Origin of the sequence: Corynebacterium sp. ACRPQ, from assembly GCF_022347225.1 — a bacterium.
In the GTDB taxonomy this organism is placed as follows: domain Bacteria; phylum Actinomycetota; class Actinomycetes; order Mycobacteriales; family Mycobacteriaceae; genus Corynebacterium; species Corynebacterium tuberculostearicum_D.
The window spans coordinates 1-55,827 of the sequence record NZ_JAKRNF010000013.1 but is presented as its reverse complement, the minus strand read 5'-3'; the positions used below and the strand labels follow the sequence as shown (position 1 = coordinate 55,827).

Here is a 55,827-nt window from a genome sequence, read left to right as displayed (position 1 = left end):
CTAAAGTGTATCGGGTGATCCGTACAGCTAGTCGTGAACGCAACGTCGGTTCCTGCCAATGGTGTGGGAAGGACATTGACCAAGGCGGTAGGGGACGGCCACGGAAGTTTTGCAGCGCCTCCTGCAAGCAGCGTGCTTATGAGCAGAGAAATAACGTCAGTGGCACGGGGATTCCCGCCAATGCCGTCATCCTTACTCCAGAAAAGGCAGAGAGTTTGCGCGACGGACTTTTTGAACTACGTTGTTCCGCAGAAGATATCAATACCGCCGCGGAGGAAGGCGCTAGTGCGCAGGAGCTTGCCGGTTTGTGCGAAGAGCTTGTTGCCCTGGCGCGACGCCTAGAAGGACTTCGATAGAAGATGAGAAAGCTTTTTTATAACCGCAAGCTCGTCATCACCATCTTTGTGGTGCTGATTGTGTTGCTCACCGCCGTGGCCATTGGCCCGATGGTGTATTCGCTCCTCAAGGGCGCCGGAGTAAAGACCGAACCAGTTTCCGCCGACGGCGCAAAGGCCGCATCAACGGAGCTCGATGGCACCTGGGAGGTAGCCAAGGGCCGTGCTAATAACCATACCTCGGTTGGTTTTACCTTTAATGAGGTTCTACCTGCGGAAAAGACCACCACATCGGGTTCAACCACGGAGGTAACCGGCCAGGCGGATATTTCTGATTCCACCCTGAAAACCGCCGCAGTCACCGTCGATATGGACGAGCTGACCACGGATAAGAAAGTCCGCGATCAGAACATGAAGTCCAAGCTCTTTGAGACCCAGCTTTTCCCTGAGGCATCCTTTGAGCTGACTAAGCCTGCTTCGCTTGCCGACGTCCCGGATGACGGCACCATTGGCACAGTCGAGCTCACCGGAGATCTGACTATCAAGGATAAAACGCACGAGATCTCCCAGGACTTCGACGTTCTTCGCGATGGCGATCAGATCGTCATTGGCGGCACCGTGCCAGTCGATCGCCTTGAATATGGCGTGGAGACCCCGGAAATGCTGGCCGCCAAGGTCGAGGAAAACGGCGAAGTAAACCTCCGCATTTCCTTCGAGAAGAACTAGCGAAGGCCAAGCCTGTGAATTCCCGTCAGATTATCCCGTTCATGTGGCTGCGACTCGTCGTCGTCATCGGCTTTACCATTTTCGTAGCCGTTCAACAGATGTGGGTCATTGTGGCCATCTCGGTTCTGTTGGCACTGTTGACTATCTGGCAGCTGTGGAGCGCTTACCGGAATCGCTAATTAGGCCTTCACGGCAGTGGGTACACTTCCTCGATTAACGTCAGTGTGACGTTATATAGTGGTGTAGTTAGTCCCGCCAGTAGGGCCTATTTTCGCCCGATATCAGGTTCTTCGGTCGCCGATCGAAACACCGTCGCCAACGGTTGACCCCGGAACCAAGAAGTCCCGAAAGACAGATGGGGTCGGCTGCCGCAAATCCGAACCCCAATGAGCTACAGCCGGAATCGATACCTGCGCCTGAGTCTGGCGGCCGGTGGATGGCGCGGCAGAGACCACGCAGAGGCCACGAGGCGTTGCCAAGCAAAGCGCTGTAACATTGCATGGAGATTTAAGGATGCTGAACCGGGGCCCACTAGATGGACCGGGAAGATGTGTTAGCGCCCGGGGCGCCTATGGGGGCGACACACGATAACCTCCGGATATCTGTAATTGTCCGATAATGTACATTATGTCATTTTAACTAGGGGTGGCATTCCCCCTTTTAGCTCCTGACTCCATACATCGATACCTGCACCTCGCTTCTGTTGTTCGCTCCTGACAACACGCGCCCGAATGAAGCTTCCCAGATGTGCCATTCCTTCACGACAATTGGGCTCTCGTCATTTCTCATACGGCGGATGACTTCTTTCTCGGCTAGGCCTCTCGTAGCACATGCGGCCTTAAGCTCTGGATCGAATTCAGCGCTCGACGGATCCGATCCCTGCGCGTGTCCACCGCTAAATACGATATAAACCACTTCCGGATGGTGTTCTACATCCAGTGGACCTTTCCACCCACGCAGGTGTGCCTCTTCAGTCCAACAGGCTACCCCTGAGCGGTCTACACATTGTCCCATCGCTTTTTCTTGAGCGCGCGTCAGCGCAACTCCTGCAAAAGACTCATCATATGAATCGTCTTTCCGCGCAAACAATACGAAGAGCCGCGCGGTTCCTTTTCTTCTACTTCTTCGTATCCATGTCCACATCTTCTCACCCGGCTATCGGTTAGTTTTCAACCAAAATGCACACTAGCGCATATAACGGCCAAGCAGGTCTCTATCAGGGGCGATTCCAAGCCGGCGAACGTACCTCATCTCCACAGGGTGCGTAGAATCGACAACATGACGATTCAGCACGTAGTAGATAAGCCTTCCCGCGCAGCTCTCTTCCTCGTCCTTGAAATCAAGGACGGCGGCGAGCAAGCCACTCGCGATATGCTCACGGGGTTTGCCGGACTGTTTAAATCCGTGAACTTCCGCTATAACGAAGGCGAACTTTATACCGTAGTCGGCATTGGTGCCTCCATGTGGCCACGTTTGACCAGCGCGCCTATGCCGGAACGCCTGAAGGAATTTGAGGCAATCGATGCCGCACATAAGGCCCCGGCCACGCCAGGCGATATTCTTCTCCACTTCCGTGCGAATACCTATGACCTGTGCCATGAGATGGCCCGCCAGGTACTGGATCAGCTGGGCGATGCCGCCAGGGTTATCGATGAGACCCACGGCTTTAAGTACCTGGACCAGCGCGATTTACTAGGCTTTGTGGATGGCACCGCCAATCCCCTCGCCGAGGAGGCTTTGGATACCGTGCTGCTTGGCGACGACGCCGATTACCCCCGTGGCTCCTACGTCACCGTTCAAAAATATATCCACGACCTGGCCAAGTGGAACGAGCTGAGCACCGAGGAGCAAGAAAAGGTCATCGGCCGCACCAAGGCCGACGATATCGAGTTGGATGACGATACCAAGCCCACTAACTCTCACGTAGCCCTCAATGACCTTGAGGAAGATATTTACCGCGAGAACATGGTCTTCGGCTCTTTCGCCGCGGGTGAGATGGGCACTTACTTCATCGGCTATGCCAAGGACCCAGAAAACGTCATGGAGCGCCTGCGCAATATGTTCATTGGCAAGCCGGAGGGAAACTACGACCGCATCTTGGACTTCTCCACTGCGCTTACGGGCACCAATTTCTTTGTGCCCAGCGCGGATCTGATGAAGAACTTCGACGAGCTGCCGCCGGCCTAAGTGCTACCTGCCTAACGGCCACCCGCCTAACGCCGGCCCCCGCGGTTGCGATGGGCCAACCCAAATTGCACCGAGTCAATCATCCCGAGCGTCATAAGGGCCTCACGGAGGGCAAATTGGAAGGTCCACAAGCGGCGGAAGACTGGGTCGAAGCCAGCGGCCGCTGCTTCCCGCAGGTGCCCATCGAAAAAGGAACGCTGCTGACGCAGGGACTCCAAGTAATGGGTGCCCACGTGTGTTTCGGACACGATGCGCAGGTTAGAGTTCTTATCTACTAGCTGGTGCATTTCCGTGGTGCGCGGATAGTCCAACCCCGGCCACACATAGGCTCGTAAGGCCTGAAGCGATGCCTTACCGGCCTCCGTCATTGACTCGGTCGCCACGATGGACTGGATTCCTGCCCGCCCATTAGGCGTCAAGAACCGGTCGACTGCGCGGATATATTCTTTGCGCTCGCTAGCGCTGAGTTGCTCTACCTTTTCTACGGTGACGATGGCGTCATAGTGCCCGTGCCACTGCTTGGGGTTCGGGACGACGCCGGGAATGCGCTCGACATGGATGGAATCGTCTGCCCCCTCTAGTACGAGGGCCTCGCGCATGTGGCTCATTTGGTCCACATCACTGGTCAAAACGTCAACCGTTGCGCGCCGCTTAGTCGCCCGCATCGCTGGCTGCATTCCGGCAGCCGGGTACACCAACAGGTGGGTTCCGGCGCCGGTACGGGTGACGTCAAGCAGCCAATCCGCCGCGCGGCGCTGCGCATCTCCCAGATCATCCCTGTCCACTCTCGTGGGCTCACTCAGCGTCGTGACATCGACGAAGTGGCTCTTCGGCTCCTTGCGGCCAGCCTTGGGGCTATAGCTTTCCACCGTTTCCCTTATGGTGGTCGGTACACCACTGGAGAAAATTCCACCGACATGGCTTAAACCATCGCCGGCATAGAGTCGAACCAATTCCAGCGGCAGCTCCCCTGGCTCCGACTTACCGGCACCCAGCATCTTGGCTTTGGGGAGGTAACCCACTCCCAATAAGCGGCCGAGGACCTTTACCAGCTGCGAGGAAGAAGTAACGGTCCACTCTCCTGCCATATAACTTTCCGCAAATCCCAGCCAACCGCTAGCGGCAATGCGCTCAAACAAGGCATCATGCCCCACCTTGAGATCTGGTCCGCCTTCGGCTTCTAGGTCTAGTTCTAGTCCGGCATCATCGCAGGCCTTGGCAAATTCTGCCTCTGCCCGGCGGGTTTTCATTCCAGGCCAACGAGGTGCGGGAACCGTAGCCACATTGGGCCAGGATTCTGCATCGATAGAGCTCAAATGCTCAGGGCGGCTAAAAGTCATAATGCCAGGTGCGCTCCTTGGTGGGCGGAGGAAGTCACTATCCGGAACAACCTTAGTCAGCTTTGTGCGCACCCCGGTTGAGGCGCTCCGGACAGCCGCGCCGGTTCTTCCCACGGAAACCGCAACGCAGCGGCGGAAGTTTATCAGTCATTAAGTATGCGCGTTCTGTTTGAAGTGTTTAGACTGTACGGGTACTAAACATTAGCTTTCTTAAGGAAGGTCGCATTAAATCCATGACTGATACCCCTTATCGCCCCAACGGTGGCCGCCACCACGTCGTCGTGGTTGGCGCCGGCTTCGGTGGTCTCAACACCGTTCAGAAGCTGAAGAACGCCGATGTGGAAATCACCCTCATCGATAAGAAGAACCACCACCTGTTCCAGCCGATGCTGTACCAGGTAGCTACCGGCATGATTTCCGCCGGTGAGGTTGCCCCTTCCACCCGCCAGCTGCTGCGCGATCAGGACAACGTCCACTTCGTCAACGCCGAGGTTACTGATATCAACCTGGCGGATCAGACGGTGACCGCCGAGCAAGACGAGTTCTCTCGCACCTATGCTTATGACTCCCTGGTTGTCGCCGCAGGTTCCGGTCAGTCCTACTTTGGCAACGACCACTTCGCTGAGTTTGCCCCGGGTATGAAGACCCTGGACGATGCCCTGGAGCTGCGCTCTCGCATCATCTCGGCGTTTGAGAAGGCAGAGCTTACCGACGACCCCGCAGAGCGCGAGCGCCTGCTTACCTTCATCATCGTTGGTGCTGGCCCAACCGGCGTTGAGCTCACCGGCCAGATTGCCGAATTGGCAAACCGTACCCTCAACGATGTCTATTCCAACTACGGCACCACCTCGGCCAAGATTTACCTGCTCGATGGCGCCCCACAGGTACTGCCGCCATTTGGCAAGCGCCTAGGCCGCAAGGCTCAGCGCACCTTGGAAAAGGAAGGCGTACAGGTTCACCTGAACGCGATGGTGACCGATGTAACCGCGGACACCGTCACCTACAAGGACATGAAGACCGAGGAGGAGACCACCCTGACGGGTGCTACCAAGATCTGGTCCGCTGGTGTGGCCGCTTCCCCACTGGGCAAGATGGTTGCAGAGCAGGCTGGCGTCGAGGCAGACCGCGCAGGTCGCGTCTCCGTCAACGAGGACCTGACCGTGGGCGAGCACAATAACGTCTACATGGTCGGTGACATGATCTCCCTCAACCGCCTGCCAGGTCTGGCACAGGTTGCAATCCAGGGTGGCGCGCACGTCGCTAAGCTCATTCAGGCCAAGGTGGACGAGGAATCTACCGCTAATGAGAAGGAAGCCTTCGACTACTTTGACAAGGGCTCCATGGCCATTGTCAAGCGCTTCAACGCCGTCGTTAAGCTGGGCAAGACTGAGTTCGGTGGCTTTGCCGGTTGGGTAGCATGGCTCGGCCTGCACCTGACCTACGTTATTGGTCTGCGCAGCCGCTTGGCCGTTCTGGTTAACTGGGCAACCAATATCCTCTCCCGCGATCGCGGCAATCTGGAGATCACCACCCAGCAGCGCATCGCACGCAATATCATTAACAAGAACGAGAAGTAATACCTCCTCGCTCGCACATCGCCGCCCCACCTGCTGCAAAAGCAGGTCCTGGGCGGCGATTTTTATTTTCCCGGACCACTGCTGCTAGCGCCGGCGATTCCCCTACTGGGGAGCCCGGACGTCGATTTTCGCACATAATTTCCGTGACCTTTGTTAGGCTGAGACACGCAACATGGGGTGCCGCACGCGGTGCGGCTGAGAAATACCCATCGAACCTGCACTCAGTTAGAACTAGCGAAGGGATAGTTGTGGATCATGCTTTTCTGCGCGCACACGACGCTGTGCGCGAGTCCACGCCGCTTATTCAATGTTTGACCAATAAGGTCGTCAGCAACGTCACCGCCAATACCCTGCTGGCAATCGGAGCTAGCCCGGCGATGGTCGATACGCCGGAGGAATCGCGCGAATTCGCGCAGGTAGCCAGCGGCGTACTCATCAATTGCGGTACGCCCAGCTCCGAGCAATACGGCGGCATGCGCGAGGCCATCGCCGGGGCGAACTCCGCCCACACCCCCTGGGTACTCGATCCGGTAGGCGCCGGCGGCCTGAGCCACCGCACCGAATTCATGCGCGAGGTGCTGCCACTTGGACCGGCCGCGATTCGCGGTAATGCATCAGAAATAATTGCCCTCGCAGGTACCGGGCAGGGCGGCCGAGGCGTCGAATCCACCGATGGCGTGGAAGCCGCCCTAGATTCGGCAGTAGCACTTTCCCGGGATACCGGAGCCGTCGTGGCCATTTCCGGCCCACGGGACCTTATCGTCCACGTCGGCGATACAACGCGCGCCGTCTACCTCGAATCTGGGCATCCGATGATCCAGAACGTCATCGGTACCGGCTGTTCGCTTGGTGCTATCTGCGCCGCATATCTGGCAGCGTGGGAGGATCCTTTCGAAGCGATCATCGCCGCCCACGCGCACGTTGGCGCGGCAGGTAGCGTGGCCGCCGAAAAACACCATGCCCCCGGCTCCTTTGCCGTTGCTTGGCTGGATGCGCTCTACGATGTCCCAACGGCGGATATTGAGGGCCTGGTCAAGCTCACTGACGTGGAGGAGGTTTAAGTGTCTATTGACTGGACGCTCTACCTGGTCACCGATCCAGACCTGGCTGGCGGGCGAGACAACGTGGTTTCCATCGTGCAGGAGGCTGTACGCGGCGGTGTAACCGTTGTCCAGCTCCGGGACAAGGAAGCTAGCGATGAACAGATCGAGCGCACCGCACGCGAATTGCTCGGCGTACTGGGCGATGTCCCGCTATTCATCAATGACCGCGTGGAGGTGGCCGCAAAACTCGGCTGCCACCTGCACATTGGGCAGGATGATATGGCTTTTCGCGAGGCCCGGGAGAAGCTAGGTGACGGACAGCTTATTGGCTTGTCCATCGGCAGTAGCGACGAGCTTGCTGCTATTGCGGACGATGCGCTCCCAGATGTCATTGGCATCGGGCCCGTACATTCGACTGCAACGAAGAAAAACGCCCCAGCCGGCATGGGTACGGCTGCGGCCGCAGCACTCGCTCACGCCGCACGCGAGCGAGGCATCGAATCCGTCGCCATCGGCGGAATCAAGACCCATAATGCGCACGAGCTGGCAGGCAGCGACTTTGCCGGAATTTGCGTAGTCAGCGACATCATGGCGGCCGAGGACCCCGCAGCAGCCGCCGCTCACCTTAAGGAGGCTTTCCATGGCTAAAGGCATCTATCCTCGAGTACTGTCCATTGCCGGTACTGATCCCACCGGCGGAGCAGGAATTCAAGCCGATCTGAAATCCATCTCTGCCGCAGGCGGCTACGGTATGAGCGTGGTGACGGCGTTGGTGGCTCAAAACACCCAGGGCGTTCGCAGCGTCCACGTACCACCGGTGGACTTTCTGCAGGAGCAGCTAGACTCCGTCATCGAGGATGTGGAGATTGATGCGGTAAAGATTGGCATGCTTGCTGACGCCGCCATTACCGCCCAGGTCGCAGACTTCCTGCGCCGCCTGCCGGACGATGTTCCCGTGGTGCTTGATCCGGTCATGGTGGCTACCAGTGGAGATCGTCTGCTGGAAAAGGAAGCAGAACAGGCCGTGCGTGATCTCTGCTCCCAGGTGGACCTCATCACCCCGAACTTAAAGGAATTGGCAGTCCTTACCCAGACGGACGAGGCGGGCTATCTTGAGCAGGCCATTGCCACGGCGAAGGAATGGGCGAAGGGTGCTGGTACCGCGGTCGTCGTCAAGGGCGGGCACCTCGATTCCGACATCGCCGATAATGCGGTGGTCAATGCGGATGGGGCTGTGCACCGCGTTGCTTCCAGCCGTGTGGACACGAAGAATACGCATGGTACTGGCTGTTCCCTTTCCTCTGCCCTAGCCACCCGCCTGGGAGCCGGCGATAGTCCCGCGGCAGCTCTAACGTGGTCCACCCAGTGGCTGCACGAGGCCATTGCCCATGCGGATGCGCTTCACGTGGGCAAGGGACACGGGCCCGTGGACCACCTGCACCGCTCGCAGCGCCTTATGCAGGCGGCCTCTACCCTTCCCCAGCCTTACCTATCCGGCAGTCTCGAGGAACCGGATAACGTCGACCAGCCCCGCGTTCCTGCGGCCGGCCCGCACACGCAACGCCTATGGAACCTAGCCGGGGATCACTGGGAGGTGATCAAGGCACTGCCCTTTATTCGGGCCTTGGGCACGGGAGCGTTGGAGAAGGATGCCTTTGGCTTCTATCTCGACCAAGATGCCCAGTACCTGAATGCTTATTCCAAGGCGCTGGCTCGCCTCGCCAGCCAAGCCCCAGAAGCGGCACAGCAGTTGCACTGGGCTGAGGGAGCGCATGATTGCTTGGCAGTGGAGGCCGAGCTGCACCGCGGCTGGCTCGAAAGCGATATCACGACCGCAGCCTCCCGGGTAACTAGCGCCTATACGGATTTCCTTATCCGTTCAACGCATACGGATGACTACGTAGTGGGCGCTGCGGCAGTACTGCCCTGCTACTGGCTATATGCAGAGGTAGGCCTCCACCTCGCAGAATTTGATTCCCCCGAACACCCCTATCACTCCTGGCTTTCCATGTACGGCGGCGAGGACTTCCTCAACGGGGTTCGCGCTAGCCTCGACATCGTCGAACAAGCCCTCGCCGGGGCGGATGAGCGCACCCGCCTGCGGGCCGAGCGCGCCTATATCACCGCCAGCCACCATGAGGTCGACTTCTTCGACCAAGCCGATAGGCGCTTTTAGGCCAGCAAGTCCGACCCAGGGCGCGAAAGAACAGCGACGAGGAAGGTGGAATGCTCCGAGAAGAGCTTCATGTCCCACGAGGAGAAAGTGAAGTCGACTCGGTAGCCCACCTTCTGCGCCATGTCGAGGAAATCCGCAAATTCCCACCCACGGCCCTCGCCAAAGCCGGTGACGAGGCGACCACCGGGCTTGAGAGAATTATAGATATTGCGCAGCGCGGGCTCGCGGCCGTCCTTGGCTAGAAAGCCCATGACATTGCCTGCGGACACGGCGATATCAAAGGGGCCTTCGGGCACCTCTTCCTCGCACAGATCTCCCACGAACCATTGCCCCTCTGGGAAGTCGTGCTCAGCGTGCTCGATGAGAATGGGGTCTACGTCGACGCCCACCACGCTGTGGCCACGGCGAAGCAGCTCGCCGCCGACGCGGCCGGTGCCACAGCCGGCGTCGAGGATGGTGGAGTTGCGCTCCACCATGGCGTCGATAAGCCGGGCCTCGCCATTGATGTCTTTACCCTGTGCGGCAAGCACCTTCCATTTGCGGGCAAAGTTATGGGAGTGCTCGGGATTAGCTTCGGTTACTTCTTTCCACGTAGGCATAGATTCGATTATATTACCCGGCTTCGGTGTAAGATTTACCCGCTGCGTAAAATCGCTGCCTGCCCATTGGGAAAATACCCGCACTACCGCGCAAAGGAGGCTGAAAAGATGCCATCCGTACCTTCACCCTTTAGGGGCCGCAAGAAATCCGAGCCTCCTAGTAAGCCTACTTCCCTGCCGGTACCACCGGAGCGCGCCATCGAACATTGCCGCGTCTTTGTGGATGGCGAGGCGCTTCCCGGGGAGTATTCCACCAGCTCCGCGCTGGAAGCCATAGAGGAATACGGCCGCGGATTTATTTGGGTGGGCCTCCATGAGCCCTACGAGTCCCAAATGACCAAAGTGGCTTCCCAGTTTGGCATCCATGAACTTATCGTGGAAGACGTCGTTATGGCCCACCAGCGCCCCAAGCTCGAGCGCTACGATGATCAGCTCTTCGTGGTCGCGCGTTCCGTAAACTACCGCGATCATGATGAGGTCACGGATAAGCGCCAGATCATTTCCACCGGTGAGATCCAGATGATCATGGGCTCCAACTTCATCATCACCGTCCGCCACGGCGCAAAGCTGCCCAACCTGGCTTATACGGTAGAAGATGAGCAGGACTTGGTCGAGCTTGGCCCGGTGGCCATGGCCTGGAAGATCCTGGATATGATGGTGGACCGCTACTCGGAGATTTCCCGCCTTATCAGCATCGAAGTCGATGAGCTGGAAGAAGAAATCTTCACCCCGAGCCTCAAGTTTGATGTGGACCGCATCTACATGTTCAAGCGCGAGGTGCTAGAGATGAAGCATGCCATTGACCCGCTCTCAGTGGCGCTGAAGTCCATGGTTTCTGACCACAAGGATTTAATTTCCAAACAATTGCGCTCCTACCTGCGCGACGTCAACGACCATGAGCTAGTGGTCAAGGACCAGGTCTCCAGCTTCGATGAGCGTCTTACCTCGCTTATCGACGCCTCGGTAGCCAAGGTAACGATGCAACAGAACTCCGACATGCGCACCATTTCCGCGGTCGTTGGCATGTGGGCCGCACCCACCCTGGTGGCGGGTATCTACGGTATGAACTTCGACATCATGCCGGAGCTGCACTGGGCGTTGGGCTACCCCATGGCGATTATCATTATGATCTTGGTCGTTGTGGGCCTGTGGGCTTGGTTCCGAAAGAACCACTGGCTCTAATCCCTCCGGTACGCTCGTGCACTATGAGCGATATCACTGTTTACGGCGCTACCGGGCTGGTCGGCCAGTTGGTGGCGCGCTACCTTGCCTCGATTAACGCGCCCTCTGTGACTTTGGCCGGCCGGAACCGACCGGTGCTAGCCGCGCTGCGCGATGAACTCAATCCGCACTGGGACATCGCCATCGCCGCCGCCGATGATGCCGACGCTGTGGAGCGCATGGTGGAAGGCACCAAGGTGCTAATCACCGTGGTCGGCCCCTACAGCCGGTATGGCAGCCACGTCGTAGCCGCTTGCGCGCGCCATGGCGTGGACTATGTTGACCTCTGTGGTGAGGTTCCCTTTATTCGCCGGAGCATCGATTCCCACCACGCCACTGCCCAATCCACGGGTGCGCGCATCGTTCACTCCTGCGGCTTTGATTCCGTCCCCTCGGATATTGGCATGCTCAATCTCTACCAGGCGGCAGAAAAGCCGTTTGAACAGGTGCAGATGGTCGTCGACAAGCTCAAAGGCGGAATCTCGCCAGGCACCATCGAGTCTTCCCTGCAGGTCTCGCATGCCGCGCACGCGGATAAAGAGGTAGCCCGCAACCTGCACAATCCTTACTCGCTGGACCCGGACCCCAAGGCCGGTCCACGCTTAGACGGCCTCCAGAATGACTTCGAAATCAAAGAAGTCGACGGCGTGGGCTGGGTAGGACCATTTTTCATGTCCATGTTCAATACCCGCGTGGTGCGCCGCTCTAACGCTCTGCTGGGGCGCGCGTGGGGAGCACGCCTGTTCTACAAGGAAGCATGGTGGGCAGGCGCCGGTCTTCCCGGTCGCGCCCGCGCCTATGGGCTGGCGCTCGCCACCAAGATACTTTTCGATGGCACCCAATCGCGCCTGCGCCCGCTGGTGGAAAAGATCCTGCCCAAACCCGGGCCGCAGGGCGCGCATTTCCAGGTCAGCCACCACGGCATTACCGAAGATGGCGAACGCTGGCGAGCAACTGTGTCGGCACAAGGCGACCCGGGCTACGAAGTCACCGCGATGATGCTGAGCCAGGCGGCGCTCTGCTTGCTCGATTCGCGCTCTAATGCCGGCCGTGCAGGCGGCGTACTCACCCCGGCCACCGCACTTGGAAAGCCCTATCTTGAGCGGCTTTCCGCCCACGGCATGTCTTTTACCGCCGCTCGTGTGAACTAGCGCAGAATCATAGTGCGCAAGGTGGTGCGGGCGATAAGCTCGCGGCCTTGCCGCATCTCGACGCTCCACACGTGGGTGCGGCCGCCGAGCTGCACTGGCGTAGCCACGGCTTCTAACTCGCCCTCTCCTGTGGAGCGAATGAAGTCGCTGGAGTTATTAACGCCGACTGCGGGGGCGTCGGCAGCCGCCACGCTGGCAATGGAGGCCACGGTTTCTGCGATGGAGCAATACAACCCGCCGTTGGCTACTCCCCAGGGTTGGTGATGCTCCGGCAGCACCTGCAGTTTCGCACGGGCCTCGCGCGGGCCCACGTGGGTGAACTGCAGTCCTAGCAGTTCCGCAAGGCCGCCGTTTAAGGCATTGAGAGACTCCAGTTCTTCTGCGTTGAGCACTCGCGTATGCGCTAGGTGGAGCAAGTCATCGAGTTTCTGCGTATCCGACATAGTCCACCAGCCTAGCCATTGATGCCAGCCTCGCATCCTAGTGACGTAGGATAGGCAGCATGACTGATAAGAATGAACTTGCTCAGATTGGCGTCGTGGGATTGGCGGTCATGGGCTCTAATTTGGCCCGTAACTTTGCCCGCAACGGCAATACCGTAGCGGTGTATAACCGCAGCCCTGAAAAGACTCATGCACTCATTGAGGCCCACGGCGAGGAAGGCAACTTCGTACCTTCGGAAACCATCGAGGACTTTGTGGCTTCCTTGGAGCGCCCGCGCAAGGCAATCATTATGGTCAAGGCTGGCAAGGCCACCGATGCCGTCATCGATCAGCTGGCCGAGGTCATGGATGATGGCGATATCATCATCGACGGCGGCAATGCCTTGTTCACTGACACCATTCGCCGCGAGAAGGACGTAGCCGCCCGCGGCAAGCACTTCGTCGGTGCCGGAATCTCCGGTGGCGAGGAGGGCGCACTCAATGGTCCGGCCATCATGCTCGGCGGCCCCAAGGAGTCGTGGGAAACCCTCGGCCCGATTCTTGAGTCCATCGCTGCGAATGTGGACGGCACTCCGTGTGTAACCCACATTGGCCCGGACGGCGCCGGCCACTTTGTCAAGATGGTCCACAATGGCATCGAGTATGCCGATATGCAGGTCATCGGCGAGGCTTATCAGCTGCTGCGCTATGGCGCAGGCATGGAGCCGGCCGAGATCGCAGAGGTATTCCGCGAATGGAATTCCGGCGACCTTGATTCCTACCTCATTGAAATCACCGCCGAGGTTCTGGCCCAAAAGGATCCGGAGACTGGCGCCCCGCTGGTCGACATCATCGTGGACGCCGCCGGCCAGAAGGGCACCGGCCGCTGGACTGCCATCAATGGATTGGAACTCGGCGTTCCGATTACCGGTATTGTCGAATCCGTCTTCGCCCGCGCGCTGTCCTCCTCCACCGCGCAGCGCAACGCTGCGCAAGAAGGCCAGCTTCCCGCCGGCACCATCAAGGCGCTCGACGTGGACAAGGCCGAGTTCATCGAGGATGTGCGCCGCGCGCTTTATGCCGCCAAGCTCATTGCCTACTCCCAGGGCTTTGACGAGATTAAGGCTGGGTCTGAAGAATTCGGCTGGGACGTTGACCCGCGCGATCTAGCAACCATCTGGCGCGGCGGCTGCATCATCCGCGCCAAGTTCCTGGATCGCATCCGAGCAGCCTATGACAATAATGCGGACCTGCCCGCCCTCATCCTCGATCCTTACTTCAAGGGCGAGCTGGAAGACCTCATCGACCCTTGGCGCCGCGTGGTAGTCGCCGCTACCCAGCTGGGCCTTCCGGCACCGGTCTTTGCCTCGTCCCTCTCCTACTACGACAGCCTGCGTGCCGAGCGCCTGCCGGCCGCTCTCATTCAGGGCCAGCGCGATTTCTTCGGTGCCCACACCTTCAAGCGCACCGACAAGCCGGGCACCTTCCACATTGAGTGGTCCGGTGACCGCAGCCTGACCCAGACCGACTAGATTCCCAGTGACGTGATCAGGGGCCCTTCGGGCCCCTTTCACTTTTCCAGGCACGTCATTCTCGTCGAATGCGGCGATCCGCCACGCTGCCGATAGGATGGGAAAGCGATGACTACCTTTGCCGATCTCGGCCTTCCCCAGCGCCTGGTGCACGTCCTGCACAACCAAGGCATTACTGAACCGTTTCCTATTCAAAAAGCCGCGATTCCCGACGCCCTCGCAGGCAAAGACGTACTCGGCCGTGGCCCTACCGGGTCGGGCAAGACCTATACCTTTGGCTTGCCCATGCTCGCCCGCCTTGCCGGAACCGGTGCGTCCAAGCCTGCTCATCCCCGTGCGCTCATCCTCGCCCCCACCCGCGAGTTAGCTACTCAGATTCACCAGCGCCTTGATGAACCTGCGGCAACGCTGGGCTTAAGAGTGCTCGCTGTCGTGGGCGGGGTAAATATCAATCACCATATTCGCTCCCTCGCCCGGCCCGTTGATGTCCTTGTCGCTACCCCTGGCCGTGCCCAGGACTTGATTGACCAGGGCAAGCTGCATTTGGATGCGGTCCAGATCACTGCGCTGGATGAAGCCGACCAGATGGCTGATATGGGCTTTTTACCCCAGGTACGCAAGCTGCTGCGCCTAACTCCGGCGCAAGGCCAGCGCTTGCTGTTTTCGGCGACGCTTGACGGTGACGTCAACAAGCTGGTGGAGCAATTCCTCCACGAACCGGTGGTCCACTCCACTGCCCCGGTGCAAGCTGCAGTGGATTCCATGTCCCATCACCTCTTTTTCGTTGGCGAGCGTCCCGCCCGCAACGAGGTGGTGCTGCGCATCGCTGCCCGCCAAGGCAAAACCATCATGTTCATGCGCACCAAGCACGGCGTAGACAGGCAGGTCAAGAAATTGCGTCGCTCCGGCATCAACGCTTATCCATTGCATGGCGATAAAGGCCAAGGCGCGCGTACCCGCGCAATCGAAGGATTCGCCGATGGCAGCATTCCAGTCTTGGTCGCCACCGATATTGCCGCCCGCGGCATCGATATTGCGGACGTTTCACTCGTCGTTCACGTCGATCCGCCCGCGGAGCACAAAGCCTATCTCCATCGCGCCGGCCGCACGGCACGCGGCGGTGCTGCGGGTACCGTGATCACTTTGGTCATGGATGAACAACGCAAAGAAGTAGCCGCTTTAATTAAGAAAGCCGGGGTCACGGCTACGGAGCACGATATTTCTCACCGTGAAAATCCTGCGGGTGCACCGATACTTAAGGAGATTACAGGCGCTCGCAAACCCAATGGCCCTGCCCTTCCCCCACCCGGGCAGGACTCGCCCCAGAAACCGGCGAAATCTGTCAAGAAGTCCAACTCTCAACGCCGCCGCTCGGGTGGCAAAGTCGCCCGCCGCCGACGCCGTTAAGTCAAGGAGGTAAACGCTCATGCGCATCTTGAGCCCTGAGGAATGGAGTGCTCAACAGCATGAACACGAAAAGCAAGCCACCGACCGCTTGGAGCGCTTCCGACATCCTGGCAGCTACCACCCTGTTTTCGATTTTCTCTTTGAGTACTACCCCGTACGCCCTTCTCACCTAAAGCGCTGGCACCCAGGTGTAGGAACTGCGCTAACGGGCACTCCTCCGCACGCTGAATGGCGGGATTACCACGCCACCTCAGACGGCATCACCGTCGACATCGGCAGCTTTCTAGAGCGTCGTGGTGACTCGGTTCGGTATATTTCTAATCTGCTTCGGCGTTCCGCTACCAATCCGGCCCACTTTGACTGCTTCGGTCTGCATGAATGGGCAATGGTCTACCACACGGATTCCCCGCGCCATTCGCTGCCCTTGCGGCTTGGTGCGGACGGGACCAATCGGGTTGTCGATGAGCACTCAATTAAGTGTTCTCACTATGATGCCTTTCGGTTCTTTACCCCTCCCGCTCGGCCTCTTAACCTCACTGTCCTGCATCGTGAGGATCAGCCCAACAATGACCAGGCAGGCTGCGTACACGTCACAATGGATTTATATAAGTGGGCCTGGAAGCTGGGACCACTGGTTCCAGGCGAACTTTTCCTTGAGTGCCTGGATCTCGCGATTGAAGCGCGCATCCTTGACATGGAGGCGTCCCCTTATGACTGCCGTGATTGGGGACTTGGCGTCGTGCCCATCGAAACACCTGAGGGCAAGGCCGAATACGTCTCGAGGCAAAGAACGCTGGCGCACAAAGCTGAACCACTGCGAGAACGGCTTGTCGCTGTGATAGATCAGGCACTTGCCCCGCTAGAATGAGCCATTAACAACGGCAGTTTGCTTGGGAGGAAGACACCACATGGCACGGCATTCAAACGGGAAAAATAGCTTCGCAGTAGCGGGATGGGTTATTGCGGTGGCTATTATCACGCTGCTGGCCATAATCGCCCTGGTGGCCTTCCTTTTGCGCGGCGCGGGCAACGACGACGGCGAAGACTCCGCCGCACCCGCCGCAGTGGAAGGCAGCACCGAGGCTGCACCGGAAACCAGCACGGCAGCTGCTTCCAGTGCTTCCAAGTCCGCTGCGCCTACGAGCTCTTCTTCCCCGAAGAGCTCCGCTCCAGCGACGAGTTCCGCAGCAGCTCCCAAGCCCGATGTGACGATGGCGGCAAATACGCTCCTGCTCTTGGATACCTCTACGGCCATGGCGCCGATGTACGGCCCTGTATCCAAAGCCTTGGGCACCACTGCTTCTGACCTAGCCGCTGACGGCGGAGCAGTTTCTTTGTGGAACTACTCCTCTCCTATCTCCGAGACCGCCACGGTAGGGTTCCGACAAAACCTGGGCTTTGGCGATGGCAACGCTGTATCCGGCACGCTCAGTGGCTTTGGAACTGGCGGTGTTCCGCAAACGCGCAGCGCCGTGGTAGCGGCAGTAGCCAATGCCGCCGACCAAGCTGCAGGCAGCGGCGATAAGGCGCGCGTGCTTGTCGTAACTACCGGCACCGAGCAAGACATGGATGATGCTCAATTCACGTCCGCTCTTAAAGACGCCACCTCTAAGGACGTTTCTCTCAGCGTCGTCCATGTCGGTGAAGGCAGTGTCGATGCCGCACTGAAGTCCGCGGCTGATAGCTTCACCTCCGTTGACTCAGCCGATGAGACCCAGCTTTCGGGAGCAATCAACAAGGCCGCCGGCATTTAACGAGCAACCCATTTTCCCGGCACCGTACGAAGTTTCGTGCGGTGCTTTGATTTTTTGCCCTCAAAAAGACTAGAGCTCTCATACACAGCCCGCCCACGGGCACTTCACCCGATTTAAGCTCAAGGCCGGCACGCGCTCTAAGGCAGGCCTCGACCTCGATCCCGCGAGCCACACAGCGCGGAAAAGGACTGTCTTGCATTGTTGTCTCAAGACGATAGAGATCAAAAACCCACCCTTCTTCCCCGTGAGCTGGGAAGGAGGGTGGATTCTGTGTGGACGAGCTTAGGAGCTCTTGCGCTTGCGGCGAGCAGCCAACTCATCGAGGCCGACCACGTTGTCCTCGGCGAAGTCTTCGATGCGCTCCGAAGGGAAGGAAGAAATGGTGCCGGACAGTTCCTTCAAGATACCCGGAACTGCAATACCGAAGACGCCTTGGCCGCCGGCGAGCAAGTCAATGACCTCATCGTTTGAACGGCATTCATAAACGGTAGTGCCGTCGGATACGAGGGTCAGCTCTGCTAGGTCATTCACACCCCGATCCCGTAGGGACTCAACTGCCAAACGGATATTTTGCAGAGAGATGCCGGTATCCAACAGGCGCTTCACAATCTTGAGCACCAGTACATCCTTAAAGGAGTACAGGCGCTGGGAGCCGGAGCCGCGTGCCGTGCGGATGGAAGGGTTGACCAGGTTGGTGCGTGCCCAATAGTCAAGCTGGCGGTAGGTGATGCCGGCAACTTGGCAAGCGATGGGAACTCGGTAGCCCACCTCTTCGTCGGGTCCGACGTCAAAAAGCGATTCCTGTACGTAGGTCGATTCGGACTGGGGGTCCTCGTTAATGCTCACGTAATTACTCCAATGGGGTTTGTTGGAAGTTCTAAAGATCAATTAAAAGCCAAGCGCATACGCCCGTCAAGCGCTGCTTGCTCAACTGTCAAGTACAACTTTAGACTTCTCAAACCCCATTGTCACCATTAGTCACACGCGTGTCATTAACTTTTTTCGTCGTCATCCCCCGAAAGGAAATCCTTTTCCTCCATGCCCAAAGACCTCATCATGGCTTCAAAATCAGCATCTGCCTGCGCATTTCCCGATGCAGAGGTCGAGGAATCTTTGTTTTCTCTGGTCTGCACATCATCGCCGGCGCCGGGGGTGGAAATTTCCAGGTCGAAGTACTCTTTCACGTCCGCATCGCTGGCATATACGGATACCTGGGCAAGAAGTTCCGCCTCGGCTGAAATAGGGACGTTGAAATATGCGGATACGGCAAGTGCGTCACTTAACCGAGAGTCATAAACCTCGCCGTTCGGAGCCTTAATGTCTACCATGAAGGTTCCCTGGTGGTAGTTGGCAATTTCAATGGCCTCTACCCCGCCAGTGCCCTCTAGTACCTCGCAGATAAGATCGTGCGAGGTGGGACGGTTTGGCTGGTGTCCGTCCAAGACTGCGGCCAGTTGCATACCCTCGATGGGAGAAATCCACACGGGTATCAAGCGGTTTTCTTCGGGCCAGCGCAGCAAAGCGCACACATCGTCTTCGGGACCGACCTGGTGGATACCGTGGAACTCTAGGGATACATCACTCATAGCTACCACTCTCCCACAAAGACGGGAGCGCGTGTGTATTAGGAGTGGTATTCGTCGCGCAGATCCGACTTCACCAGAGTTGCGTGCAAGGACACCACGAGCGCGGTCATTTGCTGGGAGATTTCCTCCGCCTTCTGATGCGCGGTATCAGAGTTTGAGTGCGCCACTGGAGCTGCCGCCTGGGAGATCAAATCAGCCTGACGGCGGGCGTTATTGCGTAGGGACTTGAGTTCACGGGCGCCAAAACCAAATGCCTTAAGCGCCACTGCGGCAGAGGCAATGGCTACGTCGTCGGTATTGAAAAAGCCTGCGGCATCCGGGCGGATGAGGCCAAATTTAACCAGGGAGGCTACATCATCTTCGGTGGCACTAGCTTGGGTAGCTACCTCTACATCGGTCAGGCGGGTGACCACAGGGGCCTTAAACTGCTGCGGCGAGAGCAGGGTTTCCGCATTTCCTGCGGAAACAATGGCGGTCACCTGGCCGGAATCCATGGCTTCTAGCTGCTCACGGATAACCTTCAGCGGCGTATAGTTATCGCGCTGAGTGGTGAGAATATACCGCAGTCGATCTACGTCTTCTTGGGTGAAGCGGCGGTAGCCCGAGGCCGTGCGCTGTGGACTGATGAGCCCTTCAGATTCGAGGAAGCGAATCTTGGACACCGTGACGTCTGGGAATTGCTGATTCAGCGTTTCCAAAACCACGCCAATGGACATGGTCTTTGGCTTCTTAGCTTTAGGGCTGGTGCGGCGTACTGCTGCGGCCGAAGAATCTGCTGCGCTCACTGTGTCTATCTCTTAGGGGTACTGAAAGTTCTTATCGTGCCATAAGTAGACTACACCGCCCCTCCTGATAAGGAAGCGCGGCTAGTCTACGTAAAAAATTAGCTCTGGTTAGCGATGAAAACCAAGCGGAACTTGCCAATCTGGATTTCGTCTCCCACCTCGAGCACCTGGGAGTTGCGGGGCTCGCGGTTCACGTAGGTTCCGTTCAGGGATCCCACATCAACTACCTCAAACTTGCCGTCATCATTCTTGCGAAACTCCGCGTGGCGGCGGGACACCGTAACGTCATCGAGGAAGATATCTGCCTCGGGGTGGCGGCCGGCGGTAGTAGTCGCCTGATCCAGCAAGAAGCGGGCACCCGCGTTCGGGCCACGCTTGACCACGAGGAGAGCCTGACCTTCCGCCAGGTTGTCGGTGCCGGCAGCGGTAGCATCATTGCCATTCGCGCCGTTTTCCATCTCCTTGAGCAGGTCTGCGCGGAATACAGATGTGGTCTCTACCTGTGGTTCCGGGGTTCCGGTGTTCTCGCTCATTGTTACCTCCGGGGATTAGTTACGAGTTACTTATAACAATACTAGCGACTCATGTGAGTCCGTGACCCCTTCGCGGGGAATTATTTCACCGGAAAATATTTCCGATGCCGCTCAGCACGGAATTTCCCTTACCCGCAAGGGGGTTATCGGACACCATGTAGGTCCATGTAGCACTCGGACGAGCGAGGCCGGCGTCATCGAGGTGTGCCCCAGCGGCGTCGATAAGCACTGTGCGGAAAGTCTCCACAGACTTGTCGACGGCCCTCTGAGCCAAGTCCTTAAACTCCCTCACCGCAATGCGGTGGTACTCGTCGATTGGCGTCTCACGTGCGATGGCCCGCAGGTGGATCGACTCGCGCACATCGTCCATGAGCTCCAGGTGGTCGGCCCAGGCTAAGTCCAAATGATAGAGCATGATCTCACGCGCGGCCTTGATGCGAGCTTCCTCCGGAACCTCTGTTAGCTCTGCTGCGCGCTCCGGAGCGCGCTCGGATAGTTCCTGCCAGGCTTGATCAGTATCCAACAGCTTGGCTCGGCGCTCATCAATAATGATGCGCTGATCAGCTAGGAGCTGGTTATACTTCCAGGTCTGGGCATGAATTTCGAGCAGTTGGCCCTCGGTAACGCGCTGGCAGTGCGCTACAAAGTCGCTCACTCGCTTGGATTCAATGCGCCCGTCTTCTGCCGGTTGGGCACGCACAGTCTCGCCGTCGCCGCCTTGCTGGACTACATCGTCTTCGAGGGAGACGAAGAATAAGGACAGGCCCGGATCACCTTGCCGGCCTGCACGGCCGCGCAACTGGTTATCCAAGCGGGCGGTGCGGTGACGGGAGGTACCGATAACCGCCAAGCCGCCCAGTTCCGCTACTGCATCGTGGTCAACTTCGTGAGCACCGCCCAGCTTAATATCGGTGCCGCGTCCGGCCATCTGGGTAGAGACGGTAACGCGTCCAATATCGCCGGCCTCGGCGACGATCTCTGCCTCCTGCTCATCATTTTTAGCGTTGAGCACATTGACATCGATGCCCCGCTCGCGGAGAGCATCCGCCAGATCTTCCGACTCGGCAACATCCTGCGTGCCCACCAAGATGGGCTGGCCCGTGGCGTGAATGGTGGCAATTTCCTCCACGATGGCGGCGGATTTATCATCGACGGTCGCAAAAATGCGGTCTTGCTCATCAAAGCGCTGCAGCGGCTTATTGCGGTCGATCACGGATACATGAAGATCATAGAACTGCCGCAACTGATCGGTCGCCTCCACCGCGGTACCAGTCATGCCGCACACAAGTGGATAACGCCGCATAAGTTCTTGCAGCGTGATGGTGTCGAGGATGCGTCCGCCTTCGGAAACCTCTAGGCCTTCCTTGGCTTCTACTGCCGCTTGGAGTCCGTCGGGCCAGCGTTGGAGGTCGGCAACGCGGCCCCGGGAGGCGTCGATAAGCTGCAGCTTGCCATCCACCACGATGTAGTGGATGTCTCGGATAAGCAGGGCCTTGGCGTGCAGGGCGAGGTTGACCTTCACCAAAATGGTGCCGATATTCTCCTCCGAATAGAGCGAATCAATGCCCAATTCCTGCTCTACGCGGCGGGCACCAGTCTCGGTCAGCTGAACGGTGCGTCCGTCCTCAGAGATGGAGTAGTCCAGCTTCTCGCGCAGGCGGGATACCACATTGGTGATGTGCCCGGTGGGTGCTTCACCTGGCCGATTACCGGCCAGCACTAGGGGCACAAGGGCCTCATCCACTAGGACGGAATCGGCTTCATCCACGAGGGCAACGTCGCCGGCGGCCTGCACCGTGTGGGAGCGGTCGGTAATTTGGTTATCGCGGAGCAGATCAAAGCCCAGCTCGTTGACCGGTGCGTAGATAATATCCTGCGCATAGGCAGCGCGGCGCTCGTCCGGTGTCATGCCCTCCGTCACCGAGGCAACGCTTAAGCCAAAGAACTCCACAACAGGCCGCATCCATTCGGCGTCTCGGGCGGCGAGATAGTTATTGACGGTGACAACGTGGACGCGTTTGCCAGTCAACGCGAAACCTGTAGCCGCCATGGCTCCCACTAAAGTCTTGCCTTCGCCGGTTGCCATCTGGATGACGTCTCCGGTGAGCAGGCGCAGGACTGCCTGGGATTGCACGTTGAAGGGATTCATGCCCAAGGTGCGCTCGCACGCTACGGCCAGGGCCGCGAGGAACTGCGCCTTATCGGCGATCTCGCCGCCTTTCACGGCATCGCGTGCGGCTTGGGCTACAGCTGTGTCGTCCTGCTGGCCCAATGCCCGTGCCGCTTCATCGGCTGAACCCACGATGGCCTTGGATTTCTTATCGTTACGCTCGCTTTGCGAGCCCATTGCCTTCCAGAACCAATCGAACGCGCCCATACCTCATCCTCCTTATTTGGATTGCTCCTATCGACTGTAGTCAACCTGGTATGGCTTGCGGGTAAGAGGCCCGTTATTCTAGTTCTCATGCAATCCGTCAACGTTAAGCTGCCTTCGAGCCGGGGTACCGAGATGGCCGGAACCATCGACTTCCCGGACTCTCCCCCGATCGCCTACGCCATCTTTGCCCATTGCTTCGCCGGCTCCCGCCACACTCCCGGTGCTGCCCGCACCGCGAAGCAGCTCACCGAGTTCGGCATCGCCACTTTGCGTTTCGATTTTCCCGGCCTTGGCCAGTCCGCCGGTGAATTTGGCGATACTACTTTTAGCCAGAATATTGACGATATCCATGCCGCTGCCGCCTGGCTAACGGAGAACTACTCTGCCCCACAATTGCTCATGGGCCACTCGTTAGGTGGCGCCGCTGCGTTGAAGGCGGCCACCACCATGAAGTCACTTAAGGCGGTAGCCACCATTGGCGCTCCCTTTGATCCTGCCCACTCCGTGCTGCACTATGCGGACAAGATCGGCGAGGTCGACGCCAACGGCGAGGTGGAAGTCATCCTCGGCGGCCGCGGCCTTATCATTTCCCGCAAGTTCCTCGAGGACTTGGCGGATACTAACCCCGAGGAATACCTGCCCAAGCTCCGCAAGCCGCTGATGGTATTGCACTCGCCCATTGACCAGACGGTGGGTATTGACAATGCGCAAAATATCTTCCTGCTCACGCGCTACCCCAAGTCCTTGGTTTCTTTGGACAAGACCGATCACCTTCTCACCAAGCAGGGCACGGCCGCCCGCGCTGCGGATCTCATCGGTGCATGGGCCGAGCAGTTCATCGTTCCTGATTACCGCCCGGAGGAAGTAGGAACCGACGCCGCCGTTGCGCAGCCGGCCACCGGCACCAAATTCGGCGTGGTCGTCCGCCACAATGACCATAGCCTCAGTGCCGACCGCACGAAGAAGAATGGCGGCAAGGGTAAGGGCTTTACCGCAGAGGGCCTTATTATGTCCGCCCTGGCTACGGCCACTACCCAAGCAGTCAAGGATGCCGGAAAGAGGCTTGCGCTTGACGACGTCCACGTGAGCATCACCCAAACCGGCCCCGCCAGCTTTGAGCGCCGCATCGAGCTTAAAGGGAACCTGTCTGCATCAGAAGAATCCACGCTGCGATCCGCCGCGAAGGACACCGACGTTGAGCGCATGCTCGGCAACGTCACCATCGTAGACGTGGACACCCACTAATGGCTGCCTTCGAGTCCTCGCGCCGCTGCCCGTGCGGCACCGGCCTGACCTACGGAGAGTGCTGCGGCAAGTACCATGCCGGCACCAATGCCCCCACCGCGGAGGCGCTCATGCGCTCGCGTTTTAGCGCGTTCGTTACTGGCGACGAAGACTATCTGCTCCGTACGTGGGATCCCGATACTCGCCCTGCAACCCTTGACTTGGCTGATTCCCCCGTCCGGTTTTATCGCCTCGATATCCTGGATACCCAAGCAGGCGGATTGCTCGATAGTTCCGGCGTAGTGGAGTTTGAGGCCTTTTATAAAGGCGCGGCCGTTGGCTCACAACGCGAGCGGTCGTCCTTTCGCCGCGTGGGCGGTTCCTGGGTGTACTCCAGCGGCGAGTTTTAGCGCAGGTTACACCCCAAATTTCACAGTAGAATCCTACTGATGTAATCTAGACAGGTCGCACAGTTCGACGGCGGGCTATGGCGCAGTTTGGTAGCGCACTACACTGGGGGTGTAGGGGTCGCAGGTTCAAATCCTGTTAGCCCGACAAAAAGTTCAGCCGGCACCGTGAAGGTGCCGGCTTTTTCTATTCTGCTTTTACACCGCAAGCAAGATCGCAATTCCTAACAGAATTAAAACCGCTGGAAACAGTACGCTTTCCCACTTTTCCAGTGCTTCTGCAATGCCCGGCCGCGTGGCTACAAACCGCGCTGCCCACACTAAGGGCGCCACGAGGATTACGAAGACCACGCAATAAGTCGCAACCTCAGCCGGCGTAGAGGTGGTAAACACTGGTACATAGACGCCGATATTGTCGCCACCGTTGGCAAAGGTCACCCCGGCTACCGCAAGTGCGCTCAGCCTCTTACCCGAAACATCCTCATCGTCATCCTCACCCCGGAATGCTTGCCACGCTGCCCATAGGCCTAGAAGCAATGGAATGAGGCCAAAGTAGCGAATCAATTCCTCAGGTAATACGGCATTGAAGCCCAATCCGACAATGGCTGAGGCCGCTAGTATGCCGAGAAAACCCACATACTGACCTAGCAGAATCGCGGGCGTCGTGCCCTTGCGACCAGCACCACGGGCGAAGAAGAGGGACAACACCACAATGTCATCGATGTTGGTGGCCACGAATAGTCCAGCGGCTGCTGCGAGAGTAGTAAGCACTCTCCTACCTTATCGCGCCATGACACTTGTCATGAAAATGTAATGACAGGGCCTATACATCATTCTTGCTGGCTACGGATACTTTCCAGGTATGAGCACTTTAAGCCCATCTACTGCACAGCCGCCAGCCATCGACGTATCCGGAGTAAGCAAATCCTTTGCTAGTAAATCCTCCAGACCTATCCGTGCGCTCAGCGATATTTCCTTCAGCATCGCCCAAGGCGAGATCGTAGGCCTACTAGGCACCAATGGAGCAGGTAAAACCACCCTATTTGATCTCATCCTCGGGCTCACCACACCCACCTCCGGCAACATTTCCGTGCTCGGACACACACCGCACGCTGCGATCCGCGCGGCACAGATTGGCGCTGTGCTGCAAACCGGTGGCCTGCTACCTGAGCTCACAGTCCTGGACACCCTGAAGATGATTTCCTCTACCTTTCCCCATCCCCTTCCCATCGGAGAAGTTGCCAAACAAGCAAACCTAGACCGGATCCTGCACCGCCCAGTAGGAAAATGCTCTGGTGGCGAGCAACAACGTGTGCGATTCGCCCTCGCTATTTTGGGCAATCCCCAAATCCTATTGCTCGATGAGCCAACAGCTGGCATGGATGCTCAAGCGCGCCACGAGTTCTGGTCCACCATGCACAGACAAGCAGACCAGGGACGCACCATTGTCTTCGCTACGCACTACCTCGAAGAGGCAGACAATTTTGCAGAAAGGATAATTCTCCTACACGAAGGAAACCTGCGAGCCGATGCAAAGGCCACAGAACTGCGCGAACATTCAGGCAAGCGCATAGTCGAGGCGAAGTTCGACGGCACACCTTTAAATGCGAAAGAGCTACCCACCGTCGCCGAGATTTCCTTGTCTGGCGGCTACGCCCGGATGACCACCAGTAACTCCGATGTACTTGCGAAATTCCTTCTCAACCACACCTCAGCCCATGACCTGACTATTCGCAAACACTCCTTAGAGGACGCATTTCTTGCTTTGACAGCATCCCAGTCCTAACCCGTCACTCCGTTGGCCACTTCGTGAAAGGAACATGCCATGACCACACAAGCTGCAACGACCAGTGCGCGCACTCTCCGGTTTGCCACTCACAACCTGCTGCGCCTTCGTCGCAACCTTAGTCCGCTGTTTTTCAGCACCATCTTGCCGGTGTTTTTCTACCTTCTCTTTGGCACCATGATGGATTTTGGCGATACCTCCTTTAAGGGAGGAAACTTCGCCGCCTTAGAGATGATCAGCATGGCTCTTTACGGCGGCGTGGCAGGTTCCGTGTCTGCCGCTGGCTCCGCCGTGACCGCTGCGAAGACTGGGTGGGCGCGTCAATTAGCACTTACTCCCCTACACGCACGGCAGATTCTGTGGGCAAACCTCATATCAATCGGCTTTCAGGCACTGCTCCCCATAACCGCGGTGTTTATCACCGGTGCCATGACACAAGCTGCAATGCAACCACACCAATGGGTTTTAGCCTTTATCGCCTGCGTCCTAGTTTCCATTCCCTTTGGCTTTTATGGCTTGGTGTGGGCCATGGCTTTGCCCACCGACAATTCTGTCGCAATCGCCTCGACCTCCGTTGTCCTCTTCCTCTTTGCCGCCAATGTATTCACTCCACTTACCGAGCCGCTGATGGAATTGGGCCGCTTCACTCCCCTCTTTGGCCCGGTCGTGCTCGCCCAGTGGCCCCTTGCAGAAGGCATGCAGATTCTCAACGGGGAGGAAGGCACCGTGTCGCACCCCATGTGGGCCGCATGGTTAAACTTCGCGGTATGGACGACCATCTTTCTCACAGCTTGCCAGGTCCTGCGCTCTCGCGACAAGGCGCGCCGCTAATGGGCCCCTTTCGCAAGCCGTGGCGCGGTTTTAGACTCAACAGCGCTCTTTTTGCCAGCGTATGGTTGGTCTTCCTCATTCCCGGGTTGGTGATGACCTTTGCCGCGCCGGGCACGGCGCTCACTGAACGAATTGGGGCTTCTGCGTGCGTTTTAGCGTTTAGTGCTGTCTACTTCTTTTCTTTTGGCGCAGTGGGCTACTACCCACGCGGATGGCGGTTAGGACAGCGGATCGGGCTTTACTGGGTGTCACTCGCGGCCATCGCAGCGATATCAATTGGTTTCTTCGGGATAATAGCCGTCACGTATGTGCCTTACCTTGCGGCGCTGCTCGGCTTTAACCTTCCGCTACGACGAGCATTAACGCTTACCCTGCTAATGGGGACCGTGCTCGCCACCACCACGTGGTTCTTCGCTCCTGAAGGCACCGGCTGGGCCCTGATAATCCTCTTCGCCTGGCCGATACTACTAGTGCTGTTAGGTACATTTTCCCAGCGCGAAGATAGCCGCGCTGAATTGGAACATGAATTGGACTTGGCACGCCAACGCGAGGACATCGCTACCGATGTTCACGATCTCTTGGGCCACTCTTTAACCGTTATCAACCTCAAATCAGAGCTTGCCCGCCGGCTAATAGATTCGGATCCGCAACGGGCGCAGCAGGAGCTCCAGGAGGTGAGCACGCTTTCTCGGAGAGGCTTGGCGGAAGTCCGCTCCACAGTAACCCGGATGCGCAGGCCTACTTTTGAAGGGGAAATCCACGCGGCTCACAGGGCTCTCGACACTGCCGGCATTGTGTCGTACTTGCCCTCTGCTGCCAATAGCGCTGGGCTTTACGACGCCGAATTTTCCTGGGCTCTGCGAGAGCTGATCACAAACGTGGTCCGCCACTCGGGTGCAGCGCACTGTTGGGTCCAGGTGACAGGCCACCAACTCCAAGTGGTGGACGATGGCTGCGGGTTTGACGCTGACGAAAGTCTTTCTCGTGCCCACGGTGGGATTGCCGGTTTGCGCAAGCGCATAACAGATGCTGGCGGACAGCTGCTCTTTGCGCGCCGCAATGGCTGCACTTTGGCCTTGGTTACTATGAATGGCGACACGGATTTTCTTCCTCTTACTACCGCCGGAGGCTCGGGCAATGACTAATCCCATCCGAGTTCTCATTGCTGAGGACCAATCATTGGTGCGTGGGGCGCTAGTTGCCCTCTTGGACGCAGAGCCAGATATCAGCGTTGTGGCTGAGTGCGCAACGGGCGTGGAGGTTGCGGGGTTCGTCGCCAAGCATGGCGTCGACGTTGCGCTACTTGATATCGAAATGCCCGGTAAAAGCGGTCTTGATGCGGCCGCTGAGCTTGAGGGCACGGGTTGCCGCAGCCTGATTGTCACGACCTTTGGGCGCAGTGGCTACGTCAAACGTGCTTTGGAAACGGGCGTAGCTGGCTTCGTAGTCAAGGACACCCCACCCGAACAACTTGCCGAAGCCATTAGGCGAGTGCACGCCGGTCTAAAGGTCATTGACCCTGCACTGGCCCAAGAGACAATTTTCACGCCCGACAATCCACTAACCGCACGCGAAAAGGAGGTCACACGTCATGTCTTGGAGGGCAGCGACACCCGCCAGATTGCCGGGCAACTTCACCTGAGCACTGGCACAGTGCGCAATATTGTCTCTTCCCTTATCGCCAAGACAGGAACTGGGAACCGCTTTGAGGCAGCAACTACGGCACATGCCCGGGGATGGATATAGAAAGGGGATCCCGCTGCGGCCCCTCTATTGCTTGGTTTCCTATTCTGGCTTTTTTAGCTCAAGGACATTGACCATGCCCTGAAGAACCACGTCCATCACCTTGGAAGCTAGGTTGAAGTAGAAATCAGCCGAGTGATAGCGCAGGGCTCCTACGGTACTCAACTGCGAGAGACCGTGGATGGAAGCCCACAGCGCCGCAATCTGGGTAAAGAGAATCCATGGCGATCGTGGCCCATTCGACTCAGAAATAGCATCGCGCACCAGATTCATGATGAAGGTAAAGGCCTTACCCATATCGAATGGCTGCTCAGTATCGCCGGACTCATCGAAAGAGACGGGGACAATCGAGCGGCTTGATGCCTCAATGAGGGCGACAAAGCCGACGGGGTCTTCCAGCGCAAACTCCAAATATCCGAAGCCGGTTGCCTTAATATAAGCCAACCCGTGGGATCCTTCCGGCACGGCCTGGTTCTGGCGCATGATCGCTAGCGTATTAGCTTCATCCAAAGACTCTTCCAAAGAACGCAGCAGGTGAGAATTACCATCGAAGAGATGCTCCGCATCTGCCAAATCTACGCCTGCTCGTGCAGCAGCAGAGCCGAGATGCAAGCTAGGAAGACCATTATAGGCAATCTCTTCGGCCGCGCCACGGAAGATGGCTGCACGCTTTTCCTCAGCCGTAGTCTTTGGCATGTCCTTGGCTGCTGTAGTAAGCGGTTCCGCTGGCTCTCCAACGAGTGCTAGCGGTTCAAAGGGCGCAATCTTCCCGTCACGCAGGCTATCTTCCAGCCCGGAGAATAAAGTCTCAATGCAAGCATTGAAGGTCTGCTTCTTCGCCGTGGGCGAGAGGTGACGCATAATGCCGAACGTGGCCAAGTGGGTAATACCCTGCAGCTCAGACAGGAAAGTAAGGGCTTGGATCACTACCAAGCGGTGATCAATATCGCCGCGTGCTGCAATGGCGGCTTCCCGCATGTGCTCAAGCATCCAGCGGAAGGTGGGCGGGAAGGCATCAAAGCTTTTCCCCTCCTCGATGCCTTCCTCAAAGTTGGGAAAGCTCGTTGCCGTCTCGCAGTTGTTATAGGCGGCGAAGTAAGTGGGGTTTTCAACAGCCCAGTTGAAGTAGACCTTTGCAGACTCGCGAAGTTTTTGAATCGCGGTCGCGTCATCCGGCAATTTATCGAGTGCATCGTAGGCCGCTACTCGGAGACGTTCATCCAAGAACCGGCTAGTCTGAATGTAAAGATCGTGGTCATCTTCAAAGAAAGACTTAGCTTCATGGACTGGAACAGCGATCTTCTCCGCCACAGCACAAACCTTTAAGGCGTCGCGCCCACCCTTAGCTAGGATCCGGGCACCCTGCTCCAGCAACCGCTGCTTAGTGGAGCCCGCATGGGAAACGGTGCCTTCAAGATTGTTCACAAATATAATCCTAGCGACTTCATGCAGAATTGCTTGGGATACGTTCACTTTATAAGTTGAGTCACCCACGAAAAGGTGGGAGCGCCAATATAGACCTTTGCCAGCTTTATGCCGCTGGTCTTTATATAGCTTTGGCCCCCTGCCCTTGCGGGCCGGGGGCCAAAATAGAAAGTAGGCATTCGCCCTTTAAACGGGCGACGCTATTTACTCGTTACCGAGCTTGTCGTCAGCTGCGTCACGAGCCTTGTCGATCTGATCTGCCTTGTCCTCGCCCAGCTTGCCCTTAGCTGCGTCAGCTGCCTTGTCCAGGCCCTTGTCGCTGAGCTCTTCGCCCTTGTCGGAGTTCAGTGCGTCCTTTGCCTTATCGAAGATACCCATGTGGTTATCCTTTCTTCTAGTTCTAGCTTTATCTAAAAGCTGCCGTGTCCGGCAACACACCCCAACGTACCGACACTTGAGCCAACATGCCACCGAAAAGTCTCTTTGGCCACTAGACCAAATTAGTTTTGCCGCCCCGCAGCGCGATTGTTCTCAGGGGACATCCAGACACCCCCACAACCTATCGAGCGCCCAATAAGGGCTGCTGCTTTAGCCCTACCCTAGCGAAGTATAAGCAAAATCAGGGTGCACATTTTTGCTGCAGGCCAATTTTCCTCAGTCTTGCAAATGATAGCGTTAGACGGTATCGACGATTTACCAACAAAGGCTTCGCACCATGGCTTCAACTATCCCAGCGCCACCGTCCACTTCGGAAACGGCCACGGAATTCTTTGGCTTAGTATGGCCGGGCAAAGAGGCTGCCCGAGCAGCCGCCAGCGCGCCGCTGACGCAACGTTTCACGCGTGATACTGCGCTCAGCACAGCCTGCGACACGGACAACGCGATTATTGCGGCAGATAATCTTCCGGTTCTGCAAGGGCTCGCCAACCGCGGGGAACTCTTTGACGTCATCTATATCGACCCGCCTTATAATACCGGCAAAGACTTCGTCTACCGCGATAACTATCGTTTGCGCCGCCAGATGCGTTCCGGAAGCTATGCAGAATGGCACTCGCAATGGCTGTCGATGATGCTTCCCCGACTCATCTTGGCCCGAGACGTACTTTCCGCACAAGGTTTCATTTTTGTCTCCATTGGAGAAGACGAAGTGGCCAATACGCGCAAGGTACTCGATGAAGTTTTTGGAGAGGAGTGCTTTGGCGGCCAATTGATTTGGAAGAAGGCAGGAACCGGCAAGAATGATTCTAAGTACGCAGTGGTAGAGCACGAATATATTCTGTGCTACTCCCGTACTCCCGATAATCCTGGATTCAATGTCGATCTCCAAGGCCATACTTCCACCAAATACAACCATGAGGACGACAAAGGGAAGTACTCCTTGGTGCGTTTGGACTCTAAGACCCTTGGGTACCTTCCCTCCCTCGACTTCCCTATCACCGGGCCCGATGGCAAGGAATATTGGCCGGACCAGCCGGTGGGAAAAGAAAAAGTCGCCCGTTGGCGCTGGGGCCGAGATAAGGTTGAACAGCGCTTCGACGAGCTCGTCTTCCGACGAGGTTTTGTCTATACCAAGAACTATCAAAAGGTGGGAGCGCGCCCACGCTCTATCTTGGACGGGGAGCGCTTTGGGGTGACCCGCACTGGCCGGCGCGATGCTGAAGACGTCATGGGGCTAGAGGGCGTTTTCGAGTTTCCCAAACCGGTGCGCTTAATTAAGCACCTCATTTCCATTGCGGGTGGAAAGGATGCGCGCGTCCTTGACTTTTTTGCGGGCTCCGGCACCACTGCACAGGCGGTAGTGGAACTCAATAACGACGATGGGGGCGCTCGGTCTTTTCACCTTGTGCAAATTCCAGAGCCAACCTCCCCGCGTAGCGCCGCTCATCGCGCGGGCTTTTCTACCATTGCAGATATTTGCATTGAAAGGGTGCGCAAGGTTCCAGGCGCATCCTTTCAGGTCTATAGACAAGACTAAGTCTGTGCGGTACCAGACGGGCGACCGGGAATGCCGAAGAAGTCTAGGACGCGATCGGTAGCGAAGAATTTACCTACTTCATTGTGCGCATCTGCTGTACCACCAGGCCATACGTGTGAGCCTCCGGCGATACGGATATGTTCAAGCGGTGCGGTACAGCCGCTCCACTTCATATCGAGTGCATTGTTGACTAAACGGGTCGTATCGACCTTGGTAGAGCAACCATTTCGTTTACGGTCTTGTTCCAGCACGGATTCCACGGAGTAGTACTTGGTCTTATGGCGCGTTCCACCGTAGTAACCCACCACGGGGTCCACGGTGCCGTGAATATCCAATCGCCCCACGGGCGAATGAGCACAGTCTTTAAGAATATCTTTGTAGTAGGCGGCGGAAACTGTAGCCACAGACTTAAAAACATCGGGCATCTGACAGGCCAGGTAGGCGGCAAACCCGCCGCCGTTTGACATGCCGGTGGCAAAGATTCGGGAGTCATCTACCCGGTACGTTGCTCGAACGGCATCAATGATGTCGCGAACAAATTTTTTGTCTTCTGCTGTTGACGTCTTGGCATAGGGAGCAGGGCTCCATGCCTTCTTTTTGCCTTCCGCGAAAACGGTGATGGCATCAGCGGCGTCGAGGCGGGAATAGCCGCGGAGATTCTCGGCAGATTGTCCCCAGCCTGGAAAGGCCAGGACGATGGGCCACTTTTTATCCCCCGTGTAGTCCTTGGGCACGCTGAGGATAAAGGAGCGCCCCGAGGGCAGATTAACGGTGGTATAGCTTCCTGGCTCGGGTCCGCTCAGCGGTGCGGAGGTTGGAATCCCTAGGTTTTTCGTCTCAGTTGGGACTGCTGGGGGCGCGGAGTCGGGCGAATCGGGCGAACATGATGCGCCGGCAACCGCAAGGAAACTCACTGCTACCGCACCAACCAGGGCCCGTAGCGACCTCGCGTTCATCTTTGTCGTCCCTTCTGCCATGCGGTCCATAGTTGCTTATAGCGGCCACCATAATCTAACAGTTCGTGGTGACTGCCTTGCTCCACCACCCGCCCGTTATCCATCACGGCGATGCTATCGGCTCGTGCGGCCTGGTCTAATCGGTGCGCCACTACCAGTGATGTTCGCCCACGGGTGACCTCTGATGCGGCTTCTTCCAGAGCTCCTGCCCCCACCGATCCGGCCTCTGCGGTGGCCTCATCCATGATGACGATCTTGGGATCTAAAAGCAATATTCGCGCCAGCGCAAGCTGCTGCGCTGCTACTGGGTCAAGGTGGATTCCCTGAGCGCCAATGACCGTATCTAGGCCCTCCTCTAACTGCGCATACCACTGTGCGCCGACGCGCTGCAGTGCATCTTCCATTTGCGCATCCGAGGCTTGCGGGGCGGCCAAGGACAAATCTTCGCGCAGGGTTCCTGAAAATACGTGGACCTCTTGGGAAATCATCGCTAAACGCGCCACCCGTTCGGAATCAGAAAGGGCCGATACCTCTACTCCATCCACCACGACTGTTCCGGTAGCCGGGACTCGCAGTCCGGCTAGAAGAGCAGCGACCGTGGTCTTTCCCGCACCAGAGGCTCCCACTAAAGCTACGGTATGTCCAGCGGGAAGCTTAAGGTTTACGTCTTGCACAGCCCAGCCTCCGTCATCGTAGCGAAAGCTCACTTCTTTTAATTCGGCAACTCCACCTGGGGTCGGGGCGCCGAAGTCTGGCACCGCCCGTGGCGGGTCCATAACCACCCCAACTATCCGCGACAGGGAGGCATAGCCGGATTGAACGGTATCGATGACTCGCATCAATCCCATGAGCGGCCCGCGCAAGCGAATAAGAAGGAGCATGGCCGCGGTAACGGCGCCAACGGTGAGCGCCCCAGCCTGCACCACCCAAAAGCTAACGACCAGACCGCAGACCAGCATGACTAGCTCAATGACCGTCATCCATAGCTGCAGGACCATCATTGTCCTTCGCGCAGCGTAGCCCTTGTCCACCACCTGTGCGGAGGCACGTTCAATACCGGCATGCATCTGGTCTTCCAGGCCAAAGGCGCGCACGGTCTCTCGCCCTCGAATTGCCTCCAGGAGCCTGCGTGCCCGTTCCGCCATGGCAGCGCGTTCGTCGGTATAGCGCTGTGGAGCGCGCTGCAGGTACTGGCGCGCAGCAATGAAATATAACGGCGTAACTGCGCCTACTACCAGTAGGTATTGCCAGTTGAGGCTGACTAGTGCCACCCCGGTGGTTGCGATGGCGAAGGCAGATTTCGCCAGCACGGGGACGGTCTCGGTTACGGCAGCCGATAGTTCTGCTACATCATCGGTAGAGCGAGAGACCAAATCCCCAGTGCCGGCTTCCTCCACCCGGTGGGTAGGCAGGCGAAGAGCGGTAGAGACCATATCTTCCCGCAAAGCGGAGATCACTCTTTCGCTCAGGCGTGAAAGGACATAGAACCCCGCTGCAGAAAACAGTGCGGAGACCGCGGCCACCAGCACCAGCGAGATGCCGATGGGCACAATGGCGCCCTGAGTAATGACAGCATCAACGATCTTTCCCAATAAGATGGGGATCGCTACATTGCTACCGGCGCCTGCGGTAAGCAAGGCTAAGGCCGCTGCGGCTTGGGGGCGGGCACCGGGGACGTCGGAAAGCTGGCGGCCCACTTCCTTACGCACTTGGGGCCAGGAGGCCGTAGGAAACCGCATCATAGCTCCGCCCCCACTGCTGCCCACGCCGGCGAGGTGGTGAAGACAAGCGTGGGCTTAGGCCCGCGGTGATACGCCACCCGCTGGGCAATTTCCTGCTCGGTCACCGAATCCACCGCGGTAGTTGGATCGGCCAAAATTAAGATCTCTGCGTCGGCAGCAAGGGCTCGTGCCAGCGCCACGCGCTGTTGCTGTCCACCAGAAAGGTTTCGGCCGCCCTCTCCCACCTCGCGATCCAACCCGCCCGGGATATCTTCCCCTGCAGCCACGTAGAGGGCTCGTTGTGCACTCGCGCTATCCGGATGAATATTGTCCCGCACGGTCCCCTCGAAAAGCATGGTTTCGTGTGGAACAACCAGGAATCGTTCGCGCGGCAAGAATTCGAGATCCTCTAGAACAGGTTCGGGTACCACGTTGACCCCAGGAGCGAGGGCCGGAACCTGCGGTTCACTCTTCTCCACCCCGGGAGCGGCGAGGACGGCAATAATGCGCTCAGCGCTTGCCTGTGCGGCCGCCCACCGCGAGGCGATATTTCGGCCCAGCATCGTCATCGGGGTGATAATGAACTGCGTAAGGCCGATGACCGTAATGAGTTCACCTACGCTAATCATGGAACGCACGGCCATCGCCCCTGCGCCAATGCCCACTGCAATGACGTAAACCGAGCCCAAAATCTCCGTAGTCGCATTAAGGCGCGCTTGGGCACCATTGGCTTCTACCGTCTGCACATAGGCGGCACCAGACACCGCGGAATAACGCCTACTCACTGTGGCTACAGCGCCCAGGCCCTTAAGGATCCGCAGGCCTTGGACCACATCGGTGGCCATGGCGCTAGCTTTTGCCAACGCCGCTTGGCGGACTCCGGAACGCGTACGCAGAGGCTTTGCCGCGCGCACTGAGCCCCAAACCATGAGCGGACCACCGCACAATATGGCGATACCTAAAGGCAGGTTAATACGGCTAGCCATGATCGCCACATACACAATGGCGGTGATCTCAGCGACGGGAAAGACCGTCATCATTACGGCATTCTGCACGCGCCGTGCGTCTGTGGAGGCGATGGCGAGCAGCTCGCCGGCGCTGCGGGACTCGCCTGCGATGCCCCGCGGATCCTGAATCCTATCCGTGATGGCCATGCGAACATCGTGCCCAATTACTAGCATGGCTCGCGCGTTGAGGCCGCGTCCGAACCATGCGGCTATGGCATTCAGACCAAAAGCTGCCCCCAATACCACCAGCCACATGCCTAGTCGGTCGACGGATCCTTTTGACACAGCTTCATCAATGGCATGTCCCACAATCACTGGAGTCGATCCGTTAAGCAGAAAAGAGACAGCCATGCAGAGTGCGGCCGGCACAGTGAGGGATGGACGAGAAAAGACAGTCTTTAGCAGCCACCTGGGATCTGATGGTGCAGGAAGTGTCCTCATAGGAAGCCATTCTAATTCGCGGTAGGTTAGATGAGCTATGTCGACTCGCCGCCCCGATCCCAGCCACTTCCCTAGCTACCGCAAGGCCTCCACTAGACAAGGCCCCGGCTTCCGCGATGCCGCGCAACGCACCGCTTCCGCCCAGGCCTTCCGCCGCGGCGCTAGCACCTATCACGATGTGCGCCCCGGCTATCCGGACGAGGTTTCTGCCCTTATTGCTGACGCCCATACCGTGGCCGATATTGGCGCCGGTACTGGAAAACTCACCGAGTCCCTACCCAATGCTCGGGTTTTTGCCCTCGACCCCTCCGCCGATATGGCTGGAATTCTCGCTTCCCACCTCCGCCTGCCAGTCCTTCGTGCTACGGCCGAAAACACCGCGCTTGCCGACGCCTCCTTAGACGCCGCCTGCCTCGCCCAAACCTGGCACTGGGTCGACGTGCCAGCCGCCTGTGCAGAGCTTGACCGCGTCCTCGCGCCGGGCGGGAAGATTCTCTTGGTGTGGAATACGCTCGACGTCAACGCGGACCCCTGGATCCTGCGGCTGTCTCGCATCATGCACTCCGGCGATGTACATAAGCCAGGCTTTTACCCGGACTATACGGCGCCGTGGTCTTTGGACCGCAAGCTGCGCTTGACCTGGGAGAACGAACTAACCCCCGAACAGCTTCACCAGCTGATGCACACCCGATCCTATTGGCTGCGCAATGGCGAAGACATCCATGAACGTATGACCCACAACCTGGATTGGTACCTCTACGAGCACATGGGATTTAAGCCGGGGCAAAAACTACGCATCCCGTACCGCACGGATGCCTTCGTGCTGGTACGGGATTCGGATTAGAGCAGGACCTGCGCCAGTAGCGAGCCCACCACACAGGAGGTGAACACCGAGATGGCGCCAGGGACAAGGAAGGAGTGGTTGATGACGAACTTGCCAATGTGGGTAGTGCCCGTGCGGTCGAAGCCGATGCAGGCTAGGTCCGAAGGGTAGGTTGGCAAAATGAAGTAGCCGTATGCTGCGCCGTAGAAACCAACGATAATGGCGGGATCGATGCCGAGCTGCAGGCCAATCGGAGCGATGGCAACCAGGGCGGCAGCCTGGGAGTTGACCAGCTTGGACACGATGACCAGTACCACCGCGTAGGCCCACGGGGCGGCCTCCACTACGGACCCGAGGTTGGACTCCAGGGCATCGATATGGGCTTCGAAGAAGGTATCTGCCATCCATGCCACACCAAAGACGGAGAATACTGCGGTCATACCGGCCTTAAAGACTGGAGTGGACGCAATCTTCTTCGGGTCAGCCTTGCAGGTGAGCAGGATGATTGCGCCGGCAACAAGCATGACCATTTGGATAACCAGGTTCATCGACAGCGGGCTCAACTCGCCATCCTCACCCGGGACGAGGGGGCGCAGGAATTCGAACGCACCGAGTGCCACCACGCTGGCGATAGCCACGAGGAAGATAATCACCGCTCGCTTTGCTTCTGGCGAAAATTCCTCATCCATGAGCGACCCGGTGGACTGGTGAATGCTTTCTGCAAACTCCGGATCCTTCATACGCTCCTGGAATGCCGGGTCCTCGTCCAAGTCCTTGCCGCGGCGCAGCGACCACAGCGCAGCGAGGATAACGCCGGCAAGCGAGGCGGGCATAGCCACCATGAGGATCTGCGGAATGGAATAGGCGTGATCGATAGCACCGGCATTTTCCGCGATGATGGACGCTAGGGATACGGTGGCCACAGATACTGGCGAGGCCGTAATACCCATCTGAGCCGACGTCGATGCCACGGCCATGGGGCGCTCTGGGCGGATGCCCTTCTTCAGGGCAATATCCTCGATGATAGGAAACATCGTGTACACGACGTGACCCGTACCGCAAAGAACCGTCAGGAACCAAGTAGTCAGCGGCGCGAGGATGGTAATGCGCTCTGGGTGGGCGCGGAGAAACTTCTCGGCAAATTGCATCATCACTTCGAGGCCGCGCGCCTGCTGCAAGGTGGCGGCGCAGCCGATGACCGCAATGATGGTCAGCATCACGGATACCGGCGGCTCACCCGGGGCGAAGCCGAAGACAAAGACCATGAGCATCAATCCGATGCCGGAAATAAGACCAAGTCCGATGCCACCATAACGAGTGCCCAGAAGCAGGGCACTGAGGATGATGATGACCTGAAGCACGATGGCCAGAATTGAATCTGGCGCAATTACGCTGGCTAACATGCTGAGCCTTCCATCACGAGAGAGTTTTTGACTGGTTATATCCTATCCAGACCCACATGAACGGACATAAACGGAAAGGCGAGCGAATTCTCACACCGTGTCTCGGTGCAATAATCGCTCGCCTGAGTGCTATAATCCCAGCGTAACGGGCATACTGCTAGCGCTTCTTGCCGCGCTTTTCCCTCACTCGCACTGCGATGCGGATAGGCGTTCCGTGGAAACCGAACCGCTCGCGGAACTTGCGCTCGAGGTAGCGGCGATACGCCGCGTCCAAGAAGCCCGTCGTAAACAAGACGATGGTCGGCGGCTGCGTCGAGGCCTGCGTGGCGAACAATACGCGCGGCAGGCGGTTATTCTTCATCGGCGGCGGATTAGCCGCGATAGCCTCCCGCAACCAGTTATTCAGCTGGCCCGTGGACACACGCTGATCCCAGCTCTCCAGTGCCTCAATCATGGCCGGCTCCAGCTTCTGCAGCGCGCGGCCCGTTTCCGCAGAGATATTCACGCGCGTGACCCACGGCAAGTGGCTCAGCTGCTGATCAATCTCGCGGTCCAGGTAGTAACGGCGATCCTCCTCCATGAGGTCCCACTTATTGAACGCAATCACTAGAGCCTTGCCCGCCTCGAGCACCATATTGAGCACGCGCTGGTCTTGCTCGGAGATTTCCTCAGAGGCGTCGATAAGCATGATGCAGACCTCGGCAGCATCAATAACGCCGCGGGTACGCAAGGACGCATAGTACTCATGCCCCTGCGCGTTCTTTACCTTCTTGCGCAGGCCCGCGGTATCAATGAACTTCCACAGCTGCTCATCCAGCTGCACTAGAGAGTCAACCGGATCCACAGTGGTTCCCGCGACGTTGTCGACCACGGAGCGCTCCTCGCTGGTGAGCTTATTCAGCAGCGAGGACTTGCCCACATTAGGCTTGCCCACCAATGCGACGCGGCGAGGTCCAGAGGTAATCGCGGTCTGTCGGGGCTCTTCAGGGAAGACCCGCAAAATCTCATCGAGCACGTCCGCACCGCCGCGGCCATGCTGGGCGGATACGGGCCACGGATCGCCCAAGCCCAAGGCATAAAACTCCGCCATATCCGCGTACTGATTATCGGAATCGAACTTATTCGATACCAAAATCACTGGCACAGGCGATTTCTGCAGACGGCGAGCCATGACCTCATCCGTCTCCGTGATGCCCACCTTGGTGTCCACCACCATAACGATGACATCGGCGGTTTCCATGGCTACTTCTGCCTGGCGGGCAATCGCCGCATGGATACCCTTCACGTTGGGATCCCAGCCGCCGGTGTCCTGTACCAAAAAGCGCTGACCGTTCCAGTCCGCAACGTAGGAAATACGATCACGGGTAACGCCTGGGTGGTCCTCTACCACCGCTTCACGGCGGCCAAGGAAACGGTTAACCAAGGAGGACTTACCCACATTGGGGCGACCGACTACGGCCACCGTGCACAGGGCTTCTTCCGTGTGGTCATCGGACTCCACGCCAAAGGCACGGGAGAGTTCTTCCCACTCCTCTTCGCTCAGAGGCTCTTCCGCGTTCGAATCGTCGCCATAATCAGCCTCACCAAACTCCGAGTCATCGAAGTCATAGTCGAATTCCTCGGTATTGAAATCATCGGCGGCCCAACCAGGAGAGGCTTCTACCACCTCATCATCGAACTTACCGGCCGGGTAATGGAACTGAGTCTCCGACTCTTCCTGGGGATCGTGATTAGTCATTGACAGACTCCTTTACCACGTTAATCAGAGCTTCCAGCACATCCTCTGGGCTCATATTGGAGGTATCGACTAGGGTTGCGTCTTCCGCTGGGCGCAGAGGTGAGGCCTTGCGGGAAGAATCTGCAGCGTCTCGGCGCTGGACGTCTGCGAGTACCGTCCCGTAATCCGAAGCAATGCCCGCCTTTTCATTTTGGGCTTGGCGGCGCTGAGCGCGGACCTCGGCAGAGGCGGTCATGAATGCTTTAGCGGGGGCGTCGGCAAGCACAACCGTGCCAATATCGCGGCCTTCTACAATCGCGCGGTGAGCCTCGCGGGCAAGCTTGCGCTGCAGCGCAACCAGATTCTCGCGCACCTCCGGAATGGCAGATACGGCGGAAACATTACGGGTGACTTCGTCTTCTCGAATAACGCGCGAGACGTCCTCGCCGCCGAGGAGAACCTCGGTGGAGTCCGGGTCATCGGATACCCCCAAGGGCAGATCGGTCGTAGCCGCAATAACCGCAGTAGTGTCAGCAGGGTCGATGCCTTCACGCAGCACAGCAAGCGTTGCAACTCGGTACATAGCACCAGTGTCGACGTACTTTGCATTCAGCTGCTTGGCCAGCGCACGGCACGTGGTCGACTTTCCAGTTCCAGATGGGCCATCCACTGCGAGGATGAGACCCTCATTCGGCATATTAGAAATCATTACATCTCCACCGCCTTGTACAGGCTAGTCAGCTCGCTGGAATTAAGGGCACGCAGACCTCCAGGCTTCATATCGCCCAGCTGGACTGTATGCAGCTTGGTGCGCACCAGGCGCTGCACGGGGAAGCCGGCCTCCTTCAACATGCGGCGCACGATATGCTTGCGGCCTTCATGCAGTTCAAGACGCACCAAGGAATAACCCTGGTTGGTATCAACTACCTGTGCAAAGTCGGCCTTTGCCAGTCCGTCTTCCAGCTCGATGCCTTCCTTGAGCTGTCGCACGAGCTTCCTATCGGCCTCGCCCAATACGGTGGCGAGGTAGGTCTTGGTCACCTCGTACTTGGGGTGCATCAAGCGGTTGGCCAACTCGCCATCATTAGTGAGGATGAGCAGGCCTTCCGTATCGGCGTCGAGGCGGCCGACGTGGAAGAGTCGTTGGCCAGCTGCGACCTTTTCTGACACCACGTCACCCACGCACGGGCGCCCCAGATCATCAGACATGGTGGACTGCATGCCGCGCGGCTTATTGAGCACGAAATATTCGTGCTCCTCATTGACGTTGACGCGCACGCCGTCTACTCGGATGACGTCAACGGAGGGGTTTACCTTGACGCCTTGCTTGGCAATGATCTTGCCGTTGACCTCAACTCGGCCGGCATCGATGAGGATTTCTGCGTGGCGACGGGAAGCGACGCCCGCCTTGGCGAGCACCTTTTGGAGGCGCTCTCCCTTGGGCTTGTCTTCATCGACCAGCCAATCGGCGCCCAATTCGCGGGCTACGGATTCTGCGGTAGCCTTCTGCTTTTTCTTTGACACATGCTGGTGACGGGCCGGCTTGGCATTGGAGACAATGATGTCACTGTCTCGCTGCTTCTTATCCGGTGTGCCGTCACGGCGAGCGGGAGGAGTCACGTACGTGTCCTTTTCTCTCGAAGATATGAAATTACCTGGGCAATCCTACCCCACGCTAGTACTCTTCGTCGATCGCCTCGACGTCAGGCAACAGCGGTGCCAAGTCTGGCAGGCGCTCCAAAGAATCGATCCCCAATAACTCCAGGAATAATTCCGTCGTCTCGTAGCGGTGAGCGGCGCCTTCAAAATCATCCTGCGGCAGCTCCCGGACCAATCCGCGCAGGTTAAGGGTCCGCATTACGCCATCGACATTGACGCCGCGAACCGCCGCCACCTGCTGGCGAGTGACGGGCTGACGGTAGGCCACCACCGCCAAAGTCTCCAGGGCAGCACGGGAGAGTTTGGTTTGGGCGCCATCCAAGAGAAATTCTTCTACCGCACCGGCATTTTCGGTGCGCGTATAAAAGCGCCACCCCTCTTGGGTCTCGCGCAGGTCGATACCAGAACCGCGATTATCTAGCTCCCGCTGAATGCTGCGTAAGCAATCACTAACAACGTCCCTTTCCGCCCCCAGCGCACGCGCCAATAGCTCCACAGAGGCTGGGGAGTCGAGCACGAGCAATATGGACTCAAGACGGGAACGCAGCTGCGAGATGAGGGGAAGATCCATAGCCTCCGAGTTTACTGGAGAAGAAAAAATCGCTGAAAATTCTTCAAATCACTTTCGCTCGCGACTGTGACTCGGCTAACATATTGTCATGGAAACTATCACTCGCACCGACAGACTCATCCTCATCCCGCTATCCGCCGCTAATACCGAAGAGACCCACAAGGTCTACAGCGACGGACGTATCTGGAGCCACCGCCCGAACGGGCGCTTTGCTGACATCCGCACCACGCGCGCACTCGCACAAGCATCCTCCCAGTCGTGGGATGCCCACCACTTCGGTCCTTGGGCCGCGTATATGCGCCACAATCCTTCGGAATTCGTCGGCGTCGGCGGTGCCATCTTCGTCGACGAGGCAAACTTCTGGGACATCAAATACCGCCTGCGCCCCGCCCACTGGGGTGCAGGTTTTGCCACCGAGATCACCTCTGAGGCAGTGAAGAGCATCCGCCAGGTGGACCCCAACTCCCCCATTACCGCCCGCGTGACCACAAATCACCCGGCGGCCATCCGGGTCATCGAAAAGCAAGGGCTCCAACAAGTATGGGAAGGGCGCCGCATAGGCACCGAGGACAACCCCGAGGAACCAGACGTACGCGTCTACTCCGACCGCGAGCTCTCCCCCGATACACTGGATTTCATCCAGCAGCGGCCTTAGTCCCAGTTCGCTGCGGCAACTACCGCTGGGTCAACATCCAAGCCTGTCCACGATAGGTCCAGCTGACCCAGCGCTTCTTCTTGTTGTGCATCAACCGCCTTGGCTTTGTACAACTCCAACAGGGCCAAGAAACGGCCTACCACCTGCATAGAAACCGTACAGTCGCGGGTTAGCGCACTGAAACTAGTCCATTGACCTGCGCCGAGAAGCTTGAGCGTTTCCAAAATCTTGCCGGCCTGCTCCGGTACAGATACTGCTACGGAGTGCACGTGACCGGTTGCTACCTCCTCCGGTGGCTTGGGGCGGAACACGCCGGCCGCTAGCTCGGCAAAGCTGGCCGGCGTATGGCCGAGCGAAACTGGAGGCAAAAGCTCGGCGAACTTCTCCTCGATGGAAACCGCACGCGGATAGCTGCGCTGTGCCTCGCGCTGCCACACGGCGAATTGGTCCGCTGCTTGCTTATAAGCCTTGTACTGCAACAGGCGGGCAAAAAGGAGGTCGCGCGACTCCAGCAGTTCCAAGTCTTCAATATCGTCGACATCACCGCGCGGCAGAAGCCGCGCCGCCTTCAAATCCAAGAGCGTAGCTGCCACCAATAAAAAATCAGTGGTCTCATCCAGATCAGCGGACTCTCCCAGCTGGCGCGTATACGCCACGAATTCGTCCGTTACTTCTGACAGCGCAACGTCAGTCACGTCCATCTTCTTGGACTGAATAAGCTGCAAAAGCAGGTCAAAAGGGCCCTCAAAATTCCGCAGTGCAATGCGAAAGCCCGTAATCTCCGGCTGGGTCACGATACCTTAAACGGTCGAGCGCTCAATGACTTCTTTGGCCAGGTCCCGATACTGCTGTGTGGCCGGGGAGCTTGGCGCCCAGGTAGTAATCGGCTCGCCGGCCACCGAAGTCTCTGGGAACCGAACGGTCCGGGTAATGACTGTGTCAAAGACCTTATCGCCAAAGTAATCCACCACCCGGGACATAACTTCCCGGGCGTGCTTGGTCCGGCGATCAAACATGGTCACTAGGATTCCCATGACCTCAAGGTCAAAGTTAATGCGATCAGAAACCTTTTCCACGGTATCGGTCAACAGCGCCAAACCGCGCAGGGAGAAGAACTCGCACTCCATAGGGATGATCACACCCTGTGAGCAAGCAAGGGCATTGACGGTAAGCAGGCCCAAGGAGGGCTGGCAGTCAATAATGATGAAATCATAATCGCGGCGCACCGGACGCAGGGCGCGGGCAAGGGTGTGCTCGCGACCGACCTCATTGACCATCTGAATTTCCGCGGCGGAAAGGTCGATATTCGCCGGCACCAGATCCAAGCCCGATACCCCGGTGTGCTGGATAGCCGAATGAATAGAGGTGTGGCTATCGAGCATCACGTCATAGATGGTGTCCTCGATATCGTCATGCGTGAGCCCAAGCCCCGCCGAAAGCGCGCCCTGGGGGTCAAGGTCAACCAAGAGGACTTTACGGCCATACTCGGCCAAGCAGGCGCCCATATTGATGGTTGAGGTGGTTTTGCCTACGCCACCCTTTTGGTTACACATCGAAATGATGGTGGCCGGCCCATGCTTTTCCAAGGGTGCGGGTTCCGGTAGCTCACGGATAGGACGACCGGTCAGCCCCACCTCTACGTCAGAGGCAGAAAATAGACCCTCTTCGCTCACAGTCACACCTGCTTCCTTGACGCCAAGTTCCGGACCATGACACTTGGCTTAGGGTTGATTACAACGTTGTCATTAAAGCGTACCCGTTACAGGTTAAAAGTACCGAGACTTAGCCTATATCAAGCGTTTAGCGTTGACTAGAACGGCGTTTGAGAATTGCCACCAAAGCTATGAGTGCGATGAGTACCGCCGCGGCTGCCCCTCCAATAATCCAGCCCAAATGTGAGCCGCCGTCTTCTTCGGGGTCCTTTTGCTGGCGCTCATCGAGGTTTTCCGCGGCGGATTGATAGTTAGGGTCCTGCAGCGTGACGATGAGTGCGGCCCCAGAACCGTCATTGCGTAGCAACTGCATAATAAAGGGATTATCAGGCGCCTCGCCCTCCGGATAGGTCAAGGTGAGGGTTCGAGAAGAGGCATCCACGTCACGCTCTACGCCTTGGATAATATTGCCCTCGCCATCGAGGTAGCGCAGCGTGACGTCATTTTCTTGCGTGTCCTTGAACTGCTGGTAGAGGTCATAGGCCTGCTTGAGGCCCATCTTCGCGGTAATAGTATTGCCTTCGATTTTCGATTCAAGGTTGACGTATTCCGCACCGTCAAGGTTGGCTTCCCCAGCAGGCTTGCGCTCCGGCTTTTTACCTGGAATAACCGGCAAGTTGCTATCTTCTTTCGCCGGCGCGGGCTTGTCATCTCCGCCCTCGGCATCGTTTCCGGCTGGCGCCTTGTCACCTTGTGCCGGCTTATCAGAGCCCGGATCCGGCGCTGGCGCTGGGTTCGGGCCGCCTTCCGCGCCGTCAATTTCTTCCTGAATGTCCTCCTGTGCGACCGACCCATCGGCTACCAGCGTCAGGGTTGCATTCATGCCTTGGGCGGAGACAGGAACCGAGATTTGGCCGCCATCTGCCGGGGCGGTGATGGTAGCGGAGGTACCTGAGGCAGACACGTTCCACCCATCGCCGGAGTAGTTGGCTTCGGCCGGCACGGGCAGGCTTACAGTCGTGGTCTGGCCGGCAGGAACCGAAATGGGAGCGGCAATGGCAGCCTCTACTTCCGGAGGCAGCTGGGCGTGTGCCACCGCTGGGAAAATCAATGCGGTAGATAGCACCGCACCAGCTACACGAGTTGAAAACATATAGGTCCTTTCTTAGGCACGGGGGTGCGCAGTGCGCCAGACCTCGCGCAAGGAATCGGCAGTGACGTGAGTATATATTTGCGTTGTCGTCACCGAAGAATGTCCCAGTAATTCTTGCACGGTGCGCACATCTGCGCCGCCTTCAAGCAGGTGCGTCGCAAAAGAATGCCGCAAGGTGTGCGGAGAAATGGACTTTCCCAATTGGGCCCGCTGCGCTGCAGTCTTCAACACAGTCCACGCACTTTGACGCGATAGAGCCCCACCGCGGGTATTGAGAAACAGCGCCGGCGTCTTACCTTTGCTCAGCGCCGGTCGCGCCCGCACCAAGTAGGCATCGAGAGCCTGGCGGGCATGCGAGCCCACTGGCACAATCCGTTCTTTGTCTCCCTTGCCCCGCAGGCGTATTACCTCCTGCGCGGAGGACACGTCATCAACGTTTAGGGAGATAGTTTCTGAGATTCGCGCACCGGTGCCATAGAGCATCTCCAGCAGGGCACGGTCGCGCACATCTACTGGGGTCTCAGTAGGAGTCGCTTCAATGAGGGCGGTGACCTCGTCTACCGATAATGTCTCCGGCAAATGCTGCCCGGTTGACGGAGGGGTTACCCCAACCGCAACATCGACGTCCACTACGCCTTCTGACACGGCAAATTTATGCAGCCCGCGAGCAACGATGAGCGCTCGGTTGGCTGAGGACACAGCCATGTGTGAGCGCAGGTCTTTAAGATAAGCCTCCACCATCGGTCGCGTCACCGACCGCAGATCCTCTACCCCGTTATCCCCCAGCCACGCAAGGTAGCGGCGGACATCGCGGCGATAGTTGCTCAAGGTATTGGCGGACACGCCGCGCTCGACTGCTAGATGATTAAGCCACGTCTGCGCTATGTTTTCGAGCGCACTCACAGCTGCTTTAGGTCCGCACCCGTGCGGCGGGAGCTCATTGAGGTAGGTCGAAGGTCGAACGGCTCCTCCACGCTGCGGGTCTGCTTGCCGCCGCGCAGCACAGCGTAGGCGGCCAAGATACCGCTGCAGGCAATGGAATTGACGATGTCACCGCGCAGCACCTTGTCGACGGCCTCGTCGAGGCCCACCCAGGCGACTTCCATATCGGCTTCTTCGTCACCGGTAGCCTCCATCCGGGGGACGTCGGAAAGCTCCGAGGCAAGGAATACGCGAACCGCCTCTTCGCAGAAACCCGGAGAGGTGACAAGGTCCGTCAGCACGGACCACGTCTGCGCGCTCAGGCCGGCCTCCTCCTGCAGTTCACGCTGGGCGCCGGTCAGCTCATCCTCACCGCGTACGTCGAGCAATCCCGCCGGCAGTTCCCACAGGCGCTTTCCCACGCTGTGGCGGTACTGATACACCATCGCAATACGCTCGTCTGAGTCCACTGCCACGACGGCCACAGCACCTAAGTGCTCGACTACTTCCCGGGAGGCAGAAACGCCGCCGGGCATGACTACCTCGTCGCGGCGGAGGGCAAGAATGGGAGCTTCGACAAGCAGCTGCGAATCAAGCACCTTGAAATCATGCGCCATGGGCTATTCCTTTCCCGGCAAGGCGGAGTCAGCAGTTTCGGTGGCGCCATAGTCGCCCTGGCCACCATCAAGTTGTTCCTGGGTGGCCAAAATGACCGCAATGCGCTCCACTGCCCGTTCGGTGCTATCGACCGTAGACAGCTCCGCGTCCTGATCCCGCACCTGGGCTAGCGCCTTATCATCCTGGGTCTGCTTGGTGCGCCCGCTCAACACCACGGACCCATTGACATCATCCAACCCGGTGGCAAATTCTGCCAGCGCGCTGGACGGGTAACCACGCAGGCCATTGCCAGAGACCACGATAATGGCCTGGGCAGGAACGATGGTCCCATCTTCGTAATCAATGAAACCCTCGTCGCGCAGCTTATGGAGCACGTCTGCACGCTCTTCCACTGAAGCCAAAGGCTTCGTGCTCTCAGGATCCATAGACAGCGCAGTGCCTAGCACCTCACCACCAAGGGCTCCGGCCGAATCCAAGTCCTTGATATCTGCCTTCTTGGGCGCAGTATCTTTCAAGATGGGAAGCAGCTTGTCCTTAGTTTCGGGGCGCAAGAAATCTTTGGTCAGCTTAATCTCGCCGGCCTCGGTGGCATCGGAAGACTTCAAGAGCTTCCGGATAGCGTCCACGTCGCCGCCATTGGCGTCATCGGTGGTCACAATGAGCACTGGGCGCTGCGACAAGGCTCCATCAACCATTTCCGCTCCAGAATCGGCCACGATCTTGTCGCTGGCGTCATTTTGGGTCTGCAGAATCTTATTGTCTTGGACCACCTTGCGGTGCTCCTCGCGGATCGGATCGTCGTCTGCCATGCTGGTGGTCAAGTTCGGCGCAATCACAAGGGCGCCTAAGGCTACGCCCACGGCCGCGCCGAAGCCCAAGCCTGCTACAAGCTCAGTCTTTGCCATGGCCTATGCGCCCCCAAAGAGGCTGGACCAGGTTTCGCTGAGGTTACTAGCAAAGTCCTGGCTGCCGCCGAAGCCGACGATGAGGATGACCGCCGCAATGGCAACCAAGATGCCCAGCACTGCCCACAGCCAGCCGAGGTTGGAGGAAGGCGCACTGTAGAGATTGATTACCGCATCGGCGTCAACCACCTTGGTACCGGCCTTAAGGCGGGACAGCACGGCCGAGGGGTTGGTGCGGTCCGCAAAGATATCATCGAGGTCTACCCCGCCGCCGGCCTGCACAATAAGATCGGCGCCGTGGTAGTCCGCAAAGAGCAGGCCCAGGTCGGTACCTGAATGCGTTGCCGCGGGGAAGGTCATCGCACCAATGCCCAGGTCCTGGATGCGGTCGAGGCCTTCTACCTCCCCTTCCGGATCCGCAGGAACGATTACGCGGGCACCGCAACGCAGAGCTTCATCGCTCACGCCATTCGGATCCCCAATAATGAAATCTGGCTTATACCCTTGGGCCAGCAAGGAATCTGCCGCCGATCCCACTGCGATCAGCAGCGGCTCATACTCGCGAATAAAGTTGCGTAGCTGCTTGAGCTGTTCGCGGTGCCTATCGGTAGGCGAAAAGAGGACAACCTTGCGGCCGGCGATTTCGGAGCCGGAGGCGGGGACGCCGAGGCCGTCGATAAGCAGCGGACCTTCCGAGTTAATAAAATCGATGGAATTGCCAAAGAAGGATTCCATGTGGTCAATCAGCGCGCCCTGCGCCGCGGTGAAGTTCTTTTCTGCTCGCTCACGAGTTACCACGCGGCCGGTGCCGAGCGCCTTATCGCCGCTAAAGACGGTGCCGTCCTCCCCGATGCGAGCCTTTTTGCCCTCTTTGAACTCGGAAACAAAGGACTGCCCCACGCCTTCAAGGAGGGTAATGTCGGCGTCAAGCAACATGTGCGGGCCATAATTAGGGACCGTGCCGGTAGAAAATTCCGCCACGTTAATGACGGCGGAGGGCTTAAGGTCTACGAGAGTTTGAGCCTCGTGGCAAGAGATATTGGCCGCATCAATTACGGCGACATCGCCTTCACTAAACTTTTTCATCCCCTTAGCGCCTGGAGTGCAATCGCGCAGTGCACCAGGCTGCTCGGGGTTACGGGAAAACAGAGCCATGGGCCCTATTGTGGCGTGATTATGGTTTCGAGTGTGCGAGGCGCGCGGAGGCTTCTTCCTGTGCACGGTCAAAAAGCTCCTGTGCGTGCGCGCGGCCGGTCTCGGTATCGTCCAAGCCCGCCAGCATGCGGGCTAACTCCTCTACGCGCTCCTCTTGTGAAAGCTCGGCCACGCCAGAGGTAAATTTCTCCTTCGATACATGCAGATGCGCATCCGCATACGCTGCGACCTGCGGCAGGTGCGTTACCACAATCACTTGGTTATGCACCGCCAAGCGCGCCAGGCGGCGGCCGATCTCTACCGCTGCGCGCCCGCCCACGCCGGCATCGACCTCATCGAAGACCAAGGTGGCGCCATCCTCGTCCGCCAGCACGACCTCCAAGGCCAGCATGACACGGGAGAGTTCGCCGCCCGAGGCAGCAGAGGAGATCGGCTTACCATTCAACTGCAGCTCGGCCGCGTCTGCGCCGGACTTAGAATATTTCGCCTGCGTAAGCTCGACCGTCAGCGTCGAATTCGGCATGGCCAAGCCGTGGAGCTCCTGCGTCACCTGCTCTCCCAAAGCTTTCGCCGCTTTACGACGCCCCTTTGTCAGTTCCCCTGCCCGCTCAATCATCACCGCTTCAGCGTCTTTGACCTGCTTTTTTAGCTCCTCCAGGGCTTCTGTGGAGGTATCCATGGACTCGAGTTTTGCCGCTGCCTCATTGCGCCAGGCTACGACTCCATCAATATCCCCCGCGTACTTCCTGGTCAACGTGCGCAATTCCTGCTGCCGCTGGAGGGACTTTTCCAACAGGTGCGGATCCGCCGGAAGTCCGGCTAGATACCCACCGAGCTCGCCGGAGATATCGCCCAACTGCGTCGAGATCTCGCTGAGCCGTTCGCCCAAGGCCGCTAGTTCCTTATCGGTGGACCCCGCCAAGGCAGAAACCGCCCGGCCTAGCAGTGCCGAGGCGGCCTCTTCCAGTTCCTCGGTGCCGTCGATCGCAGCCAACGCAACTTCCGCGGACTCGCGCAGCCCATCGACGTCCTGCAGCTTGCGAACCAGCTGCACCAGTTCCTCATCCTCGCCGGGTTCTGGGGCGATGCCATCGATCTCATCGACGGCGAATTGCAGACGGTCAACTTCCTGCGCCAACTCGCGGCGCTGCTCCGTGCGCCTCTTATAGTCCTTCGCGAGGCTGCGCCACTGTTTGAAGGCCTCGGTATAGCGCTCCCGCACACGCGTCAATTTCGGATCCGCACGATCAACCGCCCCCAGTTGTTCCTCGGGCGCAAGTAAACGCAGCTGGTCATTCTGCCCGTGGACCGTAATAAGCTCGCGCGCGAACTCGCCCAGGGTTGCAGCCGGCACCGCACGGCCGCCTAAATAGGCCCGCGATCTTCCCGCTGCAGAGACCGTGCGTGAAACGATATACTCGCCATTTTCGTCGGGCTCACCGCCTACCGACTCCACCAGTTCGCGGATAGAATCCTTCGCGGAGGAAAAATGTCCTTCCACTGCGGCCTTTTTCGCGCCATCGCGCACCCGGGAGGCATCCGCGCGACCACCGGCTAAGAGCCTTAAACCAGTAACCACCATGGTCTTACCCGCACCGGTTTCACCGGTAAGCACGGTAAGGCCCGCGGATAGTTCCGCAGAGCTCTGGCTAATGACGCCCAGATCATTGATGGAAATATCGACGAGCACTACTTCTCCTTCGGCCCGCGCCACCCTTCTACGGGCAGGCGCAGCTTCGAGACTAAACGGTCAGTAAAAGGTTGGTCATCCAAGCGTACCCACCGCACCGGACACTCGCCTCGCACTACTTCCACACGTGCCCCTGGTGGCATCGCAAATTCGCGGAAGCCATCCAAAATCACTGTGGCGGGAGTCGTGCGCATCGTCGATTCGACGGCTACTAAAGAATTGGGCGATACAACCAATGGCTTGGTAAACAGCGCATGCGCATTATTCGGCACTACCAAAATTGCATCCAGAGAGGGCCACAACACCGGACCACCTGCGGAAAACGCATAGGCAGTCGATCCAGTGGGAGTGGAAATCAGCACGCCATCGCAGCCAAAGGACGACACCGGCCGGCGGTCAACTTCCAAGATTGCATCTAGCACGCCGGATCGGTTTTGGTTTTCTACCGAAGCCTCGTTCAAAGCCCAGCTGCGGTTAAGAAGGGTTCCTTCCTCATCAAAGATGGACACATCAATGGTGAGGCGGTCTTCAATGCGGTAGCGCTTTTCAATGACCCGCGCCAAGGCTTGGTCGAGGGATTCGACCTCCCACTCGGCCAGAAATCCCACGTGGCCTAGGTTGATGCCCAGCACCGGAATATCTACGGCACGCGCCATGTCGGCGGCGCGAAGGAAGGTTCCGTCACCGCCCAATACCAGTACTAATTCGCACCCTGCGGCCGCATCTTCGGTGTGAGGTACATGCTTTAATCCCGGCAGTACCTTTTCGTCCGCGCAGACTCGAACAGTAATTCCCGCACTTTGTAGGAGTTCTGCCGCACGCGATGTCGCCTCCAGGTTTTGCTGGCGGTTGGCATGAGGCACCAACAGGATCTCACGTGTCATTGCGGGCCTTCCTCAACTGCGCGGTCAATAATTTCTTCCACTTTAGCCAGATTTGTGGGCTGACCGTCCTTCTTCAGCCATAGGAAGTACTCCACATTGCCGCTTGGCCCAGGCAGCGGGGACGCAACAGCCCCATGCATGCTAAGCCCCAGCGACAACGCAAATTCAGCGACTTCCCTGGTTACTTCTTTACGCAACTCCGGCGAACGGACCACGCCGCCGCTTCCGAGGCGCTCCTTGCCCACTTCAAATTGCGGCTTCACCATAGGCAACAACCAAGCGCCGTCCTTCAGACAATCCACAATGGCCGGCAATACCAAGCGGAGGGAAATGAAGGACAAGTCGCCTACCATGCCGTCGCACGGGCCGTCGGTAAGCTCCAGCGTCAGATTCCGGATATTCGTACGGTCTAAAACGGTTACGCGATCATCGTTTTGCAGGCGCCAGAGCAGCTGCCCATAGCCCACGTCGACAGAGAGCACCTCCTGCGCACCGTGTTCCAAGCACACGTCCGTAAAGCCACCGGTAGAAGCGCCGGCATCGAGGATGCGGCCGTTCATGTCGACGTCGAACGCCGCCAAGGCGCCCAAAAGCTTGTGAGCGCCACGGGAAGCCCACTTGTCCTCTTCAGCTTCCTCTACCTTGATGGAAACCTCGGGCTCTACAATCGACGCCGGCTTCTGCGCCTTGAAGCCACCAACCGTGACACGGCCGGACTTGATCATCTCCCGTGCCTGCTCACGTGACCGCGCGATCTTTCGGCGCACCAGCTCCGCATCTAACCTACGACGTTGTGGGGGCATTAATTCTCCTGCAATGCATCGCGCAACACATTGTGAGCGCGATCAAGCTGATCTACTTCAGCGGCCAAATCCGCTGCGTCTTCTCCAAGGATCTCCGCTACTTCCGCATCGATCTCTGCCGGCTCCTTGACGGCTCGAAAGTCGTGCGGCTTTACCGCCATTGCGCAACAACCTTTTCCGCACGCTCGCTCCGCGGCTGAATATAGCGCGGCGGGGACGGCATGGCCCATGCAACTTCCAACACGGTGCGCAATGCCTGAACGGAGGTAGCCTTTTCGTCGCCGCCCTCGAGCAGAAGGTCATGCCCATCGCACCGCGCCGTAAATCCACCCTGTGCTCCGGGACGAGCCACGGAGACAGGAAGGGCCAGCTCGTGCATTCCTGCGCCAATGAAGTTAGGGCGTGCCTCCACGGGTGCTTCAATCAGCTCCAACTCACCAGAAACGCCGGTGAGCACATGGAAGGTATCCATTGCAGCAGAGTTACCACCTGCAATATCGGTATCCAGACGGTCGCCCACAGCAAGTGGCTTCTTCGCGCCGATTTGCTTTGCCGCAAAAGTAAACATGGCCGGCTCGGGCTTGCCAGCAGATACCGGCTCTACCCCAGTGGCTGACTGGATGGCGGCAACCAGAGAACCATTTCCCACAGCAAGACCTCTCTCAATTGGCAGAGAGGTATCGAGATTCGAAGCAAAGAACTTGGCCCCCTGGCGAATGGCCAAGGCACCTTCAGTCAAGTGTTCCCAGCCAACCGAGCGGTCAAAGCCTTGCACAACGGCAGCAGGCTTGTCATCGGCGCTGGAGACTACCTTGAAGCCCATGTCGCGGGCCAAGTCACGGAGGGAATCGGCACCGATGATAAGGAGCTTCGCCCCAGCTGGGACCTCCTCCGCCGCTAGTTGGAGGACCGCTTGCGCGGAGGTAACGATCTGTTCCGTACCCGCGGTAAGCCCGATGTCCGCCAGCATCTCCGCCACTGCCTGTGGGCTGCGCGAAGCATTGTTGGTCACATACACTGCCGGCACTCCGCAGGTGTTGATGACGTCCACCACGTTAGAAAGCGGGCGGCCGCCTTCCCACACGGTGCCATCGAGATCAAGAAGCAGAGCGTCGTGCTTGCTGAGAACCGTCACTACTTGCACTCCTCAAGGCGCTCGGCAGCATCGGTCCAGTCGCCTTCATCAATAGAAACTGCGTGCTCAAACCAGTCCCGAGCCTCTTCCTTTCGGCCTGCTTCAAGCAGAGCATTACCGTAGGCATAAGCGAGACGGCACGCGCTTACCCCGCGGGCATCGCGGTCAGGATGTGCGCGCTGAATGGTGACAACCGCCGACTCAGCTTGACCCATGTCTAGGCGGGCGCCGGCCAAAACAATTGCCAGCTCAATCTTGGACTCTTCATCAAGTTCCGATGCTTCCTCCGCACGGCCTAGCTCCAGCGCCTTCTCCGGGCGGCCCAAGCCGCGCTCGCAATCAGCCATGACTGCGAGCATTCCGGGGCCACCGGAAATGCGGCGCGCGGCACGCAGCTCAGCCAAAGCTTCTTTCCACTCGCCGGCGCGATACGCAGCGATTCCGTTGACTTCGCGGGCAATTGCGACGCGGCCAGCGCGGTCTTTAGCGGCACGCGCATGCCGCAATGCGAGCTTAGGATCATCCTCCATCCAGGTCGCAGCCATGATCATATGCTTAGCGACGGCCTCGGAGTTCTCCTTCGATAGCGACTTCAGGTCCTGCAGAACCATCGGGTCTAGGTCGTTAACATCGACCTCAGCCGGGATGTCTGGGTCGCTCATGCGACGGTTAATGCGTTCCTCACGGTAACCGGAGCGCTGCGGCGAAAAAGACTTCTTCTTGCGGGAATCGCCCTTAAAATCACGGCCTTTGTTATTGCGTGGCTTGCGGTCACGTCCACCGCGCCCGTTGTGATTGCGCTCCGACATTCAGCCCTACCCTTCCTTGGTTGGAACTAGCACAGAAATACCGGCCCTATTCTACAACCCGCAAACAAAAAGCCGGAATTTAGATCCTGACGGGTTGCCGCAGTGTTACCCAAGCATTACTCATCAAACCAACCCAAAGGCACACCGTGACGAAACGGATGCTACCACCAGGAACAAGTAGCGCGCCTAGCGCGCCGTAGACAACAAATAGCAGACCCCACAGCGCTTGACGACGCACCGCCTTCCTCAATGCAGCCCAACCGAGAAGAATCACTGCACACACAATCAAAACCGCACCAGTCGCAGCATCCCACCAGCCCTCACTGCCACCTTCACATGAAATAGACAAGAGCAAAGAGCCCGGCAGCGCAGTACCGATACCGAATAAGACCCTAGTCCCAGAAACATCTAGCGTCTTTTAGAAGAGAAATCAGACACCCCTAAATCTCCTTAAGCCGCTGCGAAAAATAGTCACGGTTAAATTCTTGATTCTCAGCGAATTCCCTGAGCACGCCCGGCCAAGTCGGATACGCATCAATGAGGTTCTCTGCGACATTCAATAGTGGTGAGAATGCAATCTCACCCCATCTAACGCCTATTCCTACCCGTTCAGAGTATGGTGTGCTGCTCAATGGGCCTAGAGCCCACTGGCTACCGGAAGCAGCATTCATCCATGTACCGCTGATAGCCAGTATTCGGGAAACCTTGTCTTCGTAGCTGTCCTTGGAGTTTAAGACGTCTAGCACCGCGTCGAACGGAAATTCTTTAGAGCCCTGGGTGACTTGTTCTTCCTGCTCCGGCGAAAGCTCTTCGAGCATCGCAGGAATCGCAACCGCGTGAAATTCTTCAAGACGCTTTCCAAACTGCTGATGATAGCCATCGAACCTGGGGTTGCCCGCAAATTGTGGACACGTAGTGGAGCTACCTAGTGGTTAGGCGGCTATTTCTTTTCTGCTGGTGGTTAGACCGATGCGGTTCTCGAAGTCGACGGGGCTTATCATCCCGAG

56 protein-coding genes, 1 tRNA gene and 1 riboswitch are annotated in these 55,827 nt (G+C 58.2%); of the genes, 24 read left to right on the top strand and 33 right to left on the bottom strand.

The features are described 5' to 3' along the window. Positions 1–14: 14 nt before the first annotated feature. The 4 genes from MHY24_RS08720 to MHY24_RS08705 all read left to right on the top strand — a co-directional run bounded on the left by MHY24_RS08720 (position 15) and on the right by MHY24_RS08705 (position 3,248). Positions 15–356 (top strand): hypothetical protein, encoded by a 342-nt coding sequence (locus MHY24_RS08720; RefSeq protein WP_034655353.1) that lies wholly within the window; start codon positions 15–17, stop codon positions 354–356. Between the two features lie 3 nt (positions 357–359). Further along, positions 360–1,061 carry a YceI family protein gene (locus tag MHY24_RS08715; protein ID WP_239229831.1) on the top strand — a complete coding sequence of 234 codons (702 nt, stop codon included), beginning with the start codon at positions 360–362 and terminating at the stop codon, positions 1,059–1,061. Positions 1,062–1,075: 14 nt separating this feature from the next. Beyond that, complete coding sequence (locus tag MHY24_RS08710; RefSeq protein ID WP_239229809.1) at positions 1,076–1,240, top strand: hypothetical protein; 165 nt, start codon at positions 1,076–1,078, stop codon at positions 1,238–1,240. A gap of 1,099 nt (positions 1,241–2,339) precedes the next feature. Beyond that, on the top strand, positions 2,340–3,248 hold the full coding sequence (locus MHY24_RS08705; RefSeq protein WP_239193913.1) for a Dyp-type peroxidase: 909 nt from the start codon (positions 2,340–2,342) through the stop codon (positions 3,246–3,248). 26 nt (positions 3,249–3,274) lie between these two features. On the opposite strand, the gene MHY24_RS08700 is transcribed toward MHY24_RS08705, so the two are convergent. Then, positions 3,275–4,588 (bottom strand): class I SAM-dependent methyltransferase, encoded by a 1,314-nt coding sequence (locus MHY24_RS08700; RefSeq protein WP_204609097.1) that lies wholly within the window; start codon positions 4,586–4,588, stop codon positions 3,275–3,277. Between the two features lie 233 nt (positions 4,589–4,821). Here MHY24_RS08700 and MHY24_RS08695 point away from each other — a divergent pair, with 233 nt between their 5' ends. From MHY24_RS08695 to MHY24_RS08680, 4 genes are all read left to right on the top strand, one after another. Continuing rightward, a complete protein-coding gene (locus MHY24_RS08695) occupies positions 4,822–6,165 on the top strand; it encodes an NAD(P)/FAD-dependent oxidoreductase (RefSeq protein WP_005324756.1) in 1,344 nt (447 codons plus the stop codon). Between the two features lie 163 nt (positions 6,166–6,328). Then, a riboswitch (TPP riboswitch) is annotated at positions 6,329–6,426 on the top strand. Further along, entirely contained in the window at positions 6,414–7,226 is an 813-nt protein-coding gene (gene thiM, locus MHY24_RS08690; RefSeq protein ID WP_239229805.1) for a hydroxyethylthiazole kinase, read from the top strand. Its footprint overlaps the riboswitch before it by 13 nt. After that, positions 7,227–7,856 carry a thiamine phosphate synthase gene (thiE, locus tag MHY24_RS08685; RefSeq protein WP_239229794.1) on the top strand — a complete coding sequence of 210 codons (630 nt, stop codon included), beginning with the start codon at positions 7,227–7,229 and terminating at the stop codon, positions 7,854–7,856. Beyond that, positions 7,849–9,384: a bifunctional hydroxymethylpyrimidine kinase/phosphomethylpyrimidine kinase gene (locus MHY24_RS08680; RefSeq protein ID WP_239229791.1), complete on the top strand. Its 1,536-nt coding sequence runs from the start codon at positions 7,849–7,851 to the stop codon at positions 9,382–9,384. The genes thiE and MHY24_RS08680 overlap by 8 nt, the downstream gene beginning before the upstream one ends. Here MHY24_RS08680 and MHY24_RS08675 read toward each other — a convergent pair. Next, positions 9,381–9,983: a bifunctional 2-polyprenyl-6-hydroxyphenol methylase/3-demethylubiquinol 3-O-methyltransferase UbiG gene (locus MHY24_RS08675; protein ID WP_200436133.1), complete on the bottom strand. Its 603-nt coding sequence runs from the start codon at positions 9,981–9,983 to the stop codon at positions 9,381–9,383. The two genes, MHY24_RS08680 and MHY24_RS08675, sit on opposite strands and share 4 nt — an antisense overlap. Before the next feature lie 108 nt (positions 9,984–10,091). On the opposite strand from MHY24_RS08675, the gene MHY24_RS08670 reads away from it, so the two are divergent. After that, complete coding sequence (locus MHY24_RS08670) at positions 10,092–11,165, top strand: magnesium and cobalt transport protein CorA (protein WP_204609105.1); 1,074 nt, start codon at positions 10,092–10,094, stop codon at positions 11,163–11,165. 23 nt (positions 11,166–11,188) lie between these two features. After that, a complete protein-coding gene (locus MHY24_RS08665; protein ID WP_239229788.1) occupies positions 11,189–12,355 on the top strand; it encodes a trans-acting enoyl reductase family protein in 1,167 nt (388 codons plus the stop codon). Here the strand turns inward: MHY24_RS08665 and MHY24_RS08660 are convergent. Then, positions 12,352–12,798 (bottom strand): PaaI family thioesterase, encoded by a 447-nt coding sequence (locus tag MHY24_RS08660; protein ID WP_239229785.1) that lies wholly within the window; start codon positions 12,796–12,798, stop codon positions 12,352–12,354. The two genes, MHY24_RS08665 and MHY24_RS08660, sit on opposite strands and share 4 nt — an antisense overlap. A gap of 59 nt (positions 12,799–12,857) precedes the next feature. On the opposite strand from MHY24_RS08660, the gene gndA reads away from it, so the two are divergent. The 4 genes from gndA (at position 12,858) to MHY24_RS08640 (ending at position 17,470) form a co-directional block, all read left to right on the top strand. Continuing rightward, positions 12,858–14,309 (top strand): NADP-dependent phosphogluconate dehydrogenase, encoded by a 1,452-nt coding sequence (gndA, locus tag MHY24_RS08655; RefSeq protein ID WP_239229775.1) that lies wholly within the window; start codon positions 12,858–12,860, stop codon positions 14,307–14,309. 108 nt (positions 14,310–14,417) lie between these two features. Then, on the top strand, positions 14,418–15,716 hold the full coding sequence (locus MHY24_RS08650; protein ID WP_239229772.1) for a DEAD/DEAH box helicase: 1,299 nt from the start codon (positions 14,418–14,420) through the stop codon (positions 15,714–15,716). A 19-nt stretch (positions 15,717–15,735) separates the two neighbouring features. Then, entirely contained in the window at positions 15,736–16,584 is an 849-nt protein-coding gene (locus tag MHY24_RS08645; RefSeq protein ID WP_239229770.1) for a 3-methyladenine DNA glycosylase, read from the top strand. A gap of 40 nt (positions 16,585–16,624) precedes the next feature. Next, entirely contained in the window at positions 16,625–17,470 is an 846-nt protein-coding gene (locus MHY24_RS08640) for a hypothetical protein (RefSeq protein ID WP_239229768.1), read from the top strand. Positions 17,471–17,752: 282 nt separating this feature from the next. On the opposite strand, the gene MHY24_RS08635 is transcribed toward MHY24_RS08640, so the two are convergent. The 5 genes from MHY24_RS08635 to secA2 all read right to left on the bottom strand — a co-directional run bounded on the left by MHY24_RS08635 (position 17,753) and on the right by secA2 (position 22,751). Beyond that, positions 17,753–18,316, bottom strand: a complete 564-nt coding sequence (locus MHY24_RS08635) for a MerR family transcriptional regulator (protein ID WP_284596884.1) — start codon at positions 18,314–18,316, stop codon at positions 17,753–17,755. A 146-nt stretch (positions 18,317–18,462) separates the two neighbouring features. After that, positions 18,463–19,056: a bifunctional nuclease family protein gene (locus tag MHY24_RS08630; protein ID WP_239229766.1), complete on the bottom strand. Its 594-nt coding sequence runs from the start codon at positions 19,054–19,056 to the stop codon at positions 18,463–18,465. Between the two features lie 38 nt (positions 19,057–19,094). Beyond that, a complete protein-coding gene (locus MHY24_RS08625; RefSeq protein ID WP_239229756.1) occupies positions 19,095–19,841 on the bottom strand; it encodes a MerR family transcriptional regulator in 747 nt (248 codons plus the stop codon). 98 nt (positions 19,842–19,939) lie between these two features. After that, on the bottom strand, positions 19,940–20,374 hold the full coding sequence (odhI, locus tag MHY24_RS08620; RefSeq protein WP_005324732.1) for an oxoglutarate dehydrogenase inhibitor Odhl: 435 nt from the start codon (positions 20,372–20,374) through the stop codon (positions 19,940–19,942). Between the two features lie 85 nt (positions 20,375–20,459). Further along, positions 20,460–22,751 carry an accessory Sec system translocase SecA2 gene (gene secA2 / locus MHY24_RS08615; protein ID WP_239229754.1) on the bottom strand — a complete coding sequence of 764 codons (2,292 nt, stop codon included), beginning with the start codon at positions 22,749–22,751 and terminating at the stop codon, positions 20,460–20,462. Positions 22,752–22,838: 87 nt separating this feature from the next. On the opposite strand from secA2, the gene MHY24_RS08610 reads away from it, so the two are divergent. The 3 genes from MHY24_RS08610 to MHY24_RS08600 all read left to right on the top strand — a co-directional run bounded on the left by MHY24_RS08610 (position 22,839) and on the right by MHY24_RS08600 (position 24,530). Beyond that, positions 22,839–23,996 (top strand): S9 family peptidase, encoded by a 1,158-nt coding sequence (locus MHY24_RS08610; RefSeq protein WP_239229752.1) that lies wholly within the window; start codon positions 22,839–22,841, stop codon positions 23,994–23,996. Continuing rightward, complete coding sequence (locus MHY24_RS08605; protein WP_239229750.1) at positions 23,996–24,385, top strand: YchJ family protein; 390 nt, start codon at positions 23,996–23,998, stop codon at positions 24,383–24,385. The genes MHY24_RS08610 and MHY24_RS08605 overlap by 1 nt, the downstream gene beginning before the upstream one ends. 71 nt (positions 24,386–24,456) lie before the next feature. After that, a tRNA-Pro gene (locus tag MHY24_RS08600) sits at positions 24,457–24,530 on the top strand. 50 nt (positions 24,531–24,580) lie between these two features. Here the strand turns inward: MHY24_RS08600 and MHY24_RS08595 are convergent. Further along, the gene (locus MHY24_RS08595) at positions 24,581–25,153 is read right to left on the bottom strand and encodes a cadmium resistance transporter (RefSeq protein ID WP_204609135.1); all 573 of its coding nucleotides are present in this window, start codon (positions 25,151–25,153) and stop codon (positions 24,581–24,583) included. A gap of 91 nt (positions 25,154–25,244) precedes the next feature. Between MHY24_RS08595 and MHY24_RS08590 the strand changes: the two genes are divergently transcribed. The 4 genes from MHY24_RS08590 to MHY24_RS08575 are packed head-to-tail and all read left to right on the top strand — an operon-like array spanning position 25,245 to position 28,745. Then, positions 25,245–26,168: an ABC transporter ATP-binding protein gene (locus tag MHY24_RS08590; RefSeq protein WP_239229740.1), complete on the top strand. Its 924-nt coding sequence runs from the start codon at positions 25,245–25,247 to the stop codon at positions 26,166–26,168. Between the two features lie 39 nt (positions 26,169–26,207). Next, positions 26,208–26,999 carry an ABC transporter permease gene (locus tag MHY24_RS08585; protein WP_239229737.1) on the top strand — a complete coding sequence of 264 codons (792 nt, stop codon included), beginning with the start codon at positions 26,208–26,210 and terminating at the stop codon, positions 26,997–26,999. Then, positions 26,999–28,144, top strand: a complete 1,146-nt coding sequence (locus tag MHY24_RS08580; protein WP_239229734.1) for a sensor histidine kinase — start codon at positions 26,999–27,001, stop codon at positions 28,142–28,144. The genes MHY24_RS08585 and MHY24_RS08580 overlap by 1 nt, the downstream gene beginning before the upstream one ends. Continuing rightward, positions 28,137–28,745, top strand: a complete 609-nt coding sequence (locus MHY24_RS08575; RefSeq protein ID WP_239229731.1) for a response regulator transcription factor — start codon at positions 28,137–28,139, stop codon at positions 28,743–28,745. Before MHY24_RS08580 ends, MHY24_RS08575 begins: the two co-directional genes overlap by 8 nt. A gap of 39 nt (positions 28,746–28,784) precedes the next feature. Here the strand turns inward: MHY24_RS08575 and MHY24_RS08570 are convergent, their stop codons facing one another. Further along, positions 28,785–30,167: a hypothetical protein gene (locus tag MHY24_RS08570; protein ID WP_239229719.1), complete on the bottom strand. Its 1,383-nt coding sequence runs from the start codon at positions 30,165–30,167 to the stop codon at positions 28,785–28,787. A gap of 204 nt (positions 30,168–30,371) precedes the next feature. Next, a complete protein-coding gene (locus MHY24_RS08565; RefSeq protein ID WP_204609146.1) occupies positions 30,372–30,545 on the bottom strand; it encodes an antitoxin in 174 nt (57 codons plus the stop codon). Positions 30,546–30,882: 337 nt separating this feature from the next. Here MHY24_RS08565 and MHY24_RS08560 point away from each other — a divergent pair, with 337 nt between their 5' ends. Continuing rightward, the gene (locus MHY24_RS08560) at positions 30,883–32,142 is read left to right on the top strand and encodes a site-specific DNA-methyltransferase (RefSeq protein ID WP_204609148.1); all 1,260 of its coding nucleotides are present in this window, start codon (positions 30,883–30,885) and stop codon (positions 32,140–32,142) included. Here MHY24_RS08560 and MHY24_RS08555 read toward each other — a convergent pair. The 3 genes from MHY24_RS08555 to MHY24_RS08545 all read right to left on the bottom strand — a co-directional run bounded on the left by MHY24_RS08555 (position 32,139) and on the right by MHY24_RS08545 (position 36,177). Next, a complete protein-coding gene (locus tag MHY24_RS08555; protein ID WP_239229716.1) occupies positions 32,139–32,876 on the bottom strand; it encodes a PHB depolymerase family esterase in 738 nt (245 codons plus the stop codon). The genes MHY24_RS08560 and MHY24_RS08555 overlap by 4 nt on opposite strands. Before the next feature lie 218 nt (positions 32,877–33,094). Beyond that, positions 33,095–34,837, bottom strand: a complete 1,743-nt coding sequence (locus MHY24_RS08550; RefSeq protein WP_239229940.1) for an ABC transporter ATP-binding protein — start codon at positions 34,835–34,837, stop codon at positions 33,095–33,097. After that, positions 34,837–36,177: an ABC transporter transmembrane domain-containing protein gene (locus MHY24_RS08545; RefSeq protein ID WP_367398057.1), complete on the bottom strand. Its 1,341-nt coding sequence runs from the start codon at positions 36,175–36,177 to the stop codon at positions 34,837–34,839. Before MHY24_RS08545 ends, MHY24_RS08550 begins: the two co-directional genes overlap by 1 nt. A gap of 127 nt (positions 36,178–36,304) precedes the next feature. Between MHY24_RS08545 and MHY24_RS08540 the strand changes: the two genes are divergently transcribed. Beyond that, a complete protein-coding gene (locus tag MHY24_RS08540) occupies positions 36,305–37,111 on the top strand; it encodes a class I SAM-dependent methyltransferase (protein ID WP_239229711.1) in 807 nt (268 codons plus the stop codon). On the opposite strand, the gene MHY24_RS08535 is transcribed toward MHY24_RS08540, so the two are convergent. The 5 genes from MHY24_RS08535 to scpB form a co-directional block, all read right to left on the bottom strand. Continuing rightward, positions 37,108–38,493 (bottom strand): anaerobic C4-dicarboxylate transporter, encoded by a 1,386-nt coding sequence (locus MHY24_RS08535; protein WP_239229709.1) that lies wholly within the window; start codon positions 38,491–38,493, stop codon positions 37,108–37,110. The two genes, MHY24_RS08540 and MHY24_RS08535, sit on opposite strands and share 4 nt — an antisense overlap. A 157-nt stretch (positions 38,494–38,650) precedes the next feature. Beyond that, the gene (gene der / locus MHY24_RS08530) at positions 38,651–40,231 is read right to left on the bottom strand and encodes a ribosome biogenesis GTPase Der (protein WP_204609156.1); all 1,581 of its coding nucleotides are present in this window, start codon (positions 40,229–40,231) and stop codon (positions 38,651–38,653) included. After that, positions 40,224–40,919 carry a (d)CMP kinase gene (gene cmk, locus MHY24_RS08525; protein ID WP_239229707.1) on the bottom strand — a complete coding sequence of 232 codons (696 nt, stop codon included), beginning with the start codon at positions 40,917–40,919 and terminating at the stop codon, positions 40,224–40,226. Before cmk ends, der begins: the two co-directional genes overlap by 8 nt. Further along, positions 40,919–41,830 carry a pseudouridine synthase gene (locus tag MHY24_RS08520; RefSeq protein WP_005324678.1) on the bottom strand — a complete coding sequence of 304 codons (912 nt, stop codon included), beginning with the start codon at positions 41,828–41,830 and terminating at the stop codon, positions 40,919–40,921. Before MHY24_RS08520 ends, cmk begins: the two co-directional genes overlap by 1 nt. Before the next feature lie 55 nt (positions 41,831–41,885). Then, a complete protein-coding gene (scpB, locus tag MHY24_RS08515) occupies positions 41,886–42,440 on the bottom strand; it encodes an SMC-Scp complex subunit ScpB (RefSeq protein ID WP_239193869.1) in 555 nt (184 codons plus the stop codon). Between the two features lie 88 nt (positions 42,441–42,528). On the opposite strand from scpB, the gene MHY24_RS08510 reads away from it, so the two are divergent. Beyond that, on the top strand, positions 42,529–43,095 hold the full coding sequence (locus MHY24_RS08510) for a GNAT family N-acetyltransferase (protein WP_239229696.1): 567 nt from the start codon (positions 42,529–42,531) through the stop codon (positions 43,093–43,095). On the opposite strand, the gene MHY24_RS08505 is transcribed toward MHY24_RS08510, so the two are convergent. The 14 genes from MHY24_RS08505 to MHY24_RS08440 all read right to left on the bottom strand — a co-directional run bounded on the left by MHY24_RS08505 (position 43,092) and on the right by MHY24_RS08440 (position 55,638). Then, positions 43,092–43,889: a segregation/condensation protein A gene (locus MHY24_RS08505; protein ID WP_239229694.1), complete on the bottom strand. Its 798-nt coding sequence runs from the start codon at positions 43,887–43,889 to the stop codon at positions 43,092–43,094. The two genes, MHY24_RS08510 and MHY24_RS08505, sit on opposite strands and share 4 nt — an antisense overlap. 6 nt (positions 43,890–43,895) lie before the next feature. Then, on the bottom strand, positions 43,896–44,768 hold the full coding sequence (locus MHY24_RS08500) for a ParA family protein (protein WP_204611443.1): 873 nt from the start codon (positions 44,766–44,768) through the stop codon (positions 43,896–43,898). A gap of 127 nt (positions 44,769–44,895) precedes the next feature. Next, on the bottom strand, positions 44,896–45,900 hold the full coding sequence (locus MHY24_RS08495; RefSeq protein ID WP_239229692.1) for a hypothetical protein: 1,005 nt from the start codon (positions 45,898–45,900) through the stop codon (positions 44,896–44,898). A gap of 12 nt (positions 45,901–45,912) precedes the next feature. Next, positions 45,913–46,803 (bottom strand): site-specific tyrosine recombinase XerD, encoded by an 891-nt coding sequence (xerD, locus tag MHY24_RS08490; RefSeq protein WP_239229690.1) that lies wholly within the window; start codon positions 46,801–46,803, stop codon positions 45,913–45,915. Then, the gene (locus MHY24_RS08485) at positions 46,800–47,438 is read right to left on the bottom strand and encodes an NUDIX hydrolase (RefSeq protein ID WP_005324666.1); all 639 of its coding nucleotides are present in this window, start codon (positions 47,436–47,438) and stop codon (positions 46,800–46,802) included. The genes xerD and MHY24_RS08485 overlap by 4 nt, the downstream gene beginning before the upstream one ends. 3 nt (positions 47,439–47,441) lie before the next feature. Further along, positions 47,442–48,344, bottom strand: coding sequence for a copper transporter (locus tag MHY24_RS08480; protein ID WP_005324664.1), 903 nt, complete (start codon positions 48,342–48,344; stop codon positions 47,442–47,444). Between the two features lie 3 nt (positions 48,345–48,347). Continuing rightward, positions 48,348–49,499, bottom strand: a complete 1,152-nt coding sequence (gene steA / locus MHY24_RS08475) for a putative cytokinetic ring protein SteA (RefSeq protein ID WP_239229688.1) — start codon at positions 49,497–49,499, stop codon at positions 48,348–48,350. Between the two features lie 19 nt (positions 49,500–49,518). Further along, complete coding sequence (gene recN / locus MHY24_RS08470; RefSeq protein WP_239229686.1) at positions 49,519–51,189, bottom strand: DNA repair protein RecN; 1,671 nt, start codon at positions 51,187–51,189, stop codon at positions 49,519–49,521. Then, the gene (locus MHY24_RS08465) at positions 51,189–52,073 is read right to left on the bottom strand and encodes an NAD kinase (RefSeq protein WP_239229684.1); all 885 of its coding nucleotides are present in this window, start codon (positions 52,071–52,073) and stop codon (positions 51,189–51,191) included. Before MHY24_RS08465 ends, recN begins: the two co-directional genes overlap by 1 nt. Then, positions 52,070–52,876, bottom strand: a complete 807-nt coding sequence (locus MHY24_RS08460; RefSeq protein WP_239229682.1) for a TlyA family RNA methyltransferase — start codon at positions 52,874–52,876, stop codon at positions 52,070–52,072. The genes MHY24_RS08465 and MHY24_RS08460 overlap by 4 nt, the downstream gene beginning before the upstream one ends. Next, a complete protein-coding gene (locus MHY24_RS08455; protein WP_005324658.1) occupies positions 52,876–53,037 on the bottom strand; it encodes a hypothetical protein in 162 nt (53 codons plus the stop codon). Before MHY24_RS08455 ends, MHY24_RS08460 begins: the two co-directional genes overlap by 1 nt. Further along, entirely contained in the window at positions 53,028–54,011 is a 984-nt protein-coding gene (locus MHY24_RS08450; protein WP_239193857.1) for an HAD-IIA family hydrolase, read from the bottom strand. Before MHY24_RS08450 ends, MHY24_RS08455 begins: the two co-directional genes overlap by 10 nt. After that, on the bottom strand, positions 54,011–54,820 hold the full coding sequence (locus MHY24_RS08445) for a hypothetical protein (RefSeq protein WP_239229680.1): 810 nt from the start codon (positions 54,818–54,820) through the stop codon (positions 54,011–54,013). The genes MHY24_RS08450 and MHY24_RS08445 overlap by 1 nt, the downstream gene beginning before the upstream one ends. 440 nt (positions 54,821–55,260) lie before the next feature. Continuing rightward, entirely contained in the window at positions 55,261–55,638 is a 378-nt protein-coding gene (locus MHY24_RS08440; RefSeq protein WP_239229669.1) for a hypothetical protein, read from the bottom strand. Positions 55,639–55,827: the final 189 nt, after the last annotated feature.

What these genes read in the sequence shown, in the direction of transcription:
- MHY24_RS08680 (WP_239229791.1), top strand. Translation starts at nt 7,849, where the DNA reads ATGGCTAAAGGCATCTATCCTCGAGTACTGTCCATTGCCGGTACTGAT.
- cmk (WP_239229707.1), bottom strand. Translation starts at nt 40,919, where the DNA reads ATGATTTCTAATATGCCGAATGAGGGTCTCATCCTCGCAGTGGATGGC.
- steA (WP_239229688.1), bottom strand. Translation starts at nt 49,499, where the DNA reads ATGGCTCTGTTTTCCCGTAACCCCGAGCAGCCTGGTGCACTGCGCGAT.
- secA2 (WP_239229754.1), bottom strand. Translation starts at nt 22,751, where the DNA reads ATGGGCGCGTTCGATTGGTTCTGGAAGGCAATGGGCTCGCAAAGCGAG.
- MHY24_RS08630 (WP_239229766.1), bottom strand. Translation starts at nt 19,056, where the DNA reads ATGAGTGATGTATCCCTAGAGTTCCACGGTATCCACCAGGTCGGTCCC.
- MHY24_RS08560 (WP_204609148.1), top strand. Translation starts at nt 30,883, where the DNA reads ATGGCTTCAACTATCCCAGCGCCACCGTCCACTTCGGAAACGGCCACG.
- MHY24_RS08440 (WP_239229669.1), bottom strand. Translation starts at nt 55,638, where the DNA reads ATGCTCGAAGAGCTTTCGCCGGAGCAGGAAGAACAAGTCACCCAGGGC.
- MHY24_RS08460 (WP_239229682.1), bottom strand. Translation starts at nt 52,876, where the DNA reads ATGCCCCCACAACGTCGTAGGTTAGATGCGGAGCTGGTGCGCCGAAAG.
- MHY24_RS08455 (WP_005324658.1), bottom strand. Translation starts at nt 53,037, where the DNA reads ATGGCGGTAAAGCCGCACGACTTTCGAGCCGTCAAGGAGCCGGCAGAG.
- MHY24_RS08565 (WP_204609146.1), bottom strand. Translation starts at nt 30,545, where the DNA reads ATGGGTATCTTCGATAAGGCAAAGGACGCACTGAACTCCGACAAGGGC.
- MHY24_RS08640 (WP_239229768.1), top strand. Translation starts at nt 16,625, where the DNA reads ATGGCACGGCATTCAAACGGGAAAAATAGCTTCGCAGTAGCGGGATGG.
- der (WP_204609156.1), bottom strand. Translation starts at nt 40,231, where the DNA reads ATGACTAATCACGATCCCCAGGAAGAGTCGGAGACTCAGTTCCATTAC.
- MHY24_RS08480 (WP_005324664.1), bottom strand. Translation starts at nt 48,344, where the DNA reads ATGGCAAAGACTGAGCTTGTAGCAGGCTTGGGCTTCGGCGCGGCCGTG.
- MHY24_RS08590 (WP_239229740.1), top strand. Translation starts at nt 25,245, where the DNA reads ATGAGCACTTTAAGCCCATCTACTGCACAGCCGCCAGCCATCGACGTA.
- odhI (WP_005324732.1), bottom strand. Translation starts at nt 20,374, where the DNA reads ATGAGCGAGAACACCGGAACCCCGGAACCACAGGTAGAGACCACATCT.
- MHY24_RS08550 (WP_239229940.1), bottom strand. Translation starts at nt 34,837, where the DNA reads ATGCGGTTTCCTACGGCCTCCTGGCCCCAAGTGCGTAAGGAAGTGGGC.
- MHY24_RS08485 (WP_005324666.1), bottom strand. Translation starts at nt 47,438, where the DNA reads ATGGCGCATGATTTCAAGGTGCTTGATTCGCAGCTGCTTGTCGAAGCT.
- MHY24_RS08535 (WP_239229709.1), bottom strand. Translation starts at nt 38,493, where the DNA reads ATGTTAGCCAGCGTAATTGCGCCAGATTCAATTCTGGCCATCGTGCTT.
- MHY24_RS08610 (WP_239229752.1), top strand. Translation starts at nt 22,839, where the DNA reads ATGCAATCCGTCAACGTTAAGCTGCCTTCGAGCCGGGGTACCGAGATG.
- MHY24_RS08705 (WP_239193913.1), top strand. Translation starts at nt 2,340, where the DNA reads ATGACGATTCAGCACGTAGTAGATAAGCCTTCCCGCGCAGCTCTCTTC.
- MHY24_RS08545 (WP_367398057.1), bottom strand. Translation starts at nt 36,177, where the DNA reads ATGGCTGTCTCTTTTCTGCTTAACGGATCGACTCCAGTGATTGTGGGA.
- MHY24_RS08540 (WP_239229711.1), top strand. Translation starts at nt 36,305, where the DNA reads ATGTCGACTCGCCGCCCCGATCCCAGCCACTTCCCTAGCTACCGCAAG.
- MHY24_RS08605 (WP_239229750.1), top strand. Translation starts at nt 23,996, where the DNA reads ATGGCTGCCTTCGAGTCCTCGCGCCGCTGCCCGTGCGGCACCGGCCTG.
- gndA (WP_239229775.1), top strand. Translation starts at nt 12,858, where the DNA reads ATGACTGATAAGAATGAACTTGCTCAGATTGGCGTCGTGGGATTGGCG.
- MHY24_RS08645 (WP_239229770.1), top strand. Translation starts at nt 15,736, where the DNA reads ATGCGCATCTTGAGCCCTGAGGAATGGAGTGCTCAACAGCATGAACAC.
- scpB (WP_239193869.1), bottom strand. Translation starts at nt 42,440, where the DNA reads ATGGATCTTCCCCTCATCTCGCAGCTGCGTTCCCGTCTTGAGTCCATA.
- MHY24_RS08575 (WP_239229731.1), top strand. Translation starts at nt 28,137, where the DNA reads ATGACTAATCCCATCCGAGTTCTCATTGCTGAGGACCAATCATTGGTG.
- MHY24_RS08585 (WP_239229737.1), top strand. Translation starts at nt 26,208, where the DNA reads ATGACCACACAAGCTGCAACGACCAGTGCGCGCACTCTCCGGTTTGCC.
- MHY24_RS08675 (WP_200436133.1), bottom strand. Translation starts at nt 9,983, where the DNA reads ATGCCTACGTGGAAAGAAGTAACCGAAGCTAATCCCGAGCACTCCCAT.
- MHY24_RS08495 (WP_239229692.1), bottom strand. Translation starts at nt 45,900, where the DNA reads ATGTTTTCAACTCGTGTAGCTGGTGCGGTGCTATCTACCGCATTGATT.
- MHY24_RS08445 (WP_239229680.1), bottom strand. Translation starts at nt 54,820, where the DNA reads ATGTCGGAGCGCAATCACAACGGGCGCGGTGGACGTGACCGCAAGCCA.
- MHY24_RS08670 (WP_204609105.1), top strand. Translation starts at nt 10,092, where the DNA reads ATGCCATCCGTACCTTCACCCTTTAGGGGCCGCAAGAAATCCGAGCCT.
- MHY24_RS08715 (WP_239229831.1), top strand. Translation starts at nt 360, where the DNA reads ATGAGAAAGCTTTTTTATAACCGCAAGCTCGTCATCACCATCTTTGTG.
- MHY24_RS08700 (WP_204609097.1), bottom strand. Translation starts at nt 4,588, where the DNA reads ATGACTTTTAGCCGCCCTGAGCATTTGAGCTCTATCGATGCAGAATCC.
- MHY24_RS08660 (WP_239229785.1), bottom strand. Translation starts at nt 12,798, where the DNA reads ATGTCGGATACGCAGAAACTCGATGACTTGCTCCACCTAGCGCATACG.
- MHY24_RS08665 (WP_239229788.1), top strand. Translation starts at nt 11,189, where the DNA reads ATGAGCGATATCACTGTTTACGGCGCTACCGGGCTGGTCGGCCAGTTG.
- MHY24_RS08580 (WP_239229734.1), top strand. Translation starts at nt 26,999, where the DNA reads ATGGGCCCCTTTCGCAAGCCGTGGCGCGGTTTTAGACTCAACAGCGCT.
- MHY24_RS08465 (WP_239229684.1), bottom strand. Translation starts at nt 52,073, where the DNA reads ATGACACGTGAGATCCTGTTGGTGCCTCATGCCAACCGCCAGCAAAAC.
- MHY24_RS08650 (WP_239229772.1), top strand. Translation starts at nt 14,418, where the DNA reads ATGACTACCTTTGCCGATCTCGGCCTTCCCCAGCGCCTGGTGCACGTC.
- MHY24_RS08695 (WP_005324756.1), top strand. Translation starts at nt 4,822, where the DNA reads ATGACTGATACCCCTTATCGCCCCAACGGTGGCCGCCACCACGTCGTC.
- MHY24_RS08510 (WP_239229696.1), top strand. Translation starts at nt 42,529, where the DNA reads ATGGAAACTATCACTCGCACCGACAGACTCATCCTCATCCCGCTATCC.